Consider the following 57671-nt stretch of genomic DNA (forward strand, 5'->3'; position numbering starts at 1 on the left):
GGTCCTTGAGCGCGTGGTGCTGCCGATTGCGCTCTGCGTGTTCTGCTCGCTTGTCTTTATCCGCGGTATCGGTCTTGCCGTGCCGCTGTTCAAATGGTGAATGGATCATGCTCGACAATCTCTTGACGGGTCTGTCCATCGCGACGACGTTCTCCAATCTGGGTTTCGCGTTCGTTGGATGTCTTCTCGGCACGTTGATCGGTGTGCTGCCGGGTATCGGTCCTGTGGCCACGATGGCCATGCTGCTACCAATCACATACGGCCTTACCCCGATCGCGGCACTCATTATGCTGGCGGGCATCTATTACGGCTCGCAATATGGAGGATCCACAACAGCGATCCTGCTGAACCTTCCCGGCGAATCCAGCTCGGTCGTGACCGCTTTGGATGGCCATGCGATGGCCCGGAAGGGCCGCGCCGGCACGGCCCTCGCCATCGCTGCGATCGGCTCATTTGTCGCCGGATGCGTCGGAACGCTCGCGCTCGCCGCGTTTGGTCCCCTGCTCGCCGGCGTCGCGCAACACTTCGGCGCGCCGGAATATTTCTCTCTGATGCTCTTTGGTCTGGTATGCGCGACGCTGTTGGCCTCGGGCGATTTCCTGAAGGCGGTGGCCATGGTCATCGTCGGCTTGCTGATGGGGATCGTCGGCACCGACGTCAACTCAGGTGCCTCACGCTTCACTTTCGGGGCCGCCAACCTCTCCGAAGGAATCGACTTCGTCGTGGTCGCGCTTGCGTTTTTCGGCCTGGCCGAAGTCATCGGCAATCTGATCAGGCAAGGCGACGAGCAGGCGTCCGTTAGCAGCGTCGGCAAACTGATGCCTACGCGCGCGGATTTGCGTCAGGCAACGCCAGCCATCTTGCGGGGGACAGTCCTGGGCAGCTTGCTTGGATTGCTCCCCGGCGGCGGTGCCGTTCTGAGTTCCTTCGCGTCCTACATGTTGGAGAAGCGGATCGCTGCGAATCCCAGCAGGTTCGGGCGCGGCGCGATCGAAGGCGTGGCCGGACCGGAATCGGCCAACAATGCTGGCGCTCAAACCTCGTTCATTCCGCTGCTGACCCTCGGCATTCCCTCCAATGCTGTGATGGCTCTCATGATGGGCGCGATGATGATCCAGGGAATCTCTCCGGGATCAGCCGTCATGACGACGAACCCGACGCTGTTCTGGGGAATGGTCGCGAGCATGTGGATCGGAAATCTGATGCTTCTGATCATAAACCTGCCGCTCGTCGGCCTCTGGGTAAGGCTCTTGGCAGTGCCTTATCGGGTTCTTTTTCCCTGCATCGTCGTCTTCTGTTGCGTCGGTCTCTTCAGTCTCAATTACAGTCCGTTCGACATGTATCTGGCCGCAGGGTTGTCCGTCGCGGGATATATACTCGGCCGCCTCGGTTGCGAAGCAGCGCCGCTCATCCTCGGCTTCATTCTCGGCCCGTTGCTGGAAGAGAATATGCGCCGCTCTCTGCTTCTGTCACAAGGCGACGCCATGATTTTTCTGCAGAGGCCAATTAGCGCCGCCTTCCTGCTGATAAGTGTGATCCTCTGTTCGTTACTGTTGCTCACGTCGGCGCGGAAACATCGTGCGGAGGCGTTCCAGGAGTGAGTCCAAAACGGAATACTACCTGCCTTGCTTGAGGGGCGGGTGAGCACCAGATCTCACGGAGCCATGACGGCGACAGCTCCCAAATTAGGAAATAACGCTACGGGTTACAATGTGAATAGGCTACGTTGCCCTCACTTCCACCCTATCGATATGAAAGCCTTCATGGTTGAATGGTCTACCCGGCCGGGACGCGCCGACTGGTGGAATAGGGGCGGGTATCGGAAAGCGAGTTCGCTATTCGGCCTTTCGTACCGGAGCCAAATTGCAAAGGGATATCGAACCACGGATTTCCTAACTCAAAGATGCTCGACCTTGATATCGGATCTTGGTCGCTAATACAAGTTTCATTGCTGTCAACCTTATTTGCAGTACTGGCCGGTCTCTTGGTAAAGCTTGCGCTGGTAAAAACTTGGCAGCATGAGGTGTCCGCACGCGTGTATGGGCAGCACTCGCGTGATCGAAGCGTTGACCGATTAATCGAACGTTTGTTAGAATGGCGCTTGTTAGCACCGAGAACTATTCTCTCAACTGAGAAAGTTTCCACTTTTGCCTGACACCGACACGACGATTTTGATCGGCCATCGTGGGCAAGCGATAGCGGCTTCCATCAGAGGCGATAACGCGGGTCTTCCAGTTATTCTCGCGCACGGTGGTGGACAAACGCGCCGAGCCTGGAGAAATACTGCAGACCGTCTTGCGAAGTGCGGTTTTTGCGCAGTCGCTATCGACATGCGCGGCCACGGGGAAAGCGCTTGGGCGGAGGATGGGGCGTATGATATCCGCGACTTTGCGAGCGATCTAGTCGCTCTCGCGCAGGCATGTCGACAGAGGCCAGCTTTGATAGGAGCTTCTCTTGGCGGCTTAGCGGGAATAATTGCGGAAGGAAATATCCGCCCTCAGACCTTCTCCTCGCTCACTCTGGTAGATGTCACTCCTCAAATGGATCCTAAGGGAATCGCTCGCGTAGTGGGCTTTATGGCTGCTCACGCTCGCAACGGCTTCGCTTCACCAGAGGAGGCCGCCCACATTATTGCGGAATACATGCCTCATCGAAGAAAGCAGAGCGGGTCCACGGGCCTGCATCACTATCTTCGATTTCGAAGCGACGGAAGGTACTATTGGCACTGGGATCCCGCTTTCATCGAAGGCATTGTAAGCATTAAAGAGACACATCCCGAAAGCAATTCGCTTCGGCGATCGATTTTCGACTCAGCAGCATCTAGCTTAAAGCTCCCGGTGCATTTGATCCGAGGTGATGCCAGCGACTTAGTTTCGCCGTCAGCAGTATCGCTTTTCAAGGCACTTGTTCCTCACGCAGAGATCAGCGACATTGCAGGTGCAACTCATATGGTTGTGGGTGACAAGAACGATATTTTTACGGATGCAATTCTCGAATTCCTGATTAAAACCTATCATGATGCTTCACCGTGAGCGCAGAGCAAAATATCCTTCAGTGTGATTTGAAGAATCCTCCTAAGAAGTTGGAGGGACTATTTCAAGCATCATGCGAAAAGACTTCCCAGCCAGCTTTAACTCACGACTGATCAGTTGTATTTCTCTTGAGATTAAACTGAATCCGAGCCCGCAGTGCATTCTCTATCGTTCTTGTCGGTCATCATTTGATGTACGCGACGTTCCTACCCATCACGCTGCGCGTATTCTGCAAAGTTTGATGCCAGACGTGCAGCAAAGATAGCGCACCGACAACGACTTCACTGTTCAGCTTTGCGTTAGTTTGCAGCGTAATCTCGCCGGAGAACGCTGCCGCCCTGGCCGAAATCCCTCACACGCCGCAAAAGCTATGGAGCCATTTTTACTTTGCGCTTCCGGGGCCGCTCCGTCGGCTCCGAGGCTTAGGCACGAGCGAAAAAAAAGCCCCGGCGAACCGGGGCAAGTTGACGGAGAGGATCAGGAGGACACCCTCCGCAGTAAAACTGCGAGTATCGAATGAAACTAAAAACGGCTTCAAGATAGGTCAAGATTGAAGACCTTTTCTAAAGCTCGCACCCTAATCGCACTATAATTTCTGCTACCACAAATTATCTCCCCTACTGTTCGAAAATAAGACCATCTTTCATATCTTCACTGCGGTTCTTCGCGAGCGAATAGAACTTACTCACGCATCGAAGCCGAATTTTTACAGTACTATGAATAGTGAGATACGCCGCGCGAGCCGGCGCAGTTCAGAGGCTACTTAGATTATATCTTTGTATGGGCGTGCGTTGATGTGACAGAAGCTCTATCGATCTCGCCAGCGGAGTTCCTTGGAAGACTATCAATAAATGTAACGATTTTCGGACGCTTGTAGCGCGCGATCAATTCGCCGGCAAATGCAACGATCTCCTCAGGTGTGGCTGCCATTGACGGGTGCAATACACAAATTGCTTTGACTGCCTCGCCCCATTGCGGATCGGGAACGCCGATAACTACAACATCGGAAATGGCTGGATGTTTGCGTATAACGCTCTCGACTTCGGCCGGATAAACATTTTCGCCGCCGGTCTTAATCAATTGCTTCTCCGGCATGCGACCGGCATAAAAGAGATAACCCTCAGCGTCGAAGTACCCTCGATCACCAGTGTGGTGCCAGCCGTTTCTGAGCGTGTAAGCCGTATCCGCATCGAGACCCCAATATCCCAAGAATACAGTTGGGCCGCAGACAACAATCTCACCCATCTCTCCTGTCCTCATTGGTATATCTTCGTCGCCAACTATCGCCAAGCTTCGCCAAAACATTGGCCGGCCGACAGAGTTCGGACGATCTCGATATCTCGACAATGTCGCAAGACCTGACGTTTCAGACTGCCCAAACGTGACCCAAAATGCTGCGTTGGGGCACTCGCGTTCGAACCGCTCGATCGTTTCAGGCGAATCCAGTCCCGTGACGGCTCGGAGCGACGATAGTTCTCCGGCGTTAGCCAGATCTAAGATGCTTGCCAACATCGGTGAGAACTCGGACATGATCGTGATTTTTTCAACAACAATATCGCGCACAGCTTCCGCCGCATCGAACTTTTCCGAAATAATGCTGGCGCCGCCAGCCTGCTGAATCGCCAGCATTAAACCCAGACCAGCGACGTGAAACAACGGTAGCACTCCAAGGCTGACATCGTTCTCAGTTAAATGCCAAGTCTCGACGAGCGAACTATTTGCCGTCAATAAGTTCGTCTGCGACAATAACGCGCCACGGGGATGGCCGCCGACACTAGCAGTATGGATGATGAGGAAACCACCGTCGCCATCTGTCGCAGAAAGGGAAACGGACGTTTTGTTCACCGACAACTGCGCATAAGGTGCCAGGTTCGGGTTCTCTCGGCCAATAGCGAAATAATGCTTCACTGTTGGCAGCGACTTCTGCAAACCGAGGATCACATCATGGTAGTCGGCACCGGCGACGACGACGACCGGCGCGCCGTCGGCGAGGATATAAGCAACTTCATCAAACTGTAGCCGGTAGTTGACCGGTAGAAGGATCGCTCCGAGCAGAGCGGTCGCTCCAATCAATTCGACCATCTCGAGACAATTCTGCGAAAGAATTCCGACGCGATCACCCGGCTTCACTCCGCGACTGGCAAGACCGGCTGCCAGCCGCTCGACGCGGTCTAAATAATCCGCATGTGTAACGCGCCTGCCCTCCACAATAAAGGCATCACGATCAGGAAAATGTCGTGCGTTCCGACGATATACATCGAGGAGACGACATCGAGTATATCAAACAAAAATCCGGCGGAAGCCTGAAGGGCGTGAAAATTGCGTATCTTTACGTAGACTACCCATTTGGTCAGGAGCCGATCGGCATAGTCAAGACGCTCGCAGCCAAAGAAGACTTCGATTTGCAGCTCTTCCCCTATCCACTGCCAGGCAATGATCAGGCCTCCGCTTGGACGCAAATGCGTCGGTTCGCGCCGGACTGGATCATCAGCTGGAGTCTGTCGAATATGCACGTGATAGCTTCGCGTGAGATGAAGCGTAATGGGATAGCGATTGACAAGTACATCGCCGTCAACTGGATGAACGAAGTCGCTATCAATAATATTGGCGCAGCTGCCGCCAAGGGTATCAAACGTGGCACAAACGTTGCTGGCGGTTCGAACCATCCGTTGATGCAGGAGATTATCAAAGAACTTTACGACAAGGGAAGAGGAAACGGCGATCGCAAAAATTTAGACGATGTCTATTATAATACAGGCATCGCAATCTGGTCGATTGCTGTCGAAGGTGCCCGCCTTGCCGTCAAAAAGAATGGATGGCCGCTGACTTCGGAGAAGATCAAAGGCGGTCTCGAGAGCATCAACGGCTACGACGCCAACGGCGTGATCGCTCCCGTCACCGTGAGCGCGAAAGATCACGGTGGTGGCGGTAAGACACGTATCGAGATGTGGGACGGCAGCAAATGGGTGCCCCAAACGGAATGGATTGCCGCGTATACAGACGAGGTGTGGAATGTGGTCAAATCTCAATCTGCCGACTACGCAAAATCGGACGCCGTCAAGTAGGCGGACTTAATTCTGGCGATTTGAGATAAAAAAAGAGTGCAGCAATGAAGTTCCCTGCTGCACTTTTCATTCTCGCCATTTCATTGCATCCGCGCATCAGGGTAAACTCTTCTGGGCGCGCTCTTCGTAGAGAAGCGACTGCACTGTGTGAGTGAAAAATAACGCTGCAGTCTATCAGTATCATTCGCCTATAGCTTGACGATGCGGCTATTCTTACCTGGCTCGCCAACAAACAAAAAATCTGCGGCGCCATATCCGGCGTCCATTGGAATTCGAAGTATCCTACCTTCCTCAGACTTTTGCACTTCTGGTCTAACTGTTATGATTGTTTCGCGCTGAGTCGCTGCAAGTGCTTCTTCGACAGTCCGATGGCGACCAACTTTCTCAAGATTGAGTAGCGTAGGAAAGAGCACCGTTCGCTTGTGCGCTTCGGCATCAATACGTGCTTGATCCGGGGAGATCCATATGGAGTCAACAGCTTCATGTCCGTCATGCTGAAGAACATGATCGATCGGCGCTTGAGCAAGGAAAAAATAAGTATCGAAGCGCTTAGGCATGTGTGCGGGCGTGATCCAGTGAGCGAAATGCACAAGTCGATCAAAAGCAGCAATTAGCCCTTCTTGCTCAATCATATCTGCAAATCCGAGGGCACCGGCTTCGATCTGTTGGCGATATGCGATACCCAACGCCTCTGCACGCGTGCCATCCACCAACGCTCCCCCACGAGATTCGCGAGCGAAAAGAACGCCGCACTCTTCAAAAGCTTCGCGGGCAGCTGCAGCCTTAAGACCCAACATCTCATCGTTGAGGCTGTCAACGCCCTCGGCAAGACGATGCCACCTCGGATCAAAATCCAGCGGATTGACAGCGCCCCCTGGGAACACTAGGGCGCCCGAAGCAAATTCTATCTCATGGTGTCTAACGACCATAAATAGCTCAATTCCATCAGTTCTATCGCGTGCGAGCATCAGTGTTGCAGCAGATCGCGGTTTTGCTTGTTCAGTCATTCGGCCCCTCATGGATAACTTTAGAGAAAAACGGCAGAGTAAATGTCGCAGAGAATTGCTTTCACGTAACAAACAGGTATCTCGTTGAACTTGGCCACATGCCTTCATATGCTTCAGGACAATTGTCGGAACTGGAGGCCGAAGTAAACTCGACGTTCGTTTTGATCAACGCTAGAAGCGCCATTACAGCATGCGGGACCGCGCCCTGTCACTTGAAATACCTTGCTTGACAGCTGCGGAGGAGCTTGTGCTCAATCTACGAGATGCGTTGCAGCATCGATAATCTCACACTCGAACATCACTCAGTATCCCAAGCCTCAGGGCGGGACACCGTTATCGAAAAAGAGGTTCGAGAGATTTTATGCGTGGAGTAGATAATACCTTTTGGCACTCACACATTCCTCCTCGATATTTTCAAGCATCACTAGGCCACCGAAAACCCTCGGGACTAACTACAACGGTAGCTGCACCGTATCACGTGGCTGCTGGCAGATCTCGAGCGCATCGCGTGTTCTCTTGAATCCGATGCCCCACAATTATAAAATTCGCAAACTGATGAGTGCGGACCTGCCCTTTTTGGAGCCGGATGAACCTCGTAAGGGCGAAGGGTTAAAATCGATTTTTGCTTTCGCTTTGCGACTTGCACCGCGTCGGGCGGGTGCGACGCGAAGCCCACGGTGCCCAGCCATTTCGAAGCGATCATCAGACGACCGACCCCGCGGGTGACCTTCGTTCAACCCGCGTATGAATGTGTCCGTCGAACAGGCCCCCAGTTAAGAAGCTTCAGAGGAAGCTACTTTGTTCCGCCTTAGTCGGCAGCAGCTTTTGAGTTTGCGATCGACCTCGAGTTTGAAGAAGTAGCGCCATATCGCGCGATGATCGAAGATCGATTCAACAAGCAGCCACGAAAAGTAAGCCTAATAAGTCCGATCGCCGCCATACAACGCGGACCTTAACAACTCGCTCTTCCGAGAAGATGCGCAGGGTTACAATTTCTGGGATGCCGACCGGCGAAATGACCCTCACGGCTGCACCCGTTGTCGATAGATCTTTTAGAGTACAATCAATGCTTCCACCATTAAATTCAAGCGCAGCTCTCTTGCACATCCTCCGTCGCACGTGGTGTCGTCGTTCCATTTCTTGCTCCTTCACAAGAATAGGTCGCACAGCCTCTTTGCGTTGCATTTAAGAAATGGATTACGACGGCTTATATACCGACAACTGATACTGCCGAGGATTTGTCTTTCGTTGTTTCCAAGGACCGAATGCCTCAACCGAAGTTTTTGAGTTACTCTCCGATCGGTCAAGAGCCAACGCAGCGGGCGCAGTGCGTAGTACGCCTTTATCACGCGCCACGGAAAGCTGCCCCTCGGGCCATAAGCGATTGCTTCCCTTGGAATGCTAAGAGGGCAAATCAACCAGAAAAGGGTCACGAGGGGCTCGTCGCGGAATACTCCGCTGGGGCGGTAGCGAAGACGCCGGATGACGCGCCGACGAAGAAGGTCGTGAATGAAAAATGATACGGAACTGTACCGTATCAATTTCGTTAAGGCATTAACGCGTTGTCGGTATCGGAGAAACATATGTTGATGCGAAAATTTGCGGCCCTCACGCTCTTTATTGGCGCATGTGGCACATTGGCCCGGGCCCAACAAGGGACACCTGAACAACGCGTAGCTTGCGAATCCGATGCTATTCGCTTTTGTTCGAGATATATTCCTAACGCAGATAGGATTGCGGTATGTTTGAAAGAAAACCGCGACAAGATTAGCGCGACCTGCAACTCCGCTCTGTTTGGCGAGCTAAATTCTGCAAAAAACCCCGGCGTATCCAGACAGAAGTGATGAAGGTCTGCGTAGAAACCATCTGCCATCTTACCGGTGTTTCATCACAAGCGCTGAAGTTCAGGCGAGAATGCATAATGCGCTGTTCTCTGCGAGTGGGAACGGGAGTTATCTGCGGTTTGATCGTATATCTTCTTTGCTCTTGTTCAGCTGAAGCCTTTCGCAGTACAGACGCGGACACCTCACCATCAGGTAAAAACTACACTATTCTTGACGAGATGTCTGTTTACATCCGTTTCAAACCTTCGGCTATCAAGTCGCTGCAAATTGTACGAAGCATATTGCCAGCCGCGAAGGTAGTTGATCTCAGCTTTGATGGTTCTACAAGCAGGCCACTATTTTGGATCAAACTTATACATAACGGTGAAATACGGTTAGGATTTGTAGACTGTATCGCCAACACTTTTACGGAGGCAACCGCGCCTGTCCCTGCAAGTTCGCTGAATAGAGAAGATCGACGAAGTGTCGATGATTTTCTTAATTTATCTTATGACTTTCAAGACGTCATCAGAGTTGCTGAAAATGCTTCGTCGGCATCTGTCTTGAGCGTTGGATTGGCCCGCCTGAGCGATCGGCTCGTATATAGTGTGGTTCGAGTCGTGGCTGATAGGGACCTGACCCGCTTGACGATAGATGCCCTCGATCCAGAACTTTTCCGGCATTAGATATAAACTTCGATGGGATTGCGGTCAGGCCGGTCGGTGGACGCGCAACCGCAGCGGTCGAATCTTCGTGTAAGAGCGGGCATTCGCTTTGCAGTCGATCCTTTACCGTGGCGGAATGTCAGTACGAGATCCTTCGTGGCCGCTCTTTGTTAGGACGACAGACTCAGATCCGCGCAAATAGGATGATCCAACCGATTGCACTGATCTTGCGACCGGCCTGGGCTGGGCTAGAACTTACGGATCGTGATCGGACCACTCGTCACATGAAGATTTGGCCAACAACGCCGCAGAGCAAGACGACCAGCCAAGTTGGCGTCTTCCAGCAGAAGAGACGCACAAATGCACCGATCCCAAAGGCGAAATCCGTCCTGTTCGTGATCCCCGCGGCCCACACTGGATCGTAGAACGCTGCCGGCAGAAGACCCACAACCGCCGCATTCACCCCGGTCAACGCCGCGCGAGCCGCAGGATGACTGCGTAAGTCGTTCCAGAACGGAAGAGCACCCAGCACGATAAAGAAGGACGACAGGAAGATCGCAATTGTGCAGACAAGAGCTGCCTTCCAGCCTCCCACCACAGAGCCGGTGTAGGCGGCGAATGTGAACAGTGGCCCCGGCACGGCCTGAGCCGCTCCATAGCCAGCTAGAAAATCGTTCTCACTTATGAAGTTCGGCGCGACCTCCGCCTTCAGAAGTGGGAGCACGACGTGTCAACCACCGAACACCAGCGCACCTACCCGATAGAAGGTGTCGAACAGAGTCAGCTCTTGGCTCTTCAGCATCGCCGCGATCAAGGGAGCCCCAACAGGAACGCGATGAAGGTGAGCAAGAGGACAGCGCCGACACGCCGGCTGATGGCGAGCGGAAGAGCCGCAGCGGCCGATGGCACGTCGCCCTTCAGAAACATCATTCCGAAGAGCGCCCAAGCACGATGCCACCGATCTGGCCCCATGCGGACGGCAAGACGAAAGCCTCAAGCATTGCTACGGCGGCGACCGAGGCCCGTACCGATCCGGCGTTAGAGTGCGAGCCATCCCCAAGATTGTCAGAGCAACCACGGCTACTGCGGCGACCTTCAGGCCATGAAGCCATCCGCCAGTTGAATTCCCCCGACTGCAGCCACTCCTCGTGCGAAGAGATAGAGAGCGAGCGCCGTTGGTAGTGTGAACGCGGTCCAAGCCGCGAGGGCGCCCCGCCAACCGCTGCGCGACATCCCGATTGCTATACCGACTTGGCTGGGCGCAGGCCCCGGCAGGAACTGGCAGAGGGCGACTGTTCGGCGTCATCGCCTCTGAGACCAAATGAGGGACTTCACGAAAGGAGGATTTCTGGTTCATCGTAGCCGTCAGGAGCGAAGATGAAGCAGAAATCCGAACTGGGCAAAGCGCCCGCAGAACAAGTGCTAAAAGATATCCGGCGGCAGACGCGTCGGCAGTATTCGGCGGAAGAGAAGATCCGTATCGTGCTGGAAGGACTGCGCGGCGAGGAGAACATCTCCGAGCTGTGCCGCCGCGAAGGCATTGCCGCCTCGATGTATTACGGTTGGTCGAAGGAGTTTCTGGAGGCCGGCAAACGCCGCCTGGCGGGTGACACGGCCCGTTCCGCCACGTCCGGTGAGGTGAAAGACCTTCGCCGCGAAGCCTCCGAATTGAAGGAGGTGGTGGCCGACCTGACCCTGGAGAACCGCCTGCTCAAAAAAAGCATGAACGGGGCTGGGGAAAACGAGGCATGAGGTATCCAGCATCCGAGAAATCCGAAATAATCGCGCTGGTCGAGCAATCGCATCTGCCTGCCAGGCGCACGTTGGAAAAGCTCGGCATCCCGCGAGCCACCTTTTATAGATGGTACGATCGCTATCGCGAGGGTGGCATCGAGGCGCTGGCCGATCACCGCTCCAAGCCGGACCGGGTCTGGAATCGCATCCCGGACGATGTCCGCGGTCAGATCGTCGATCTGGCACTGGAACACCCCGAGCTGTCGCCGCGAGAGCTGGCGGTGCGCTTCACCGACGAGAGAAAATACTTTGTCTCCGAGGCTTCGGTCTATCGGCTGCTGAAGGCGCACGACCTGATCACCAGCCCCGCCTATGTGGTGATCAAGGCGGCTAATGAGTTCAAGGACAAGACCACGGCGATCAACCAGCTTTGGCAGACCGACTTCACCTACCTCAAGATCACTGGCTGGGGCTGGTACTATCTATCGACGGTGCTCGACGACTTCTCTCGTTACATTGTGGCCTGGAGGCTTGGTCCCACCATGTGCGCCTCCGACGTCACGGCCACGCTCGATCAGGCGCTTGCCGCCTCAGGCCTGGACCACGTCAATATAAAGCAGCGGCCACGGCTTCTGAGCGACAACGGATCAAGTTACGTCGCGGAAGATCTGGCCACCTGGCTCAAGGGCAAGGATATGCAGCATGTGCGCGGTGCGCCGTATCATCCCCAGACCCAAGGCAAGATCGAGCGCTGGCATCAGACCTTGAAGAACCGCATCCTGCTCGAGAATTACCATTTACCGAGGGACCTCGAACGTCAGGTCAGCGGCTTCGTCGAACACTACAACCATCACCGCTATCATGAGAGCATCGACAACCTCACGCCTGCGGATGTTTACTTCGGCCGAGCCGAAACCATCCTGACTGAGCGTGCGCGCATCAAACGTGAAACCATTGCAAACCGCCGCTTGCAGCATCGATTGCAAGCCGCTTAAACTTTAACCCTAGATGAGCCAGATCCTCCCTTCTCGAAATGCCTGAGCGGTCTCAAATTATCTGACGACGAACACTCAGCGATCTCCGACCGGAAGTAGCCCAGATGTGCCACCGGCCCGCCGAAGGAGGTTAGGCCCAATTTCAGGAAGACGAGGAAAACCTCAAGGGAGCTTCTTTTTTCTGCACCAGTCCCCACGATCTTACCATGCACCGAGGCCGGCTAACCCACTGCATTTGGGTAAACCGTTTATAAGACCAGGGTAGTAACGCTTCGTAGAACTCCCTCTCCAAAAGGGGACTAAGGAAACTTCGGCTGGTCTTGTCACGAGCGCCGTTTGCCGCTGCTAGGTCAGCCCGCCACCTTACACCGTCGGTGAGTGGATCACGTAGCTCGTGGCGTCCCTTTGAGCGCCCGAGAGAACTGCCTGGGCACAAGTCGGGAGCCATAACGAGCGACATCTTCGCGACGGATCATTGGAATGACCTTGCCGAAACGGCGACGAAACATGTCAGTCAAGAGCTGCCGGTGGCCGTCCTCCTCCCCAGCCATTTCATCGAAAATTGCTGCTGTCGCCGGGTATTGCCCGCGAAGCTGCTCGGCAGAGGTGGAATAGATACGCACGTGTCCTCTTCGGACCAGATCGCCAGTGCCAGCAGTGCTCCCGCTAAAAGAGTTAGTAAAACCGGCGTAACGAAAACTCAAACTCATCCGAACCACTTCGGCAAATAGTAGAACAATCCTAAAAATAGGACTATTATCGTTATAAGGCCACGCCTCCGCTGATCTCAGACAGTCATGCATCACTCGTAGCGCCAGTTGGTAATGTCTTGCAAAGCGCAATGCGATGGTTGCCGCGAGCTATCGCCAAATTTAGTGAGAGCGCGGCAGGTCCAGCGACCCTTCGACCGGATCGCACGGTGGCGAAAATTGCTTTCGATGGGGGTGGCCATCCGCAGGTGTTTCCCATGCTCGGCCGGAAAGTCGTAGTGTCGTTTACCGGCGACAAACGCCCCTTCAAGCAACCGACCTCGGACTGGAAGTGCAAGTCCTACGTGGTCCGATGACCACGCTCCGACGCGGCCGCGTCGCCGTCGTGGCCGCTATGTTCCGGTTCGTTGTCTAACCTCCTCTAATCCGCTCCCGGAGCCGCTGGAAGACGACATATAGCATCGGGATCAGGAAGATGCCGATGGAGCTCGCCGCAATCATTCCACCGAAAACTGCGGTCCCCACTGCCCTGCGGCTGATTTGAGCGGCGCCCGTCGCGATGACCAACGGCATAAGACCAAGGATGAATGCTACCGACGTCATCATCACGGCGCGGAAACGCATCTCTGCACCCGAGATCGCGGCCGACACGATGTCGTGCCCCGCCTCCCGCTGCTCCTTGGCGAACTCGACGATCAGAATGCCGTTCTTCGCCGCCAGAGCAATTAGCACGACCAGACCGATCTGGCCGTAGAGGTCGAGACTAAGTCCGGCAATCTTCAAGCCGATAAACGATCCGAGCACGCCGACGACCACCGACAGCAGGACCGGGATTGGGATAGTCCAGCTCTCGTAGAGTGCGACGAGGAACAGATAAGCGAATAAAACGGCAAGACCGAGGATCATTCCCGTCTGTCCGGAAGCGGCCTGTTCCTGATACGCGGTGCCCGTCCATTCGAAGCTGTAACCGAGCGGAAGCGTGTCGTTTGACACCTTCGTCATCGCCTCCAGCGCGGTACCGGACGAAACGCCCGGCGCGGGACCGCCGTTGACGGTGATTGCTCGATAGTTGTTGTAGCGCGTGATCACCTGCGGGCCGAGCTCTGTTTTCATTTCAGCGATCGACCGGAGCGGCACCATCTCGTTCCGATTGTTCCGGACATAGATCTGCCAAATATCGCGGATGTCGTTGCGGTTCGCGGCCTCGCCCTGGACGTTCACCTGCCACGTTCGACCGAGCATGTTGAAGTTGTTGACGTAAACGCCGCCGAGCGTTGCCTGCAACGCGGTGAAGACATCACTCATGTTGAGACCCAGGGCCTGCGCCTTGGCGCGATCGATGTCGAGATAAAGAGACGGGTTCGACGCGGTGAAGGTAGAGAACACGCGTGCCAGTTCCGGATCCTTGTTGGCGGCCGCAAGCAGGCCGCCCGTGACGCTGTTCATGGCCGCAGGATCTTGTCCTTCCAGAGCTTCGAGCACGTATTCAAAGCCGCCGCCCGTCGAGAGACCGATCACGGGTGGAAGGTTGAATGCGACGACATTCGCCTCTCGGACCTTCTGTCCTTCCCGGAACACCTGCCTAATCACGCTTTGCGCCGCATCGGCCGCAGCATTGCGGTCCTCGAACGGCTTAAGGCGAACGACCATAAACGCATTGTTCGGCAAGGCGCCGCCATCGAGCAGAGAATACCCGACGATCGACATCGTATGGCTTACAGCCGGGATCTTCTTGACGATCTCTTCGACCTGTTTCGTCACCTCACCGGTGCGACCGACGGAGGCACCGTTCGGCAACTGGACCATCACGAAGAACGCGCCCTGATCCTCTTCCGGAAGGAACCCGGTAGGCGTGATCCGGGACAGGCCGAAGATGCCGACAGCAAATACTGCAACTGCGACAAGTGAAAAAGCCGAGACTCGGACAAGACGTCGGACCCCGCCCGCGTATTTGTCGCGACTCCAGTCGATCCCTCGCATGACTTTCGCGATGAAACCTTTACGCGGTCCGGAATGCCGCAGGAAGATCGCGCAAAGGGCTGGCGACAAGGTCAGGGCATTGATAGCTGATATAAGCATCGCGGCGCTGATCGTAACGGCGAATTGTCTGAACAAGGTGCCCGAAACCCCTGGTATGAAGGCGATGGGGACGAACACCGACAGCAGGACGAGCGTGATCGCGATGATCGGCGCTGTGATCTGGGACATCGCCTTGCGCGTCGCTTCCGTCGGCGACAAATCCGGCTCCTCCTCCATCACGCGTTCGACGTTCTCGACGACAACGATGGCATCATCGACCACGATGCCGATCGCAAGTACCATCGCAAGCAACGAAACCGTGTTGGCCGAATAGCCCATCGCTAAAAGGACAGCGAACGACCCGATCAGGCTGACAGGCACGGCAATGGTCGGCACGATGGTAGCCCGAAGACTGCCGAGAAAAAGGTAGACGACAATGACGACGAGAACGAATGCTTCGCCAAGCGTTCGGAGGACTTCGTGGATCGTGTCGGCTACGAACGTGGTGGTGTCGAACTGGACGAGGTATTTCAGGCCTAGGGGGAAGCGCGGCGAAAGTTTTTTCAACGTATCCTGAACGGCAGCGGCCGTCGTCACCGCATTGGCGCCGGGAGCGAGGTAGATGCCGATGCCAACGCCCGGGCGTCCGTCGATCCTGGACTCCGAGTCCAGGTTCTGGGCGCCGATCTCGACGCGGGCCACGTCGCCGACGGTGAGAATCGAGCCGTCCGGATTGGCCCGCAGCACGATCTTCGCGAACTGCTCGGGCGTCGATAGCCGCCCCTGGGTCTGCACGTTGAACTGAAACTGCTGATCGTCGCTGATCGGACGGGCACCGACGCGGCCAACGGCCGCCTGCGTGCTCTGGGCGCGAATGGCGTTCACGACATCCGAGGGAGCGAGATTGAGGCTGGTCAGACGCTGGGTATCGAACCAGATCCGCATCGAATAATTCATTTTCGCGAACAACGATGCCTGACCGACGCCTGGCGTGCGCGAAATCGCGTCAAGGACGTTGACCACGGCATAATTTGTGATGAAGACTGGGTCCTGCTCGCCGTTCTCGCTGTATAAGACGACGAATTGCAAGATGGCCGAAGACTTCTTCTGTACCGTCAGTCCCTGGAGCTGCACCTCCTGCGGCAACTGCGCCAGGGCGGCCTGAACCCGGTTGTTCACGTTGACGGTGTTGATGTCGGGGTTCGATCCGAGCGCAAAGCTGGCCGTGAGCGTGTAGGTGCCATCGTTGCCGCTGGTCGATTTCATATAGAGCATCTTATCGACGCCTACGACCTGCGCTTCGAGGGGCTGCGCCACGCTCGCTTCCACCACCGAAGCGGAAGCGCCGGGAAACGTTCCGCTGACGGTAACCTGCGGCGGAACGATATCAGGAAATTGCGCGACCGGAATCTGAGTAAGGGCCAACAGGCCCGCAATACAGGTCACGAACGCGATGACGATGGCCAACCTTGGTCGGCTGATGAAAACCGAAGAGATCATTTCGCGGCACCCGAGTTTTTCGGAGCGACGCCCCCCGGTGCGTTCGGATCCGACCGGTCCATGGTGGACTGCATTTGCGCGCTGACAGGCCCGGGAGCGACCGGCTGACCGGGCCTGGCGCGTTGCACGCCCTCCGCAACCACTTTGTCACCGACCTTCAGGCCATCGACCACGGAGGCAACCTCAGCGGTGGACTGACCGAGTTTGATACGCCGCTGCTCGATCTTGTTCTCCGCCCCCACGACAAACACGTAGTCGCCCTTCTGATCGCTCAACACGGCAGCGCGCGGGATCGCGGGAAGAGAAACGGGCGCCACGCCCTCGAGCAGAACGGTGACGAACTCGCCATCCGTCAGTTCGCGGTCGCCGAGCGTGGTCTTGGGATTGGGGATTGTACCGCGCACGGTCAAAGTATCGGTGTTCCGGGAGATCGTGTTGTCAGCAAAGTTCAGATGACCGGTCTGCCTGTAGGTTCGGCCATCAGGAAGCTTCAGCCGGATCACGACGGCGTTGTAGCCGCCCTTCCCCGCATATTGCGTCCGCAGTTCCAAGACCTGGCGGACCGAGATCGGGAAGGTTACGTACATCGGGTCCTGACTGACAATGGTGGTCAGTTCGCCCGATGTTGGGGTGACCACGTTTCCTTCGGTGACCGAGGTTCGTCCGATGCGGCCGTTGATGGGCGACCGGATATCCGTGTAGTCCACGTTGATCTGCGAGAGACTGACCTGTGCCTGAGCGGCCTGAACCTGAGCCTCGAGGCTCTTCTGGTTGGCGATCGCCGAGTCGAAGTTGGCCTGCGTACCGGCGGGTCCCTGCAGAAGTATACGCTGCCGCTCCGTGGTTGTCGTCGCATTCTGGAGCGTGGCCTGGAGTTGCGCGACCTGCGCCTTCTTGGCGTTCAGGTCCGCTTCGAAAGACGCTCGCTCAAGCGCGTAGAGCCGGTCGCCAGTGGCAACCTCGTTGCCTTCCTCGAACAAGCGCTTGTTGAGGAAGGCCGTCACGCGTGCCACGACGCTGACGCGATTGACCGCCTCGACGCGGCCGAGAAACTCGCTCGTCTCGATGATCGGTCGTTGGGCGACGTCGATGACGCCGACTGCAGGCGGAGCGCTTTGCGGAGCCTGCGCAACTGCAGGTCCGGAGACAGCCACAAGGAGGAACGCTCCAATCGGGATGGCCTTATTGGGAAACATCGTGTCTATCCTGGTGGGAATGAGAGAGCCGAAGTTGAACTGAATTTTCGAGATCAAATTCCCTCGGAGCGAGGTCCGACCGCCTGCGCTCTGATCACGCGCAGCAGTTTCCGCTCGATGATCTCGAGCGCGCCGTAGAATTCTTCAAGCGATGTATCGTCGAGCGCTTCGAAAAGCCTGCTCCTTGCCGGGTCAGGGCGCGCGCGAAGCCGCTGGATTCTCGCCCTTCCTTCCTGAGTAAGCGACAGGATCGCCATCCTGCTGTTCCATGGCGCGATTTCACGCGCGAGGTAACCCAATATCTCAAGTTGCTTGGCCTGTCCGACGACGAAACGGACGTCGCGCATGAGAGATTTGGCCGCCTGAAGTGTCGTCACGCCCTTGCCGCGATCCAGATCAACGACGGCGAGAATGAGGTTAATGTGGTCAACCGATACATCAAGGCTATCCGCCCAAAGCTCCTTCAGACGGCTCAACTGGTCGTTGATCGCGCCAATCTTGCGAAGGGTATCGCGCTCCGCACTGGACCGCGTCGACCATCCGCTCGGCAAAAGCTCCGCTCGATCACTTCCGTCAGTTTCCATCGCGCTTCGGGAAATTTGACTAGAACTAAACGGAACGGTATCGTAAATCATATAGGGATTGCAAGCCGCCTCGGCACAAATGTGCTCGCCCGGAGGTCCCGTAATGGAGTATATGACAGCAAGCCGGAAAAGAGAGCCGCACGCTTGGACGTCCCTTTCTCCGCATCCTAAAAATCGGTGACCGGGAAATTCCCTAGGTCCGGTTTCGATCGCATGTCCATCGAAGTGATTGCGCTCGCCGGCGAAACCTCTAGCCGCGTCCCTGCTGGAGGATTCTAGCATCTTTCGCGGCATGTTCCGGGCCAGCTGGCTGTCAACACCCGGCTTCGTACGCTGTTTATGAGAGTACTATACAATTACGGTTTCAAGAAAGGATCCTCCGGTAATGCCTGATTAAATTCTCTGCCTCTGACTGACGGCGCAATCGGTACTCGATGATTGGTCCGATCGGACGAGAAAGTCCGGATGCTCGGGCTTTAGGCCCGTTCCGAGCTTCGGGCCGATCGGAGAACGAACTGCGCAAGGCGGCTCGGATTGATGGGTCGAACGTTTTGCTGCCGAATGCCTTATTCCGCCAGGCCGGCTGCGATGGTTTTCGACGTCCCCCCGCTCTTGCACGTAGATCCGCGCGAGATCCGATACTTGCTGCTCGATTACTGCCGAAATCGACAATCGATGCATCATGCCCTCGTTGATACAGGAGCGCCCCTGTTGAAGGCTATCGCCTCGCTCTCCGGGAGGCGTTACGCTGGCAATAACCCGCCCCCCCCCCCCCCCCCGGGCGTATACAAGTCGTTCGCAGCTTCAGACCGTCAAAACAAGCTTGTCGTAACGGTTCGCTTGGCAAGTTCGGCCTCTATGGAAACGGCTTTCTCCGAGGTCGTGTTGCCCAGCTTGGCCACGCTCTGCTGTACGGCGAACATCAAGATCCAGCTGCTTGGCTGGTTCGCGGGAGCTTGGGCTGGTTCATCGACGTCCTCAACCGCCTAGCGCGACCCGAAATCCGGCTGGACCAGGAACGCATCTTGATAAACCACACCGTTCCGTATTACGCCTCGCATGCGTTCACGGGAAGCGACCGCAGTTCCAAAAAGGGTCATCCGCGAGATGAGCGAATGCGTCATCGGAGGCCAGCCCCATAATCGAATCCTCGGGTCTGCAACCCGGGCTTTCCTAAAATGGGGTTACCATGGGGCTCGCTCGACGAGATAGCAGTCCGAGCTGGAGCATCCAAACGTAAAATTTATTCGCGGTATTTGGGCAAGATGGACCTGTTCCGTTCCGCCGTGCAGATCGTCATGTCGGGGTGGAGAGGCAGCATGCCGGAACTTTAAACGCGGCAGCGCAGCTTGGAAGCTGTGCTGGAATCGCTTGCTTGCGATCTCGCCGACTTATGGTGCCAGCCTCTGTCCCGGAAGGCACAACGTCTCGCACTCGCGGAGAAAAGAGCTGCTTGTATTCCGGCAACGCAGCTTGCGCCTCCAAGAGGAGTGGTCGCCGAGAAACGAAGATCATCGATGCCAAGATTTGTTATGAAGTCCTCTGCTACGACCACCGAATTCGAATAGGGAATGATACCATCGATTTCTTTCGGCGACAGTCTGGCGTCGTCGATTGCTTTTAAAGAGGCCTCGAGTTGAAGCGCCAGAACGCTTTTTCCCGAGTTGCGACTGTAACTGGTTTCGCCGATACCAGTTATGGCGATACGCTCACGAAGCGACATATGAGGTCCTCTCGATCACAATTATTTTTAACTAACTGAAATCTGCGCCTTACACACATTCATCATTAGTTACTTCGATCCGGCTGCAAGCATGAGGACGGAGCATCGGCTCTAACCTTCCCTGGGTTCTCATCCTGTGGTGCGGGCGAAAGAATACGGGATGCCTTACTTGACCCAGCCATTAAAGAAAGTGAGGATGCCGTTTCTAACGAACGTTAGAATTATTGACTTGTGAAAGCAAGCCCCTGTCGGGCGGGCGCTGACTGATGATTTGATTTAAGAAGCGAAAACCTCGCACATCGAGCGCCGGTTCATGCGGTAGCTTTTGCAAGGAGCGCTTGGCGGAGGAGAATGCTCATGGATTTGAGCTATGGCCCCAGATACCTAGCGCTACGAGAAGAGGTGCGCGACTTCATAAAGCAATACGGCGATCAGTCGCCCCGTACAGGAGGCGGTCGTAAACGACCGGACAAGCGGGCGCTGGATTGGCAGCGCCTGCTTCTCCAGCGTGGATACTTCGCGCGCACCATTCCCAAGGAGTACGGCGGCTTCGGCCTTCCGCTAGACGTAATGGAATTGGCGATCATAGCAGACGAATTTTCGACGGCCGGTGTTTCTGCAGGCATCATGAATCAGGGAATCTCGATGCTTGTACCGACCCTTCTTGAGGTTGGATCCAGAGAGCAGTGCGCAAAATGGATCGGTCCGACCATCCGCGGCGAGGTCATCTGGTGTCAAGGATATTCCGAACCGGGGTCTGGTTCAGACTTGGCAGCTGTAAAAACACATGCGTATGTGGATGACGGTCGTTTTGTAATCAATGGTCAAAAAATCTGGACCAGTTCGGCGCACTTTGCTGACATGATGTTCCTGCTGTGCCGCACCGATGCAGATAAGGGCAAACACGGCGGACTTTCGTATCTCTTAATCCCAATGAGTGCCGAAGGAATCGAGGTCCGTCCACTCATAACAATGACCGGGCGAGCCGAATTTAACGAGACTTTCCTTACCAATGTGCGCGTTCCAATCGACCAGACCGTAATGCAGCGAGGCGATGGCTGGCACGTCGCTAACGTGACTTCGAAATACGAACGCCTTCTCCTTGGCGATCCCAATAAGCTCGCACATCGGCTTGCCCGGGTCATAGAGTTGATGAGAAGGACTTCTTTAATAGGTGTGCCGACAATTGAAATTCCGGAGTATCGCGATCGGCTTCTCAAGCTTCAAGGTGAAGTCCTTGCATCGAAATTCCACGGTCTTCGATTGCTGAGTGAGCAGTCCAGAGATGAAGAGTCGGGTGTCAGGCGCCTGATCGTAAAGCTAAACGGCACCATGATTGCCTACCGCTTGTCTTCGTTGGCCGTCGACGTGCTTGGTGCGGCAGGTCTGTCTTATGAGCCTAAAGGTGAAGCACTAGAAGACGATGAGGCAACGACTTGGCAGATCGACAACATGTACGATATCGGTCTGATCATCGGTGGTGGCTCGTCCAATATCCAAAAGAACATCATCGGAGAGCGCGGACTTGGTTTGCCCCGCGAGCCGACCGCGAATACAAAATCCGCCCAAAAGGTATGAGACATGGAGTTTGGTCTTAGCAACGAACAGCAGCTACTTGAGAGCTCGCTGCGCCGATTTCTGGAAGGAGAGCTCTCTATCGAGAGGTTGCGCAAGGTCGCCGGAATTGGCACCGGATTTGATGCAGCGCTGTGGGAGGGCTTGGTGGGACAGGGGATTGTGGGATTTCTGGTCCCGGAGCATTTCGGGGGCACCGGACTGGCGTTGCTGGACGCGGCAGTTGTTGCGGAAAGTCTCGGCTATCATGTTACGCCTCTACCGTTTCTGGCCAGCGTCGTGATGGCGCCGCTTACGTTGATGTCTTTTGGCAGCGAGGCGCAGCAAGCGGAATGGCTTCCCAAGATAGCGAGCGGCGAAGTTAAAATGAGTATGGCGTTCGTGGACGGAGCCGGGCAAACAGGATGCAATTCAGCATGGCTGAAAGGCAACATGCTTAGTGGCCATTTGACCGGAGTGCTCGACGCTGGAGCCGCATCTCACGTCCTCGTGCTCTTAACTGATGGTCGGGCAGCACTTGTTGACGCTCATGATACAGGGGTCACTGTTGACGTGCATGCAAGCATTGATCGGACTCGGCCTATATCCAGCTACGCTTTCAGTGGAGCTAAAGCAATCATTCTAGATGCAGCTGCCGATGCACACGAAGCTGCGACCCGTGTTATTGATGCGGGAAGACTGGTCCTCGCCGCAGATACCCTAGGAGCTGCGCAGTTCATGTTCGACCGAGCTCTCGATTATTCGAAAGAGAGGGTTCAATTCGATCGCGCCATCGGTTCCTTTCAGGCTGTCAAGCATACAATTGCAGATCTAGCGACAATGTTAGAACCTTGTCGCGCGCTGGTATGGTACGCCGCCTATGCGCAAGATGCATTGCCTGAGGAAGCTCGCATTATGGCCCTGCATGCCAAGGCTCATGTGAGCGAAGTCGGCAGGGAAGTTGCTCGTCTGACCACGGAACTGCATGGGGGCATGGGATTCACCGACCTGCTCGGACTGCACTACTGGTTCAAGCGCATCGCATTTGACCGTCAGATCTTGGGAGCGCCTGAGTATTGTCGGCGAGAAGCTGCAAAGGTGCAGGGTTGGCTGGTAGCGTAATTAATCTCAAATCTGGCATTCGGTTCTGCCGGCACCTGGCCGCAAGTCCTCAAACGCATGGGAGGCAAGCTGATCACCCATCAACTTGTACAGCATTGGGAAACGGACCCGATCACCTTGATCCCAGATGGATAGACGGACCTTTTCTGATCTGGGCCGAATTGCGCAACTCCTGTCCCGCTGTGCTTGAGAAGGGCTTTCAGCGTGGATACTTATCGTTGAAGGCTGTCCGTATAAGCTAGATCAAGATCCCAGCTTTTTATCGCAACCCGATCTCCCGAGCCACTTGAAACGCCCGCCATTAGTAAACCCTGCTTTCTAACTTTAACTGCATCTAAAATCACACGCACTTCGCATGATGTCGCCGCTCTTATACTCAGGACCTAACAGGCACGAGAGTTTCCGAAGCACGATAAAATCTTAGAGGCCTTAGAAAGATCGACTTAGCCTATACGGGACTTGACCGGCGTCGAGGATAGCATCATAGTTTCGAACACGTGTTAGAAACTTTGCAAAACGCATGGTTCTGAACGACGTGTTGGTGCAGGCGTTGCCTGCAATCGAAGTGCTTTATGTCTGGGGTCACAACCGATCCGCCTCCTGCAAGCCGAGCGTAGGCGTAAAGCCGTTCTCTGGTGGGGCGACGCTCCTTGCGGGCAAAGTGTGTTAGGCTTTCCTAACAAGCACTGCGCTGATATTCTGGATCAATACTAAGACAAGATCTTGGATAATTACTAAGCTGAGTTCCTAGGTATTGCGAGGGCGGAAATATTGGCTTTAACTATTGCACAGTTGAACGAACGGCTTTCGATCTCACCTTTTCATCAATGGCTAGGATTGCGGATCACCGCCGCTGACTCTCATGAGTTGACGCTGGAAATGCCTTGGCGCCACGAAGTAGTATCTAACCCTCTGCTTTCTTCTGCCCATGGCGGGATATTGGCCGCCTTGATAGATTTGACTGGCTTGTATGCTATTCTTGCCGCTGGAGGAGTAGCGCGTGCAACCATCAACATGCAGGTCGATTTCCATAGGCCTGCTACTCCTGGGCGGCTGCGTTCGATCGGCCGCCCCATAAAGCTGGGGCGTCAACTTAGCGTCGCTGAAACACGCGTTCTTGATGACGAGGGGAAACTTCTCAGCAGCGGTCGAGGAACGTATATTGGCTGATACATTCTCGTCCAATGCAATATTGCAATAGGCGTCGAACGATTTTCATGTGTGACTCCCAAGAGTAGTCCGCAAGCGAATTATAATGCCGTAGAACATTCCTGCTAAGGTCGTCGGCTCCGCTCAATTGTGTTTGTCGGCGTTTGTCATAATTCCTCTGGGCTGCAAATGAGGGCCACATGACTGGACAGACCAACCCGCGATCTGCCGCAACACTGATGCTTGCACGCGACGGCGCTGATGGTATCGAGCTATTTATGGTCGTTCGACACCATGAGATAGAATTTGCTTCTGGGGCTTTAGTTTTTCCTGGAGGCGCCGTTAATCAATCTGACGCCGATCCGAGATGGCGCCACCTAGCCGAGGGAGTCGAAGGGCTTACTGATCAGATGCTAGGTCTTATGGCTGCAGCTGCCCGCGAAGCTTTCGAAGAATGCGGCGTGCTTTTCGCTCGCGAGTCTCGAGGGGCCGCGTTGGTTGATGGCGAGCGTGCAGAAACTTTGGGTAATGCATATCGTGAGAAGATTGAAGTTGGTACACTAGGGTTCGCAGACATGATCGAGCGGGAAGGGCTTGTTGCGGCCTTCGATCGGCTCGTGCATTTTGGACACTGGATTACGCCTGCACATATGCCAAAGCGCTTCGATACTTATTTTTTCCTTGCAGAAGCGCCGATGAATCATGTCCTGCAGCACGATGGGCACGAAGCCGTCGACTCCGTATGGATCACCCCACGCCAAGCGCGCATCGACGCCGACGCCAACAGGCGAACGGTGCTGTTTCCTACTCTGCTAAATCTTGAGAAAGTTGATCGTCACCGCACCGTCACGGCCGCCCTTGCGGCCACACAGAACGACAGAATCGTAACAGTTAGGCCAGAAGTATTGACGTCTGCAGACGGCAGGATACTGCGCATCCCATTGGAGGCGGGGTATGGCTCGGCAGAATTTCTAGTTGTCGGAGAGCCAGGTCAGAACGCTCGCATCGTTAGGTTATCGGCCACAGATACCGCGAGAGGTAGCGCTGGTTAGCGCTATTGATGGAGCCGCTAATTCAACACGCGATTGAAAAAGAACGAGGGTGGTAGCGCTCAAAGTTTTGCATCTGTAAAGAAACGGTCGAATGGGCGGGAGTTGGCGTAGCGTCTTGTAGCTTGCATTACCGCTGACAGAAACGATTGGAGGTGCGTAGAGATCAGGCGGACTTGGCCGCTCTTCAACGGCTTTTCGGACCAGCTAATGCAAGCCACCCGTCGTTGCGAATTGTTCAGATTTCTGCGGCTTGTAACGCGACGCTCAGATAAATTGTGGTCGTTAAAAAAGAGAAGAGCGTTTTGATGAGATTTCATCGCCGCACTCTCCTCTCGCTTAGCTCGTATTTCGATGAATTAATTTCTTTTACTTAGCCGCGTCCGATTTAGCGTAGTCGGCTGACTGAATTTTTACCACATTCCAAACCTCGTCTGTGTAGGCCGCAATCCAGTCTGTTTGTGGCACCCACTTGCTGCCGTCCCACATTTCGATACGGGTTTTACCGCCACCGCCGTGATCTTTAGCGCTTACGGTAACCGGAGCGATCATGCCGTTCGCGTCGTAGCCATTGATACTCTCGAGGCCATTTTTGATCTTCTCCGACGTTAACGGCCATCCGTCCTTCTTCAGAGCAAGGCGTGCACCTTCAATTGCAATTGACCAGATTGCGAGGCCCGTATTGTAATAGACATCGTCCAGATTTTTGCGATCGCCGTTGCCTTTACCCTTGTCGTAAAGCTGCTTGATAATCTCCTGCATCAACGGATGGTTCGACCCACCGGCGACGTTTGTTCCACGTTTCATACCCTTCGCCGCAGCAGCACCTATGTTGTTAATATCGACCTCGTTCATCCAATTAACGGCAATGTACTTGTCAAGCGCTATCCCGTTACGCTTCATTTCACGCGATGCGATCACGTGCATATTTGACAGGCTCCAACTAATGATCCAATCAGGTGCAAATCGCCGCATCTGCGTCCAGGCGGAGGCCTGATCGTTGCCCGGCAGCGGATAGGGAAACAGCTGAAGATCAAAACCTTCCTTGGCGGCGAGCGTTTTGATGATGCCAATCGGCTCCTGTCCAAACGGATAGTCCACATAAAGGAACGCAATTTTCACTCCTTTAAGGGTCCCGCCGGATTTCTGTTTGATATACTCGATGTCGTTCGCGGCTTGCCCCCAATAAGTCGGACCGATCGGGAAAACCCATTTGAAGACATCGCCATCCACCGCGTCTCCGCGCCCGACTAGGGATTGGAGTAGTATGTTGCTATCCTTCATGATCCGCGGGAGGACCGCACGAGAAACTGGAGTTGACAGAGTGTCGAACACCATCACACCTTCTCGCTTCAACTTCTCATAACACTCAATGCCGCGCTGCGGCTCGTTGCCATGATCCTGGACAACCATCTCGATTGGATGTCCGTCTAATCCACCTTTACTGTTCACCAGGTCGGCGTAATCCTTCGCAGCCTGAGCCACTTGAGGAGTGACGAAGCTATAGACCTTCGTAAGGTCGTAACACAGGCCAAAACGAATCGGGTCGGCCGCCTTCGCCGAAAGTACGGAGACCGCACTCAAGGCGACACTAGCTGCGATGCACAAAAATTTCATTTGCTTCCTCCGTTTTATTTAGCTTGTTGTACCATTAAGGACAGAGATCAGGTTAGCCAGCGCTTACGGCGCCTGTAATGCTTGATGTCGTGGAAATTTTTCGCTTGCGCTCCACCTAAGTAGAACTCTTGTATATCGGGATTGCTTTTCAGCGCTTGTGCCGTGTCGTGCATCACAATTCGGCCGCTCTCGATTAGATATCCATGCGACACGATCTCGAGAGCGGCGATTGCATTCTGCTCTACCAGCAGTACCGAGAGGCCTTCTTCGCGGTTGATCTGGCTTATAATCTGAAAAATCTCCGCCACCAGAAATGGCGCAAGCCCTAGGCTGGGCTCATCGAGCATCAGCAGCTTTGGCTGCGTCATTAGAGCTCTTCCAATTGCCAACATTTGCTGCTCGCCGCCCGACAGGTAGCCTGCGGCACTGAAACGGCGTTCGTAGAGGCGTGGAAAGTAAGTATAAACTTTATCTTTGTTGCGGATCATATCGTGACGGCTTCGGATCGCTGAAGCTGCAATTAGATTCTCATCTGGAGTGAGATGTTCAAAGACTCGACGGCCTTCGAGCACGTGCGCGATTCCGAGTTCGACCCGCCTTTGAGGCGACAGCGAGCGTAAGTTACGGTCGAGAAACTGAATATCGCCCCGGCGAACTTCACCTCGTTCGGCAACAAGCAATCCGCTGATCGCCTTCAAAGACGTGCTCTTTCCGGCTCCGTTGGCGCCGAGCAACGCCACCATACCACCGTCAGGAACCTCGAGCGAAACGCCCTTAATCGCAAGAGAGACATGGTCGTAGACGACTTCGATATTGTTCAGCGATAGAACTGCGCTCTTCGTTGGCTTTGGGCTCGTTTCAGTCATCATTGCATTATTTCTTCACATAGCCGAATGGCCACACCAAAAGATAATCGCGCACATTTTTGTATATTTTTCCGAGCCCTAAAGGTTCGACAAGCAGAAAACTAATAATCAGAGCCCCATAGAGCGCCTGAGGCAAATGTGCGAGTGCCTCAATGCTTAGCGAAACCCCGAACCGCGCCGCTCCCCACGAGATAAAACTATTCATGACGCCAGGCATAAGCAGAATAAATGCTGCGCCGAAGTAGCTTCCGATGATGCTGCCCAGGCCACCAACGATGACCATCGCGAGCACCTGGATAGACACGTCGACAGAAAACTGCTCGGGCGTCACGGCATGATAAAATGTGCCGATAAGGATCGCGCCGCTGACGCCTCCTATAAATGAGGAAGTCGAAAAGGCGACTAGCTTGAAATAGAAGCTGTTTACACCGATGACAGCCGCGGCAAAGTCCTTTTCTCGAACCGCAACTAGTGCGCGGCCAAGCGCTGTGCGACGCAGGTTCAACATAAAAAGGGTTACCAAAACGCACCATACAAGCGCCACGTAATACAGTCCGGCGTCGGAGACGATGGGCTGTCCTAAGACGCGAATGTCCGGTGCCTGCAAAGTGGCTTGCGTTCCCCCGCTGATAGCTGGGACATGGGAGATGGTCCAGTCCATGACAAACTGAAGAGCGAGCGTACTCAATGCCAGGTAAAGTCCCTTGACCCTCAAAGCCGCAAAAGCAAAACAGCTGCCTATGACTGCGGCTGACACGCCGCCGATGACGATGGAGAATTCCCACGGAACGCCGAATCGGTTGGCATGCACAGTCGCATAAGCGCCGATCCCCATGATGGCGGCATACCCCAAGTGAAACTGTCCGGCCCAACCGAGAATGAGATTAAGACCAAGCGCGCCGGCGGTCCAGACCAGCCAGGGGAGAAGGTAACTGCTCAGATAAAGTGAACTGAACATAAAAGGGGCTGCGACACCTAATGCGAGGATCATCGCGATGATCCATCGGTCGGCTGCTACCGGGAATAATGCTCGATCAGCAACGTAGTTTGTATGATATACGCCGGCTTGCCTGAAAAACATCGACTTATATCCTCTCGATGTCGTGTCGGCCAAAAAGGCCATGCGGTCGCAGCATGATAGTGACGATCAGCATCGCTGCATCGACGAGGTCCCGACTGGCGCCACCAAGAAGAGGATCAAGGTAACTGCCGGCGATACCTTCAACGATGCCGAGCAGCAAACCTGCAAGTAGCGCCCCGCCCAGGCTATCCATCCCACCGAGAACAGCGACGGTTACGCCTTTTAAGAGTAAGTGGGCCAGTGATTGATCCACGCCTTGCACCGAAGCCCACAGAACGCCTGCCACTGTCGCTACAACCGATGCCATCGCCCAAGACAAAGCAACGCCGCGCTCAACAGAGATTCCCACTGACCAAGCTGCAGTGTAGTCATCGGAAATTGCGCGTAATACTACGCCCATCCGCGTTCGAAAAAATAACGCAAATAAACCGAACATCACGATGGCAACCGCCGCACCGGCTGCGTAGGCGCGGTTGATCAGCAGCGCTCCCAGGAAAAGCGGGTCGTCGCTGATGCCGATTGGCATAGGACGTCCGGTGGCTCCCCAAATGGTAAGTGAACCGGCGCGAAGAAGGATTTCCAGGCCTAGTGTCATCATAAGGATCATGATAATCGGCCGCCCGGCGAGTCGACGTAATGCAATTCGTTCAATGGCGATCCCGATTCCGAACATCGAGAGTGTTGCCAGAACAATCGCAAGCCAAATTGGTGCGCCAAATCGACTCGAATAGGCGAGAACAATGTAGGCACCCAGCATCGTCATAGAGCCCTGAGCAAGATTCGGCACCGATGATGACTTGTAGATCAGCACGATACCCATCGCGACCAGCGAGTACATAAGGCCGATCAGACTTCCGTTTATCCCGGTCTCAGCCAGTAACGCCCAGTCCATCTTCACGCCTCCTGCACCGAAAGAGTGCGCTCGATTACGCTAACCTCGCCAGATTCATAAGCGACTTGCGCTCTCATCAATACGCTGCTCTTTCGATCATAGATTGCGTCGATGATTGGCTTGTATCGCTCCTCAACGACGTTGCGCCGGATCTTGCGGGTTCTCGTTACTTCGCCGTCGTCTGGATCAAATTCCTTATGAAGGCAAACGAAGTGCCGGAGCTGAAGTTTTTCCAACAACGTGCTATTGACGTGACGGACGGCCGAAGTGATTAGCTCGATCACCTGCGGATTCTGCGATAAGTCCGCGTATGACATGTATGAAATTCCTCGCAGCTCGGCCCAGAGCCCGACGGCGTCTTTGTCAATACAGATAAGAGCCGCCAGCGTATGGCGACCACGCCCGAGAACCGCAGCATCCTTGATGTACGGACTGAACTTTAGGCGGTTCTCTATATAATTCGGGATGTACCGCTCGCCCTCAGCGGTGTGGACGACATCGGACAACCGCCCCAAAACGACGAGATGCCCATCCGGCTCCAAATAACCAGCATCGCCGGTATGGAGCCAACCATCTTCCAGGCTGTCGCGGGTTGCTTGTTCTTGCTTATAGTAACCGCTGAAGACACTGCCAGAGCGTATCATAATCTCGCCGGACGCGCTTATCTTTACTTCGACGCCGGGAAGCGGACGTCCGACGGTGTGCAGCCGAACTTCATCGATGCCTTGTATAGCGTTGTAGGCACTGCTTTCTGTCTGGCCGTAAAGCTGCCGTAGCTTTATTCCCAGTGCGCGGTAGAATACGAACGTATCCTCCCCCATCGCTTCGCCGCCAGTGAAGGCGCCGCGCAGACGGGTCAACCCGAATTGGTCTTTGATCGGGCCAGAAACTAGAAGCTCGCAGAGCGGACTGAGCAATCGGTGCGTCAGCTTGGGCTTTTCTCCAGCGAGCTTGCGCTTCTCAGCAGAGATCGCAGCCCCCATCAACAGATCATAGCTGCGCCGTTTCAGCCAGGAAGAATCCTCCACGCGCACCTGAATGGTTGTCAGCAGATTGTCCCAGCTTCGAGGCGCCGCCAGATAGAATGTTGGGGCAATCTCGCGAAGGTTTTGCAAAACAGTCTCTTGCCGCTCGGGAATGTTGATAGAAAATTGCAAGGCGATACCTGCGCCCATCGTCACCGCGAAGTCGCCAACCCACGCCATAGGCAGGTAGGCAAGGATACTTTCACCGAAACCGAACGTCTTGCCTTCATAGGCATTGCGCACGCCTGACAAGAGGTTCCGATGCGACAGCACGACACCTTTTGGTTTTCCTGTACTTCCGGACGAGTGGACAAATACAGCAGGGTCATCTGGTTGAGCACGCGCGACAAGCTGCGCTAGGGCATCGGCGCTATCCCCGAGGTTCTCGTTTCCTCGGTTTTGAATCTCTTCCCACGAAGTCAGGCCCGGACTTGTATACGAGCCGAGACCACGGGAATCGTCGTAGATGATGAAATCGATTGCAGATCCTTGCTCACGCAACTCCAGAGCCTTATCCACCTGCTCCTGATCCTCAGCCAGAACAAACCGTGCGCTGGCTTCGTGAACAAAATGCCGTATCTCATCGATCGTCGCATCGGGATAAGCTGGCATCGCGTAACCGCCGAGCGCGCCAGCAGCCAGCATGCCTGCGTACAGACGCGGCCGATTGTCACCCAGCACGAGCAACACTTCGCCGCGCTTGAAGCCAAGCGCTTCCAGCCCGGCCGCGCATCGCATAACCGCGTCTCTAAACTGGCGCCAAGTTGTTTCTTGCCAAATCCCTTTGCTCTTCTCACGCACCGCCACCCGGTTTGGGCACGTTTCGGCATTGCGATCGAGAACACGTATGAGAGTGGTATCCGTTTCGAAGTTCCAGGTTTGTATTTGATTAGTGCGCGCCACCCGCCCCCCCGATATACGCCTCGATCACACGGGGATCAGCGATGACGTCAGCTGGAACGCCGGTACCAATCATCGCGCCGTAGTTCAATGCCAGCATTCGATCGCAGATGCCCGTAATGACATCCATATGATGCTCGATGATAAGGACGGTCACGCCGCGTTCGTCGCGCGCATCGAGTATGAACCGAGCCATAAATTCTTTCTCCTCCTGATTCATGCCGGCCATGGGCTCGTCAAGGACCAGAAAGCTTGGCTCCGCCGCAAGCGCTCGAGCCAGCTCAACACGTTTTTTGAGGCCGATCGGAATAGTATCGACGAGCTCGTCTCGCACGCCTTCGAGTTGAAGGAAGTCAATTACTTCCTCAACGGCGGTACGGTTTTCTGTCTCATCCCGTTGCGCCAGCCACCAGTACAGCGCGGTCCGCGAGACGCTTGGCTTCATGTGAATGTGGCGGCCAAGGAGAATGTTGTCGAGCACGCTCATACCATTGAAGAGCGCAAGGTTCTGAAATGTGCGGGCAATGCCCAACCTTGCAATGCGGTGTGGAGAGAGCCCCGTAATATCGCGACCGTTGAGCAGGATACTTCCGCGCTGCGGAGGATAAAATCCAGTAATCGCGTTCGTGAGGGTCGTCTTCCCACACCCGTTAGGGCCGACCAGTCCGAAAATTTCACCGCGTTCAATCTCTACATCGATGCCGTTGAGGGCGACGATGCCGCCGAACCGTCGTTCGACAGACCGACACTGCAATACCGGACCTGATAGCTCGCGAGCTAAAGGCAATTCGTTTCTCCCGAGCTTCTTTTGCTTTGGCTTGGTGCTCAAAAGCCCGCCAATTGAATATCGATAAATCTAACTAACGTTCGATTTTAAAGCAAGTTGGATGGGTGCGACAGCTTGTCGATGGGCGCAGAGTTAACCGATGCACCTTTTACCGATTGCCGAAGTGGGGTTTCCGCTTTTCACGAAACGCGGAGATACCCTCACGCGCGTCTTCGTGCATGAACAAAAACGGAAAACCGTCAATCGCATGACGCATCTCGTTACCCCCTAAGCCACGATTGTAGAAAGACTTGGCCATACGTACGGCGAGCCGAGGTTTCTCTGCGATCTGCTCCGCGAAGATCATCGCATTAGCGAGTAATTCAGCATGCGGTACAACACGCAGTGCTATACCGAGCCGGCAAGCCTCTTCCGCTGATACTGGTTCGCCGATAACACTCATTTCCTTGGCCTTAGCGCGGCCGACGATGTCTTGCAGCCGCACGATCGCAAAACCTGGCAGCAGGCCGAGTTTAATTTCAGGGACAGCGAACTTGGCACGGTCGGATGCGACGATGAAGTCACAGGCAATTGCGAGCTCAAAGCCGCCGCCGTAAGCTATGCCATTCACGGCCGCGATCACGATCTTACTGGTATTTTCCGGTGCCGCCAAAACTTCCATGGCATCAATCATGAAACCGCGCGCTTTTTCGGGATCGAAGTCAAATTCTTCAATATTAGCGCCTGCACAGAAGGCCTTCTCGCCATTCCCCATAATAACGGCTACACGGATATTCTCGTCCTTATCTACTTGTCTCAACCCTTCGAGAATACCGTGTCGAATGCCGGAGCTTAGTGAATTGAGCTTTTGTGGCTCGTCGAGCGTTAGGAGCGCAACGCTACCTCTGACTTCGTAATCTACAGATCCGAATCGCATAGTCCGCTCCCTTTGTTGACTTCTAGCGTTGTTAAGCGATCTCTTCAGCCTCAACGATCGCGACCACCGCGTTGCGTTCGACCGTCTCATTAGCGCGGCAGCTTATCGATTTGACGACGCCATCTATCGGGCTGCTAATCCGCAGCTCCATCTTCATTGACTCTAAGATCGCGATAACATCGCCGATCTTAACAGTCTCACCGACTTGAACGTTGACCATGCGGATCATGCCCATCATCGGCGCGCGCAGTTCGCCGCTCGCCTCAGGTTTCGCGCTTATATACGAGAGGTAAGAAATGGCCTTTAACGAATGGATTCCTTCGCGATCATGTATGAACAATCTATCGCCTTGTTGATGAATGCTTACGTCCTCATAGCGCCCCCCGACAATTGCGACGAACTTCCCGACATCGCTGGGATTGAGGCTGACTGTGAGTGTCTCGTCATTGACACTGATCATCATGCTTCCATCCGCTTGCCGCGGTGCAAAACGGATCTCCGTACTGACCCCATCGGCCTCGAGGTGCAGGATCGGTATTGGTGACAATCCATCATCGCCGCGAGCCATTTGCCAGGCCGTGGTTTCGCGTGCTTTCCAAGGATTGTTCACTGCCGCCGGCCGTTGCTGCATTAGCCAGAAATAGGCGCCAATTGCTGAAGCTTCGACATTTGTCGCCTTTCCCTTCTCTTCGAGACGGCCGATATTCTCGTCGATCAATCTTGTATAGAAATTCGCATTTCGGGTTTCTGGCAGCTCGAGCAGTTTTACCAGAAAGTCCTGATTGGTTGTAATGCCAAAGATTGAGGTTTGACGAAGCGCGTAGCTGAGCTGATCCAGTGCCTCCTCGCGGGTCGCGGCACTCGAGATTAGCTTAGCTAACATCGAGTCGTAGTACGGAGAGACCGAGGAGCCACACTCGATGCCTGTCTCCACCCTTACGGACTTCGGGAAACAGACATAGGCAATATCGCCTGTACATGGCATGAAATTGTCAGCGGGATCCTCTGCACATACTCTTGCTTCGACCGCATGCCCCACGCATGTAATATCTTGCTGTTCGAAACTCAGTCCTTCGCCGGCAGCAATCCGCAACATAAGTTCGACGATATCGACGCCTGTTACTAGTTCTGTCACCGGATGTTCGACTTGAAGGCGAGGATTTACTTCGAGAAAATAGTATTCGTTTCCGCTGACGATGAACTCGACGGTCCCGACGCCGCGGTATCTCAAACGCGCTCCAAGCCGAGTCGCGTCCGAGGTTATCCGTTGGCGAAGTTCTCGCGATAGATTAGCGGCAGGTGCTTCCTCAATCAATTTCTGGTGGCGACGCTGGAGTGAGCATTCGCGTTCGAACAAATGGATCACATTTCCGTTGCCATCGCCTGCGATCTGCACTTCAATGTGCCGACCACGTGGAATCAGCTTCTCAACGATCAACCCGGCGCTGCCGAACGAATTTTTTGCCTCGCGCATTGCTGCTTCGATTTCATCTTCCAGACCATCCGGCTTCGCTACTGCGCGCATACCCTTTCCGCCACCGCCTGCCGCTGCTTTCAGCATGACGGGGAAGCCTAGTTCGGTGACGGTCGTCACGATCGTGCTAACATCCTCACTAAGCGTTTGACTTCCCGGTACCGTTGGAACATTGGCGGCGCCAGCTTCGCGCTTCGCAGAGGCTTTGTCGCCAAGACGCTCGATGACTTCGGGAGTCGGGCCGATAAAGACCAGACCCGCAGCCTCCACAGCGCGAGCGAAGCTCGCATTCTCAGCGAGAAAGCCGAATCCAGGATGAATGGCCTCCGCGCCAGCAGCTTTCGCTGCGGCTATTACTGCGTCGATCTTCAAATAGCTATCAGACGCAGCACCACTGCCAATGAGGTAGGACTCCCCGATAGTCTTGACGTGCAGCGAACCGGCATCGACCGAAGAGTGAACACCGGCCACTTCAACGCCAAGCTTATGACAGGTGCGCGCAATCCGGCAAGCAATCTCACCACGGTTCGCAATCAGGATTTTTTTAAACACGATCAGTCCTCTGTCGTCACATCCGCAATACGCCAAAATCCGTGTGCTTCTGCGGCAGGCGGCCCGCAAGATCGAGTAGCAGCGCCATCACATTTCGCGTCTCGAGCGGGTCAATCACCATGTCACACCACGTATTGCGGGCGAAGTTGTACGCGTTAGCGAAGCCTTCGAATTCTTCGCGAACCGGTGCGCGGTAGGCTTCACGCTCGCTTTCGGTCCAACTTGTTCCCTCGCGCTTGTGGGTTTCGTCCTTCACCATCGCAAGCGTGTTGGCAGCCTGATCGGGGCCCATGATAGCTGAGCGTCCGTTAGGCCACATCATCATCGCGTTCGGCCGGAACGCGCGACCGCACATCGAAAGATATCCTGCACCGTAAGCGTTGCCGATTATCAATGTGTATTTTGGCACGTTAGCACTGGCCATCGCGGTGATCATCTTGGCACCATTCTTCGCAATGCCGCCTTCCTCCGCTTCCCGGCCGACCATAAAACCGGTGACGTCCGCCATGAACAGCAAGGGAATTTTGCGCTTGCAACAGAGGTCGATAAAGTGAGTTGCCTTTAGCGCGCATTCGGAAAACAGCACGCCGTTGTTGCACAAGATGCCGATTTCGAAGCCCATGATACGACCAAATCCAGTGATCAGGGTTTCTCCATACAGTGGCTTGAACTCGTGGAACTCACTATCATCCACAATACGGGCGATCACATCGCGATTGTTTGTTGGCACCTTAGGGTCAGCGCTGATCAGGCCGTAAATTTCGGCAGGGTCGGCGCGCGGCGGGAGTGGCGACGATATACTCCATTTCTGCTCCGGGACATCGCCGAGTCGGGCAACGATATCTCGGGTAATAGCGATGGCGTGACTGTCGCTTTCTGCTAGATGGTCAGTGACGCCGCTGATGCGGCTATGCATCTCACCTCCGCCGAGCGCTTCGACACCGACCTCTTCTTTTGTAGCTGCATAGACGAGCTGCGGTCCACCGAGGAACATTGCGCCCTGATTGCGCACGATCACGGTCTCGTCGCATAGCGCTGGAATATATGCGCCACCAGCCGTCGATGGACCATGTACCACTGCGATCTGCGGAATACCCTCAGCGGACATCCGGATCTGATTGTAGAAAATTGATCCAAACTGACCTTCGTCTGGAAATATGTTCGGTTGGTCCGGTAGATTAGCGCCCCCAGACTGCACGAGCGTAATGCAGGGCAAACGATGTTGCCATGCGAAGCGCTGGGCTCTGACGTGCTTTTTGCACGTTATACCGTAATAGGTACCGCCCTTAACCGTTGCATCATTTGCAATTATCATGCACGCGCGGCCTGATACAATGCCAACGCCCGTGATTATGCTACCCCCAGGCGGAACGCCGTCATGCAGGCCTTCCCCGGCCAGTTGGCAGAATTCTAAAAACGGTGAACCAGGATCAAGAAGTGCGGTGATCCGCTCGCGCGGCAATAGCTGCTTGCGCTCCTTATGCAGCCGTCGGGCCCGCTCCGGTCCGCCGATGGTGGCCGCCGCGCGTCGAGCTTGCAGATCAGCGATCCGAGCTTCATAAGCCTGGCGATTTCGCTGAAATTCGTCGCTCGTGGTCGAAATATCTAACTTCATAATAGCCATGCGGCGTTTGACCTAATAGCTGCGCGGCAAGCCCATCACGTGCTCGCCGATATAGTTGAGGATCATCTCGCGGTTAAGTGGCGCGGTTTTTAGCAGACGCACCATCGGATAGATGTCAAAGATGCCATATTCTTTGGTAAAGCCATTACCTCCGTGGCATTGAATTGCGGTGTCTACAGCTTTGATGCCGGCATCCGCTGCGGCGAGCTTTGCCATGTTCGAAAACTCACCAGCCTCGCGCCCCTGATCGAAAGTCCAAGCCGCCTTCAAAGTCATCAAAGAAGCCATTTCAATATCAGTGCGCGCATTCGCCAGCGGGTGTTGAAGGCCTTGATAGGAACCTATAGGAACGTTATTGAATACTTTCCGTTCTCGCGCGTACTCGACTGCCCGATTGAGGGCATACCTTCCGAGACCGCAACAGATTGAACCCACCAAAATTCGTTCGGGATTAAGGCTCTTGAACAAGATGCCGAAACCTTGGTCGATCTCGCCCACGACATCCTCCGGTCCGAGATCTACATCATCGAAGAATAGCTGCCATTGCGTCTCCGGCGCCGGGATACTGACAGGGATGTATTGCTTCTGAAGTCCCTTAGACTTGAGATCTACGATGAACAATGTGAAGCCGTCGGTTTTCTTGCTAACGTCAGTGTGGAGCTTAGTGCGAGCGACAACGAGCGCATAATCAGCTCCATCGGCGTCGGTGATGAATGTTTTCTGACCATTTAAGGAAAATCGATTCCCGCGCTTGGTTGCAATCGTGCTGGTGCGGATCGTGTTAGTACCAGCGTCAGGCTCCGTGATCGCGAAGCAAAAGCGGGTCTTGCCGGAGCACGCATCGGGGAGATAGCGCGACTTTTGTGCCGTCGTACCGTGTTTCGCTATGAATCCTAAGCTCATTGCCGCCCCGACAACTAAATTCAAAAGAGGAATTCCGTTGTTCGAGAGGCCCTCCAAGAACAGGTGCATTTCGACCATGCCTTGACCTGCCCCGCCGTACTCCTCCGGCACCATCGTTCCGACGAAGCCATCGTCGGCAACTTTTTGGTATAGAGCCTCCGGGAATTGGTGCTTGTCGGCGCAATCCATCCAATAGCGCCGATCAAACTTTTTCGCGATGGAGTTTCCATAGTCGAGGATCTGTTGCTGTTCCTGCGTGAGATCGAAGTCCATGGATGAAGCTCCTTTTCCAAGTTCAGAAAATATCCTACGCAGAACGTCACCTGCGCGCAATCTAACGATCGTTAGAAACTAACGTTTGTTAGAAATTTTGGCGTTGTTTTCAATCGGTTTCTGCATCGAGGCGGCTCTACGAGCGGCGAAAGCGCGGTAGAGCTGTCCCGTCCCCCGAAATCTCCACCACCAACGTGACATTCAAATCGAAGGTGACGTCTTCAGGTGGCCCGCCTGTAAAAGTGCTGATCATTCGTGGGCCCTCTTCGAGATCGACCAGCAGGACTGCATAAGGCACGTCGTCCTTGAAGGCAGGGCCTGGTGCGCGATGCACGACGCTGAACGAATGGACCTTGCCGCGTCCGCATGCCGGTCGATGCCTGATATCCTCGGCGCCGCACTGTCGGCACATACCTTGCTGGTAATATTGGACATGACGGCATTTGTCACAATGTTGCAGCAGCAAAACGCCGTCGCGCAGTCCCCGCCACAACTGCGCGGAGTCTGCATCTGGCGACGGGATCGGCTTTTCGCTGGCTCTGTCATTGCCTGTCACAGCACATTCTCCGTACCGAGAACCGTAGTCGCGTTTGTCGCGTAACCTGCGCCCAAGCTGTGGACGAGCCCGAGCTGGGCGCCAGCAACCTGCCGATCACCACACTGGCCCCGCAGCTGCGCGATCACCTCGTAAAAATGAAAGAGCGAGCCTGGCATGCCCGGGTGCGCAAACGACAGAAGCCCGCCGTGAGTATTAGATGGAATCTGACCACCATAGGTCATATGGCCATCAGCGACAAAAGGGCCGCCTTCCCCCTTTGGACAAAAGCCCAAGTCTTCCAGCATCATAATAACCGTACCGGTGAAACAATCGTAGATTCCGGCGATATGCATATCCTTGGGACCATATCCCGCCATCGCATAGGCGTTGCGGCTGGACATGACGGCGCCGGTGGATGTTAGCGACGGCATCAGAAATATGTGCTCGTGCGTGTAGCACTCGCCGCCGCCTAAGATATAAATTGGATTAACAATACCGAGTTCCTTCGCGTGCTCGGCGGAGGTTAAGATAAATGCGGCTCCACCATCTGAAATTAACGAGCAATCAAGCTTGTGATAGGGTGTGGTGACCCAACCCGAATTCAATACGTCGTCGATGGTGATCGGCGCGGTTTGCTGAGCGCCCGGCGTGCGTGACGCGTGCCACCGCGACACCACCGCGACTTCAGCGAGTTGTTCCGCCGTCGTACCGAACTCCCGCATGTGACGATGAGCTGTCATGGCAAAAGTGTTAGCTACTGGAATCCCATACGGCATTTCGTATTGCTGGTCACGGCTTTCAGTCATCGAGCGTAACGCCATCTCTGGCGTTAACCCTGTCATCAAGCTATCACCGGCCGTCAAGAGAATGACTTTCGCTAAACCGCCTTGGATCGCAGCGGCGCCGATATTGAACATCGTTGCAGCCGTTGCGCCCGATACCTGCAACGTATTCGAGAATGTCGGCTGAATGCCAAAATACTCACTCAGGGCTACGCTAAACCGATGAAATGGAGATGCGAAAGCGTGACACGACAGCACCCCATCGACGACACTTTTCTCTAGGCCGGCATCGGCGAGTGCTTTTTTGGAAGCATCGGCGGCCAGCCATAGAGCGCTTCGCCCTGGCACTTTACCGACCGGTGATATACCGATGCCGATGACCGCGACTTTGCCGCGCAGCGTAGTTTCACTCAAAATGCATTTCCTCCCGCGGCAGCCTTGGTGAGCATGGCCTCGAGCTCGTGGCGCTGGACCTTGCCGCTGGTCGAGCGCGGAAATTCAGAGAAATTGATAAACTTGAATTGTTGCGGACACTTGTAGGCGGCAAGCTCGCGTCGGCAAAGGCGCACAAGATCCGCTTCGGTTACGCTGTCATCGCTTCGGGCGACAAAAGCGACAGGGACTTCTCCCCATCTATTGTCTGCTGCTCGAACAACCGCGGCTTCCGCAACGCGGCTGTCACTCATGAGAACGCGCTCGATCTCGGCGGGATAGACATTCTCACCGCCGGACTTAATCAGATACTTGACGCGATCGACAAATTCGAGCGTGCCATCTTCGTTTCGGCGGAATACATCGCCCATATGAAACCATCCATTTCGGAAATCCCGTTGGTTCACGTCGTCGGCTTGCCAATATCCGGAAAACAAGGTGGGACCGCGCATGACAAGTTCACCGGGCATGCCCTGCGTAACTTCGCGGTCCAGAGGATCCACCAATTTGACCTGGCAAAACGCATTTTGTTGCTTCGGAAGCTGCTGCGGAATAATTCCGGGAGCAATCAGCGCACGCGTTGCGGGAGGCAACCCCGTCTCGGTTGCGCCGAAGCTATTAAGGTAGGGTGCCTGTAATAGCTCGGTGACTTCAGCAATCGCATGAGGCGGAACCAAGTCGGCCATAGCTCCGCAAACGCGAACACCTTTAACAAGTGTACCTTCTTGCTTCAACGCTGCAGCGAAGGCCTCGACCATGCCCGGAATTAAAACCAGCCATCCAATTTGATGATGGGCGAGAGCGTTGAGCATCGGCTTGATCTGAAATCCGTCGATCATTACGACGATACCGCCGCGAAGCAATGTCGAGATCGCATGATCGGTAGATGCCATATGGAACATTGGCGCCCAAGCTACGAAGCTATCGCGATTTGAGATGGCAAGCTCGGAACTGAAAACCAACGATCTCGCGATCATTGCGCGATGCGAGATGATTGCGCCTTTTGGCACCCCCGTGGTCCCGCTCGTATAGAGGATCACGAGGCCATCTTCCGCTTGGGCTACAATCTGACATTCGTGATTGATCTGCTGCGCCAATTGATCTTCGTACGCCGGTCCGATCTCGAGTATTTTCCGATCGCCATTTTCGAGAATGCTTTTTAGGTCAGTCTCTACGATGACGAGTTTGGGGGAAACAAGATCGACGCAATAGCTGAGCTCGCGTGACGATAAACGCCAGTTGAGGCAAGCGGTTATGACGCCGAGATTCGCTGCGGCAAGTTCAACCTCAATATATTCGGGCCGGTTGCGCGAGAGCAATGCAACACGATCACCCCGACGTAAACCACTCGCTGACAGAACGGATGTTAAGCGTTCAATGCGATCGAGCAATTCGCCGTAGCTTATTTCTCGGCCCTGATACTCGATCGCAACCTGGTTCGATTGAACCTTTGCGCGGCTGCGAAATAGCTCGCTCACTGTCTGGCACGAGCCAGCCATCGTGATGCCGTCGAGTTCGGCAGGCATGTTCAGTTTACTCCCAGGGTGTCTCGTTCCGTCATGGGCAGCTCGACAGAGCTGAACTATATGCTTGCAGCATCACCGGATCAAACCTAAAATCTAACAGATGTTCGAAAAAGAACAGACGACTGGTCGTATGTACCGTCGTTGCCGCAAACATGGTGAGAAAGATAGGAAATACAAATGGCCGATCGTTACGCCGCCTACACAAGCCTGAAGCTCGATTATCCATCCGAAAGAATACTTCGCATTACCTTTGACCGTCCGGAAACCTACAACTCCGTGGACGCCGCGACCCATACCCAACTTACTCATATCTGGCGCGATATTAATGAAGATCCAGATATCAATGCCGTCATAGTCACGGGAGCAGGTAAAGCGTTCTCTGCAGGAGGTGACTTCGAACTGATCAAAAGTATCCTCGACGATCCCAAAGCCCGCATGTCTACTTGGAAGGAGGCAAAAGACCTCGTTTACAACGTTATTAACTGCAACAAGCCGATTATTTCGGCCATAAACGGCGTAGCGGTGGGCGCCGGACTTGTCGTAGGGATCTTGGCCGATGTCTCGATCTGCGGAAAATCTGCTCGCATTGTTGATGGACATACTCGACTAGGTGTTGCCGCCGGCGACGTTGCCTGCATTATCTGGCCGCTGCTGTGCGGGCTCGCCAAGGCGAAGTACTATCTTTTGACATGCAAGCCGCTTTCTGGATCGGAAGCGGAGCGTATCGGACTAGTTTCATTGTGTGTCGAAGATGCCGAACTTCAGAAGATTGCACTGGAAACAGCCGAAGATCTGGCGGCTGGGGCACAGAGCGCGATCCGTTGGACGAAGTATGCCTTGAACAATTGGCTTCGCGTCAACGGCCCACTGTTCGATACCTCCACAGCGCTGGAGATACTCGGTTTTACAGGCCACGAAGCACGCGAAGGTCTCGCGTCGCACCTCGAGAAGCGCAAACCAGTATTCCCACCGGATTGTCCAATCTGATTCGATCGAGATGAGCACAAAGAGGGCCGGTTCATCCGGCCCTCTTTATAAGGTCACAGATTCGCAAGTTTCGCACGCAGGTGTTCGACCGCCTCGGGGTTCGCCAATGCAGAAAGATCGCCTGGATCTTCGTTTGCGAGAACCGCGCGAAGCACCCGGCGCATGATCTTCATGTTCCGTGTGCGCGGTAGGTCCTCGAGGAATAGAATTGTTTCCGGGCGATACGAAGCGCCCATGCCCGATACGATGGCAGATGAGAGCTGAGCCACGAGGCTAGAATTGCCCTCAACTTCCGGCATCAGAACGCAAGCACATACGATCGCCGATCCTTTGATCGCATGTGGAATTCCGAACACTGCAGCCTCCGCTAATTTTCCAGTTGCGATCAAAATTCCTTCAAGCTCTGCTGGACCGGTGCGTTTTCCCGATATCTTGATGGTATCGTCAGAACGGCCCAGGATGTAATATAATCCATCCGCCTTGCGCACCGCGAAGTCGCCGTGGACCCATACTCCAGAGATAGTACTCCAATAGCTCTCAATGTACCGGTCGTCCGCCTTCCAAAGACCCTTCGTTAATCCAATCGAGGAATGACGTAACACCAGTTCGCCGACGACCCCATCCGGCACTCGCGCGCCGCTGAGATCGACGATGTCAGCTCCTACGCCAAGCGCAGGTCGTGAAAACGAGCCGGGATTCATCGGGTGATTTGGGGTTCCGGTAAATATGCACCCCCCGACCTCAGTCCCGCCAGAGATATTGATGATCGGGATTTTCTTTTTGCAGACATGCTCGAAGAACCACATCCAAGGCGCGGTGGTCCATGCTTCGCCACCTGATGCCGTCATCCTCAGGCTAGAGAGGTCGTATGTTTCGACCTCGTCGCCATAGCGCATCAAACTGCGCACAATAGTCGGCGACACGCCAAGATATGTAACCTTGTAATCGGCGATAAGACGCCAGAACCGCCCAGTGTCCGGGTAGTCAGGCGTTCCTTCCGCGATCAGCAGGCTGCCGCCGGCGAAGCTTGGGATGCAGGCGCACATCGCGCCGACCATCCAGCCCATATCACTAAAAAAGAAGAAGCGATCGTCGGGCTTGAAGTCACCGCAGATGATCATATCGCGCGTCACCATCGAGCCAATGAAGCCGATATGCGTCCAGACACATCCCTTAGGCTCACCCGTCGTACCCGATGTGTAAAGTAGGATCGCCGGATCCTCAGCCTGCATCTCGGCTGTAGCCATCATCGAACCGGTGGATTCGAGCACATCATGCCACCAGCGGTCGCGGCCACTTTGCATCGGCGTTTCGATTTCAATACCGTCTCGCCGGGCCACGATTACGTGCTTCACCGAAGGTGCGTGTTCTAACGCCGTGTCCAACACGGATTTGAGGGCACCCACTTCGCCACGGCGCCACGTGCCGTTGGCGGTGATAACGGCCTTGGCCTCGCCATGATTCAATCTTGATCTGATCGGAGCTGGGCCAAAACCAGAAAAGAGCGGCATCACGATAGCGCCGAGCTTCAAAATCGCGAAGAATGCAACGAATGTCTCGGGAAGGTTTGGCATGTAGATCGCGACGACATCGCCTCGCTGAATACCGATGTCGTGTAAACCTTGCGCCAGCCGGCTCACCTCGAAATCCAATCCACGATAAGTCATCGAGCTTCGCTCGCGCCTATCTTCGCCCTCCCAGACAAGAAAGGTCTGGTCCCACACCGCCGTTGCACGATGTTTGTCGATGCAGTTGAGAACGATATTGGTGGTGCCTCCTACGCACCAGCGCGCCCATGCTTCGCCTCTCGATACATCGAGCATCTCGTCGTATTGACGATAGAATCGAATTTCGCAAAACTTTATGACTTCCTGCATCAGCCAAGCGGGATCTTCTTCGGCCTTAGCAGCCAGGCTGTCGTAGCTTTCTTCACCGACGGCGAGCAAGAATGCCGTCAGGTTGCTTTGAGCGACCAATTCAGGGGGAGGAGTCCAGATGAAGGATGTGCTTTCGCTCATGTTATGCTTCTGCGATCTTACTCGTTTGGGAGCTCGCAGCCTAACGTCCGGGTCGAGTTTGCGTCAATGGGAGCTATCCAGTTGTTCTAACATCTGTTAGAAATGGTCGTCGGTGAGGAATGTCATGGAAATGATTTCGTGTGAATGGTTAGCTTCGACACCGCATATCGATGTACACTCGGCCGAAGTTCGAGAGTTTGTCCTCAGCAACCTTCCGCAGGCCGATACATTATCGCCGATCGAGAAGGCGATTCGCCTGTTCGATGCCGTTCGCGACCAGATCGAATACAATCCGTTTAATATTGGAACGACACCTGATGACTATCGGGCCAGCCACATCGCTAAGCAACCGTCAAACTATTGCGTTCCAAAAGCGGTTCTTTTAACCGCCGCTCTACGCGCAGTGGGTATTCCAGCTGCTGTAGGCTTCGCCGACGTCCGCAATCATCTAAACTCGGTAAAGCTGGCCAACCTCATGGAGACGGACCTTTTCATCTATCATGGCTATGTGGCGCTCTGGCTGGGCGAAAACATGCTCAAAGTTACACCCGCATTTAATAGTGAGATGTGTCAAAGATTCGGTGTCAAGCCGCTCCTTTTCGACGGTAGGAGCGATGCGCTTTTCCACGAATTCGACGTCAACAGCCGCAGACACATGGAGTATGTCAATGATCGTGGGTTGTTCGTAGATCCGCCCATCAAGCAGATTTTGAAAGAGTTTGAAACCAAGTATCCTAAGTTGTGGCGATCGAGCGTCGATCGAACACGCATCCGCGACTCGTCTTTCTAAACTAAGCCAGCAGCCTATCGGCTCAATCGCCATGGGTTATTTGGCGTATTGTAGCGCTATCCGGCCGATTTTTTCACGTGCAATCACAAGCTTTTGGATTTGGGCGGTGCCGTCGCCGATCTGAAGACCCATGACATCGACGTAACGTTGGTAAAACGGAAGGTCGGTCGTGTAACCGTAATGGCCGTGCGTCAGGAGGCATTGATGAATTATTTCGCAAGTTACCTTGGGTACGTACCATTTGCACATCGCTGCCTCGGCGGTGTGAGGCAGCCCACGATCGCGCAGAGATAACGTGTAAAAGCAGAGCTGCCTCATCATCGCGAGTTGGGTTTCGGCCTCAGCCAGCGGGAAGCTTACACCTTGATACTGGGCGATCGGCCGCTCAAACGCCCGGCGTTCGGTGCTGTACTTCCAAGCTTCGTCAACGGACGCTTGCGCAGGTCCGATGCATTCAAGTCCAATCAAAGCTCGACTATAGTCGAATCCGGCCATAATCTTTGAGAAACCTTTATTCTCCTCGGCCATCAAACATTCAGCCGGGACAAAAACATCGTCGAAAAAGACGGAGCCGCGGCCGACCGGTCTGGTACCGATGTCGTCGAAATGTGTTCGGGTAATGCCGGGCAGGCTAAAGTCCACAAAAAAAGCACTGACGCCGCGTGCACCGTCTTCGATTGAGCCAGTTCGTGCAAAGACGACGGCTGCATCGCATTGGTCAGAAAAGCTCATCGAGGTCTTTTCGCCATTGAGGCGGTAGCCATTGCCGGACCTTTCGGCGCGCAAAACCAAACTCGCTGCGTCCGATCCACCACGGGGCTCGGTGAGGCCGAGCCCGATGATTGCTTCGCCCTTGATCACCCGCGGCAGCCATTCCTCGCAGATGCTTGGTGTCGCATGCTGGTTCATCATCCCACCCATCAGCGAAGCGAGCAGCTGGACGTAGCTGACATTAAAGTCGCCATAGGCAATCTGTTCGATTATCACACCAGCGGTGGCACTGCTCTGCGCGAGGCCACCGTATATTTCAGGAAGATCGACACCAATAAGGCCGAGATCGCCCATTTCCCTAAGCACCGCTCGATCGATGCGGTCATGCTTCGCTCGCGTTAGATACCGCGGGGCGAGTTTTTCCCGAGCGTACCGTTCGGCGGCTTCGCGGAAGGACCGCTGCTCAGTACTTAGCGTGTAATCCATGACGGGCCCCTAAAGCCGACTCACCAACTTGCGCTCGATCGGATAATATCGCATTCTAACAATTGTTAGAAATAACGCAATCGTGCCTCGGAGCTGTGCTGATGATTGGAGTTTCTGGGTATTCGAGCCTTTTGTCACCGTTGGGAGTGGGTCAAACAACGCTGCGTAATAGAATAATCATGGGCTCGATGCACACTCGTTTGGACATGGAGCCTAACGGGCTGAAAAAAATGGCGACATTCCTTGCTGAACGCGCCAAGGGCGAGGTTGGCCTAATCATCACGGGCGGCTACGCTCCAAATACCGCCGGCCTCATCGAGCCCGGCGGACCGATTCTGACCGAGCAATCACAAGCGTTGGAACTGCGCCGTGTGACCGACGCTGTTCGCCATTATGGCAGCAAGATATGTTTACAGATTCTGCATGCGGGCCGTTATGCTAAGCAGCCAGAGTGTTTTGGGCCGTCGGATATCCGCACCCGCATCAATAAATTTCCGCCCCGCGCTATGACGTCTGCCGATATTTCGGAGACAATTGCCGACTATGTGCGTTGCGCGCTTTTGGCGAAGGACGCAGGATTCGATGGTGTCGAGATCATGGGATCTGAAGGCTATCTTATTAATGAGTTCACGGTCCTGCGGACCAATGACCGCACAGACGAATGGGGCGGAGCTGAGGAAAACCGGCATCGTCTTCCCGTCGAGATAGTCAGCGGCATTCGCGCGGCTACCGGACCGAACTTTCTGATCGTCTATCGCATCTCCGCGCTGGATTTGGTTGAGGGTGGCGCGACCGGGGACGAGGTCAGTAGGCAGGCGAAGCGGATCGAAAGTGCCGGTGCTGATATACTGAACACCGGGTTCGGTTGGCATGAGGCGCGCGTGCCAACCATCGCCTACCCAGTCCCACGAGCCGCCTGGCGATTTGCGGCCGCCCGGCTGAAGAAAAGCGTTGATATTCCCGTGGTGGCTTCGAACCGGATCAATACGCCCGAAGTCGCCGAGGACATTCTAGCATCTGGGGACGCCGACTTGGTGTCGATGGCGCGCCCGATGCTTGCCGACCCGCATTTTGCTCGCAAGGTGCGGGAAGGTCATGCCGACAAAATCAACATATGCATCGCCTGCAATCAAGCTTGCCTCGACTTGATCTTCTCGAATCGTAGTGCCACGTGCCTCGTGAATCCGCGCGCTTGTCGTGAAACAGAATTTGACGACAAGAAAGCAGTAAAAGCTCGCAAGATCGCGGTCATCGGCGCCGGTGCGGCTGGACTTGCCGCAGCAACAGAGGCAAGTCAGCGAGGGCATAAAGTTACGCTGTTTGAGAGTAGCGATCGCGTTGGTGGTCAGCTAAATCTTGCGCGTGCGGTACCCGGCAAGGCCGAGTTCGATGAAATGCTGCGTTACTACAGCGGGAAACTGTCGGATGAAGGCGTAGAATTGCGCCTCAATACGACGCCGGATTCCGACCAACTCAAACGCGAAAACTTCGAAGCTGTTGTGGTTGCTACCGGCGTGAGCCCGCGATTGCCGGACATCGCGGGTATTGATCATCCCAAAGTTGTTTCCTACAGCGACTTGCTCGGTGGGAGAAAAAAAGCTGGCCGCCGAGTGACCATCATCGGCGCAGGCGGTATTGGTTTCGATGTTGCCGAATATCTCTGCCATTCCAATCCCGGTGAAGAGCCGATGTCACGGCGCCTCACTACAGTGGAATTTATGGCCGAATGGAATATTGATGCCACTCTGGCCATAGCTGGTGGGTTGTTGGGCGATCCGTTAGCTCCAGTGCAAAGCCGGCGAGAAATTACCATACTCCAACGTAGGGTAACGCGTCCGGGTGCTAATCTTGGGGTATCGACAGGGTGGATTCTACGCAGCAGCCTTGCCAAACGCGATGTCACGATGATTGCAGGAGTTACATACGAGAGGATCGACGACCACGGCTTCCACGTGAATATCGAGGGCAAGCCTAAGTTGATCGAGGCAGACACGATCGTCGTTTGTGCCGGCCAAGAAGCCAACCGCGGATCATTTGAAAAGCTGAAGTATGCCGGCATCGAAGTTCACATTATCGGGGGCGCGCGGGAGGCTGCCGAGCTTGACGCCATGCGTGCGGTCGATGAAGGCGTGCGTATCGGCAGCGCATTATAGTGCGTTGCCGGCGCGCGTAACGAGAAAGGTTTCTGCTTAGTTCGTTTTGGCGCATCGCACCAGCAAACTGTTGCCACTCCGCTTGATTACGCTACAGGTGCGGGGTTGACTCACTTTGCTTTGGGGAGGGCGGATTCGCGCTTGGCGAACTTCACCGCATCGATCATCTGACGCGCGTCGTGTGCCAAGTGCAATGTCTCGCCGCCGTCGATGTACCATTCCTCACCGGTGACAAACTTCCCGAGTGACGAACCCAAAAAAACTATGGCAGCTGACACGTCACTAACGTCGCCCATGCGGCCCATTACGTTACGATTTAATTTGAGCCATTGATCGGGGTCAATTGGATAATTGTCCATTCCTTCAGTTCTGACCGTGCCCGGCGCGACACAGTTGAGACGAATTCCAAACTCGGCCCATTCGAACGCAAGCGTTTTCATCATCGATAAAACGCCCCCGCGCGCGGCCGCCGTATGTACGAAGCCACTCAACCCCGAACGGACGCAGGCCGTAACGAAAACGATTGATCCGCCATGATCGAACATGAAGTAATCCGCGACGGCCTTGGTCATTTGCCACGATCCGATAAGATTGTTGCGGATCACAGTTTCGAAGCCTTTGTTGTTGAGTTCGCGCGCTGGTGTGACGAATTGCCCACCGGCGTTGTTGACGAGAATATCAAGGCGGCCAAATTCTTTCTTGATACGCTGCATGGCGAGATCGATCTGTTCAGGTGCGCGAATATCAGCGGGAACAGCCACCGCTTTTCTTCCTAGCTGGCGTATGAACTCCGCACAGTTCTCTATGGGCTCAGCCCGACGTCCGATTAGCGCAATATCTGCACCGCTCCGCGCCATCTCGACGGCAGTCGCGCGGCCCATACCCGTGCCCCCACCGGTTACCAGAGCAACTTGGCCTTTCAACAGGTCTGATGCAAAACGCATAGGCGGGAGCGGAGACATGGCTGTTCCAATTATTTTCTGTTGCTTTCGTGTGTGTCGACGATATTCTAACAGATGTTAGAAAGGCACGGAAGCAAAACAAGATGTCTGACGCCAGCCCGATTGTCTATTCGCGCGAAAATGGCATCGTGACGATTACCATCGACCGGCCGGAGCGCAAAAACGCGCTATCAATTGAGGCGATGAATGCTTTAACCGATGCGTGGGAGCGCGCGGAGAAAGATACGCAGGCGCGAGTAGTGATTCTGACTTCCACCGATTGCGGTGTGTTCTCCGCCGGCCTGGACCTCAAGCAAGCTAGTGAGGTCCGCGCTCGCGATGGTGTCGATATTTTGACATTGATGCGCGATCCTTTGCAGACGGCAATGCGAAAAGTGTCGAAGCCGATCATCGCTGCGATGACTGGCTCATTAATGGCCGGTGGTATGCTCCTTGCTATCAAGTCTGATCTGAGGGTCGGCCTTCGCGGGACCCGAGCCGGGATCACCGAGGTTAAAATGGGGCGAGGTTCGCCCTGGGCGGTCCCCTTGCTGTGGATGCTCCCGCAATCGTTGGTCATGGAGCTCGTGATTACCGGAGAAACGATGCCTATTGAGCGTCTCGCGGAGCATGGCTTTGTCAATTACCTCGAAGATACGCCGGATGCGGTTCGGGCTCGCGCGTTGCAATTGGCTCGCGGGATCGTTGAGGGAGCGCCGCTGTCGGTTTCAGCCGCGAAAGCCAGCGTGCTTGCAGCAATGGATCTCGGTTGTGCCGAAGGACTTCTGGAAGCCAATCGGCTGCACGTGCAGGCGTACGCTAGTGAGGACGCGATCGAGGGCCCCAAAGCTTTCTCGGAGAAACGCAAGCCAGTTTGGCAGGGCAAATAGATGTCAGGGCTTCTTCAGGCCGTCAAAAATCAAGAGTTCGGTTCGACGTGCGAGCTTCAGAACCGCATCCTTACTGTCGAGGCTGAACCATTCGATTGTCCAATTCAGAGCCCCGATCACAAAAATGCGAAGCGGCACGATCTCTATGTCCGCTCGTATCTCGCCAGCGCGCCGTGCGTCGAGAAAGAGTTTATCCCAGTACTTGGCATAGGCTCGGCGCAAAGGCCGGTGCGGCTTTTTCAGCGATTCGGGAAGTTGGCCGTAGATCCTGATGTTAGCGGATGTGAAATCGCTGTCTTCCAGCAAGGCAACCAGATGTGCTTCGATGGCCAACCCAATCTTGCGCCTATGAGAGACATCGCCGGCGTCTCGGTGCGCTTTTTTGACTGCTTCAAAAACCCGCAGCAACCCGAGATGGAGCACCTCATCGAGAATTTGCTCTTTGGAATCGAAGTAGTAATAGACGCTTCCGGCTTTGATCTCAGCAATCTCAGCGATCTGGCGCAAAGTCGTGGCCGAGTAGCCTTGGCGACGAAATAATCTTGCTGCCGCTTCAAGGATCGAGTCGCGTGATTTTTCGGATTTCGAAATGATCGCAGCGGAAGACTGCTTCGATGACGCGGCCGACCCTTTTGCCAGACGGTCTGGTGCATGTTTAGCGACATCCTTTGGGGGACGCTTTTGAGACTTGGAAACCAAAGGAGACCGCCGTGCGTGATAAATGTCAGAGCTTAGTACGAAAGAAACTAATGCCGCAGACCACCAAGTTCGTCAATCGTCCCGGGATGGCAGAATGCACCTTGGAAGATTTAGACCTCTAACGAATGGCGGCCTGTGCTGTTCGACAGAATTATACTTAAACAAGCGGATTGGGAGGAGGACGGCATGCGCGGACTTGATGGACGACGAGTGATTCTGACCGGGGGAGCCAGTGGTATCGGGCGAGCGACAGCGTTGCGGCTTGCCGATGAAGGCTGTGTCGTCGGTGTGTTCGATCAGAATCTGAATGGAGCCGAAGAAACAGCGCGGCTAAGCCAAAGTAAGAAGGGCAAAGTGCTTGCTTTTCAGGTTGATATCACCGATCGCGATGCTGTCGAAACTGCAACAAATAGCTTCGAGGCCACGGTCGGTCCAACCGAATTGCTCGCAAATGTCGCGGGTTGGGACGTGCCGGTTCCATTTCTTGATACCGATCGGGCGTTTTGGGATAAGGTAGTCGGCATCAATCTCTATGGACCGCTTAATTTGCACCACGTTGTTGTTAAGCGGATGGTCGAGCGCGGCTTCGGACGCGTGGTAAACGTTGCATCGGATGCGGGCCGGGTCGGATCATCGGGAGAGGCCGTTTATTCCGCCTGCAAAGGCGGACTAATCTCCTTTACCAAAACAGTCGCGCGCGAGCTCGCAAGAAAGAATATCATCTTGAATGTCGTGTGTCCGGGTCCCACCGACACGCCGTTGTTCGAAGCATTCACCAACAGTTCGCCGACGGGTGGCAAGATCGCGGAAGGGCTCGCTCGCGCCATTCCGTTGAGACGGCTCGGCCAGCCAGACGACTATCCCGGCATGATCGCGTTTCTATTAAGCGACGATGCGGGGTTCATTACGGGGCAAACGATCAGCGTGTCCGGCGGGTTGACTATGCACGGTTGATGTACGTTGAGGAATATACGATGAGGAGTTTCACTCTTGGCGACGTCTATCGCCGTAACGCGTTGCGTTTCCCTGACCGGGCTGCCTTCATAATCAAGGGAAGGCGGATCACGCATTCGGATTACCTTTATAGGATACAACGATTGGCCGCAGGTCTCGCGGAGCGTGGCGTGAGCTCAGGCGATCGTGTCGGAATTGTTTCGCAGAATTGTCTTGAGATGATCGAGTTGATCGGAGCAACCGCTCTGCTCGGGGCGATCCTGCTACCAGTCAATTACCGACTGCAGCCAGATGAAATCGCGTATGTTCTTGCCGACGGCTCACCAGTGATCGTCGTAGCCGGTGAAGACTACCACGACACGATCGTTGGTTTGCGGCAATCTTTGCCGACAGTGGAGCATTATTTCGCTATCGGTCAGGAGAGCCCATACCTTACGCCGTTCGCGCAATTATCAACGAACAACACTTCGCTTCCGTTTTCTGCGATCGACGCCAACGACGGCTTTGTCATAATACATACCGCTAGTGTCGGCGGCCGTCCGCGCGGAGCGTTGCTGTCACAGATGAACTTGTTGACCGCGCATAGCTCGCTTATCGACATTTGGCAACTGACTGAGCAAGACGTTAGCCTCGGAGTGCTGCCGCTATTTCATGTTGCTGGTCTTGGTCTAATGCTGGCGACACAGCAAGCTGGCGGAGCCAGCGTTATCGCTACGAAGTTCGACGCAGCGGAAGCGATCCGCGATATTGTTGCTGAAAAGATCACCATCATGTCGGAGTTTGCGCCGATGTTGGGAAGCATCCTAGATCTGGCCACTCCTGGACAACTATCATCGCTTCGAGCCGTCACCGGACTGGATTCGTCCGAGACGATCGAGCGGTTCGAGCGCGAATGTCCCGGCGCGGTATTCTGGGTCACGTTCGGGCAGTCTGAAACGTCAGGTCTCGCAACGCTCTCGCGATATCGAGATCGCCCGAAATCTGCCGGCCGACCCATGTTCTGGAGAAGCTTGGCGATCGTTGATAGTGAAGATTCTCTAAAGCAAACGGGAGAAGCTGGTGAGATCGTTGTTTGTGGCCCGACCGTTTTTTTAGGATACTGGGGTCTCGCAACAGACACGGACTACACGCTTCGGAATGGCTGGCACCACACGGGTGACATTGGATATCTCGATGCCGACGGTTATCTTTTTTACGTCGGTCGAATGCCGGAAAAACAATTGATTAAAACCGGTGGCGAAAATGTCTATCCTGCTGAAGTCGAGAACGCGATACGCAAACATCCAGCTATTGCCGACGTTGTAGTGATCGGCGTTCCCGACCCACAATGGGGCGAATCAGTCAAAGCGATCTGCGTCTTGCACCCATCGATGGAAGCCACACCCGAAGAGATCATTGCTTTTGCCGGTGACCTGATCGCGCGTTACAAACGACCAAAGATCGTTACGTTCGTCGAAAACATTCCGAAGAATTCCGCCGGTAGAATCGATGGAGCTTCTACTACATCCACTCACGACTGCAAAACGACTTGACGTAGTGCGTGTTCGAACTGCAATGTATCGCACAGTCGTCCAAATGATCGTGTAGACGATAAAGCTTCGGGTTTTTAAGTGCAGAAAAATCGGAATTGCTTGCAACTTAAGAACGACCAGATGTGTAAAATCATTTGCAGTGCTTGAAAGTTACACAACAAATTTTCGTTGGCCGGCTTGGGCACGTGTAGTGAAGTATTAGCGCTATAGTCCGTTTGCGCGTAACCTCGACAGGGTTATTAAATGTGTTCTGCAGCATTTTTGCCTCCGCCAACAAATTTTGGAATTTAGTCTATAATTCTGCGCCTTCTTATTTTTGGTCTTTCGTTAATCATTTGTATGCGCGTTAACTGCGGAGGGTGTCCTCCTGACCCTCTCCGTCAACTTGCCCCGGTCCGCCGGGGTTTTTTTTGTCTATGTGAGCGCTTCAGGCGCAAGAAAGCTATACTGGCGCGAGGAGCAAAGACGCTTTTTGCGTGAAGAAGGATCTGGATTTTTTAACAGGGCGAATTCCTTTTGCTGGCCTTACCAGCATAATAAAACTGACGCGTAGCTGGGAAGCGAGGTCGGCGCTGGTGCGGTATCAGTCTCCGAGATTGCAGCATCAGACTTCAAATTGTGACGTTCGCTTATCCGCTGGGTTCGTCACGAAGGATTAGGTCACGCCGACCGGCAAGCGAATGATCAAACGACTTAAACGCTCGTCACAGTCTTATTTTTGGAAAGCCTCAGCTCCAGCCATCTGCTAGACCTAGCGAGCGGAAGCGTTTGATGCGTGAAGAAGCACCTGTCTCACTGAAGATGAAGAACCCTCGACCTCGCACGTTAAAGCGTTCTAAGACTAGTGTTCAACGTACAATGCTGTGGTGGGTTCTGATTAGAAATTCGACAATAGCATCGGTGAATGTATCGTTTTTGTCGCCGACCACCATATGAGTTGCTCCCGCGATGTCGCTAACCTCGGCCTGCGGTACAAGGCATTTGAAATGAGATACAGCAGCCGGTGATACCAAATCGCTGGCGTCACCTCGGATCAGATGTACCGGGAGGTCTAACCGAGATGCTGCCGAGTCCAGAACCGCTCGCTTGAGAGCGGCGCTTTCCGGTTCCGCGCTGTTCGCGCTGTTCGCGCTAACAATTCTTTCTATAAACGCTGGATCCCAGTGCCAATAGTACCTTCCGTTGCTTTTAAGCCGCAGATAGTGATGAAGGCCCGTGGGCACGCCCTGTCTCTTTCGGTGAGGCATGTATTCCGCAATGACGCGAGCCGCCTCCTGCGGGGAAGCGAAGCCATCGCGGGCCTTCGCAGCCATAAAGTTCACTACGCGAGCAATTCCTTCTGACTCCATTTGTGGGGTAACATCTACGAGGGTGAGCGACGAAAAGGTTCGAGGGCGCACATCTCCTTCCGCGATAATTCCCGCCAAGCCACCAAGAGACGCTCCTATTAGCGCTGGTCTCTGCGGACATGCTTGCGCAAGAGCTACGAGGTCATGTGCAAAATCGCGGATTTCATATGCCCCATCTTCTGCCCATGAGCTTTCCCCGTGCCCCCGCATGTCGATAGCGACCGTGCGAAATCCGCAAATCGCGAGACGATCAGCAGTTCGTTTCCAGGCTCGGCGTGTCTGCCCTCCACCATGCGCAAGAATAACCGGAAGACCCGCTTCGTCGCCCATGATCGAAGCAGCTATCGCTTGCCCGCCGTGGCCCATCAGAATTATTGGTTTGGCGTCAGACACTAAAATTGACAAATCTTTTGTTTTGCACCACGCAAAATTCTCGATTATATGACAGAGTTTTCTAACAAACGTTCGATGGATCCGTCAAGATTTCGATCGAAAGGCTGTGACTGCCTGACCTGCCCCTGCGGATTTCCTACAGTTGAAGGTAGAGTGCTGTCTTCTGAAGGACCGACAGCTGAAAAGAGCCAAGTGTATGGAAGAGCAGATTGACCTGCTCCCCTGAAACGCCCCCGATTTTGAGTGAGGTTCTGTTCTCCATTGAGGAGACGGACGATGCGTAAGAGCAGATTTACTGGACAGCATATCATCAAGGTGTGAAGGAGCACGCTGCCGGGATTTCGGCGAGCGATCTGTGCCGCAAGCACGGGATCAGCGATGCTGACTTTCTACAAGTGGCGATCGCGCTACAGCGGGATGGAGATCTCCGAGGCCGGTAAGCTGAAGGCGTTGGAGGGAGAAAACCGCAAGCTGAAGAAGTTGCTGGCGGAGACGATGCTGGATGTCGACGCTGAAGGAGTCGCTCGCAAAAAACTTGTAACGCCCAGCTTGCGGAGACGAGCTGTGACCTGGGCGATTGACGAGAAGTGCTACTCGCAGCGGCGGCCTGCAGGCTGGCCGGCCTGCAGCCCAAGACCTACCGCTATGCTTCGACGCGGCCGGCCGATGGTCCGTGGCGGACGCGACTAAGGGAACTGGCCTTGCAACGGCGGCGCTTTGGCTACCGTCGCCTGGGGCTGCTATTGGCTCGGCAAGGGATCCAGATCAATCGGAAGAAGTTTTACCTGCTCTACAAGGAGGAACGGTTGACCGTGCGCAAGCGGGGTGGCCGCAAGCGGGCACTAGGCACCGATGATGATCCCGCAGGATCGGAATTTGCGCTGGTCACTCGACTTCGTGATGGATACGCTTTCCAGCGGACGACGGTTCCGTGTCCTTGACCTTGGTCGATGACTTCACGCGGGAATGTCTTGGCCTGGTCGTCGACACCTCACTCGCAGCGTTGCGGGTTGTTCGTGAGCTTGGCCAGATCATCGAAACCCGAGGTTGCCGGCGCATGATCGTTAGTGACAACGGCACCGAGTTTACTTCGAATGCGATCTTGGCCTGGCAGGACGCGCTCGGGATCGAATGGCATTAAATCGCGCCCGGCAAGCCGATACAGATCGGCTTTGTTGAAAACTTCAACGGTCACCTGCGCGACGAGTGCCTGAACGAGCACCTATTCGCCAACCTCAACGAGGCTCGCCAGATCATCGAGGAATGGAAAATCGGCTAGAATACCAACCGGCCGCACACGAGCTTTTACGGGCTCACGCCGACAGAATTTGCAGCCCGCCCCAAAAGGGGCCAAACCCAGAACGGACTCTACTTATAACGATGGCAAACTGGGGAGCAGGTCAGCAGCTCTTCTCCCTCCCTCGATTGCGCTGCCAGATTTATATCGTTATTTCAATAACATAAGAGTTCGCAGTTTTGTTCTGAATGGCGCGCCAATGTCCCTTATTTCATACAGAGTTCTAGGCGCGCCCAGCGCCGGCTCAAATTTCGCCTCGAGTAAGCCGTAAAGGGGCTCGTCGCGAAGGAAAGGGCGCGCGGGACGGACTGCATTGTCGCAGAAAACCGCGAGCGATGCCGACCCCAATAGTGCTACGGCGCTGCCATTCGGTTACTACCGCCACAGCATCTGCCGTTCGTCTCGTGTGCCGAGAAGACCAGCAGTTGCTCGCCGGACTAAGGCTCCCGAGGCATGGATATACTTGCGGCCGTGAGGAGCCAAAGACGTCACCGATACTCGGCCTTAGCGCGGATACAAAGTTCCCGCTCAACCGAGATTCTACGTCGTTCTCGGAACCTTCATTTGCGCTGTGCGGATCAGCTGCCAGACACAGCCTCCAATCACTGCGATTGCTGCCTGAGAATGGTACGGCCCAACCGAGAACTGTCCGGTCCAATTTACCTGCCGGGTAATCGCCCTTTGAGCGCCTCTGACGATACTGGGTCTGCGGCTTAAAAAAAGGGATATCAATGCCTCATTATGCAGACGTTGCTGCCGGCTATATTGCTCTTTGGAATGAGCGCGATGTCGAGAAGCGAGCCACAATGCTTGCATCTCGTTGGACCGAAGACGCCGTCTACGTCGATCCGCTCTCGAAAGCCAAGGGCCTTGCTGAAATGGATGCACTCGTCGCCAGCGTGCAGGGTAAGTTCCCAAGAGACTTTAAGTTCGCCTTGCGTGGCTCGCCGAACGGGTTCGGGGAATATTTGCGCTTCTCCTGGAGCTTAGGCCCAGCTCGCCAGTCGGCTTCAATTGAAGGGACGGATTTTGCCACTCTGGAGCGGTCCAAGATCAAGAGCGTTACCGGTTTTCTTGACAAGATTCCAACCTCCTGATTGCACGACACCAGCCGATGCATCCGTGTATTAGCTAGGGGGCGGCTTCGAGGGACGAGATTTGCGGCTTATGAGAACAAGCGCGCTATCTCGGCACACGAAAAGCGTTGCCCAGAGCGCGAACACACTGGCAATGGCAAAAGCAAGTACATAGGTTCTCAGCCGGCTTCGCAACATATCAAAGGCAATCGGGACCAAGGAATAGGTCGCTTGGTTGACCGCTGCCGCCTTTGCGACGACATCGCCGGCTTCATACTCG

Annotated in this window: 47 protein-coding genes and 2 pseudogenes (2 of these 49 running past the window's edge); 19 read left to right on the plus strand and 30 right to left on the minus strand. The window is 54.8% G+C overall.

Annotated elements, in window-relative coordinates; all coding sequences use genetic code 11:
- From E0H22_RS25360 to E0H22_RS25370, 3 genes are all read left to right on the plus strand, one after another.
- Positions 1 to 100: the 3' portion of a tripartite tricarboxylate transporter TctB family protein gene (locus E0H22_RS25360; protein WP_233023653.1), read on the plus strand. Its footprint begins 353 nt before the window's first position; 100 of the gene's 453 nt are visible here — the last part of the coding sequence; its start codon lies off the left edge, out of view; it ends in the stop codon at positions 98 to 100.
- 7 nt (positions 101 to 107) lie between these two features.
- A complete protein-coding gene (locus tag E0H22_RS25365) occupies positions 108 to 1601 on the plus strand; it encodes a tripartite tricarboxylate transporter permease (protein ID WP_233023654.1) in 1494 nt (497 codons plus the stop codon).
- Positions 1602 to 2147: 546 nt separating this feature from the next.
- Positions 2148 to 3032 carry an alpha/beta fold hydrolase gene (locus E0H22_RS25370; protein WP_233023655.1) on the plus strand — a complete coding sequence of 295 codons (885 nt, stop codon included), beginning with the start codon at positions 2148 to 2150 and terminating at the stop codon, positions 3030 to 3032.
- Between the two features lie 768 nt (positions 3033 to 3800).
- On the opposite strand, the gene E0H22_RS25375 is transcribed toward E0H22_RS25370, so the two are convergent.
- Entirely contained in the window at positions 3801 to 5240 is a 1440-nt protein-coding gene (locus tag E0H22_RS25375) for an AMP-binding protein (protein WP_347340814.1), read from the minus strand.
- A 29-nt stretch (positions 5241 to 5269) separates the two neighbouring features.
- Here E0H22_RS25375 and E0H22_RS25380 point away from each other — a divergent pair, with 29 nt between their 5' ends.
- Complete coding sequence (locus E0H22_RS25380) at positions 5270 to 6097, plus strand: ABC transporter substrate-binding protein (RefSeq protein ID WP_283818765.1); 828 nt, start codon at positions 5270 to 5272, stop codon at positions 6095 to 6097.
- 188 nt (positions 6098 to 6285) lie between these two features.
- Here the strand turns inward: E0H22_RS25380 and E0H22_RS25385 are convergent, their stop codons facing one another.
- A complete protein-coding gene (locus E0H22_RS25385) occupies positions 6286 to 7104 on the minus strand; it encodes an NUDIX hydrolase (RefSeq protein ID WP_233023656.1) in 819 nt (272 codons plus the stop codon).
- 891 nt (positions 7105 to 7995) lie between these two features.
- The gene (locus E0H22_RS25390) at positions 7996 to 8289 is read right to left on the minus strand and encodes a PilZ domain-containing protein (RefSeq protein ID WP_347340815.1); all 294 of its coding nucleotides are present in this window, start codon (positions 8287 to 8289) and stop codon (positions 7996 to 7998) included.
- Positions 8290 to 9067: 778 nt separating this feature from the next.
- Here E0H22_RS25390 and E0H22_RS25395 point away from each other — a divergent pair.
- A complete protein-coding gene (locus E0H22_RS25395; RefSeq protein ID WP_233023657.1) occupies positions 9068 to 9613 on the plus strand; it encodes a hypothetical protein in 546 nt (181 codons plus the stop codon).
- A 259-nt stretch (positions 9614 to 9872) separates the two neighbouring features.
- Here the strand turns inward: E0H22_RS25395 and E0H22_RS25400 are convergent, their stop codons facing one another.
- Together E0H22_RS25400 and E0H22_RS25405 are read right to left on the minus strand one after the other, a co-directional pair.
- A complete protein-coding gene (locus E0H22_RS25400; RefSeq protein WP_233023658.1) occupies positions 9873 to 10316 on the minus strand; it encodes a chromate transporter in 444 nt (147 codons plus the stop codon).
- Positions 10317 to 10687: 371 nt separating this feature from the next.
- Entirely contained in the window at positions 10688 to 10867 is a 180-nt protein-coding gene (locus E0H22_RS25405; protein ID WP_347340843.1) for a chromate transporter, read from the minus strand.
- Positions 10868 to 10969: 102 nt separating this feature from the next.
- Here E0H22_RS25405 and E0H22_RS25410 point away from each other — a divergent pair.
- Positions 10970 to 12321, plus strand: a protein-coding gene (locus E0H22_RS25410) for an IS3 family transposase (RefSeq protein ID WP_151612149.1) whose coding sequence is annotated in 2 segments (ribosomal slippage) — positions 10970 to 11306 and positions 11306 to 12321 — 1353 coding nt in all. Because the reading frame shifts where the segments join, the coding sequence is not laid out codon by codon here.
- Between the two features lie 80 nt (positions 12322 to 12401).
- On the opposite strand, the pseudogene E0H22_RS26095 reads toward E0H22_RS25410, so the two are convergent.
- Together E0H22_RS26095 and E0H22_RS25415 are read right to left on the minus strand one after the other, a co-directional pair.
- Positions 12402 to 12521 (minus strand): annotated as a pseudogene (locus E0H22_RS26095) (chromate transporter); the annotation flags it as partial.
- 183 nt (positions 12522 to 12704) lie between these two features.
- Positions 12705 to 12944 (minus strand): ferritin family protein, encoded by a 240-nt coding sequence (locus E0H22_RS25415; protein ID WP_430715189.1) that lies wholly within the window; start codon positions 12942 to 12944, stop codon positions 12705 to 12707.
- Positions 12945 to 13240: 296 nt separating this feature from the next.
- Here E0H22_RS25415 and E0H22_RS25420 point away from each other — a divergent pair, with 296 nt between their 5' ends.
- Positions 13241 to 13387 (plus strand): hypothetical protein, encoded by a 147-nt coding sequence (locus tag E0H22_RS25420; RefSeq protein WP_233026621.1) that lies wholly within the window; start codon positions 13241 to 13243, stop codon positions 13385 to 13387.
- Positions 13388 to 13442: 55 nt separating this feature from the next.
- Here E0H22_RS25420 and E0H22_RS25425 read toward each other — a convergent pair whose 3' ends face one another.
- From E0H22_RS25425 to E0H22_RS25440, 4 genes are all read right to left on the minus strand, one after another.
- Positions 13443 to 16550 carry an efflux RND transporter permease subunit gene (locus tag E0H22_RS25425; RefSeq protein WP_233023659.1) on the minus strand — a complete coding sequence of 1036 codons (3108 nt, stop codon included), beginning with the start codon at positions 16548 to 16550 and terminating at the stop codon, positions 13443 to 13445.
- The gene (locus tag E0H22_RS25430) at positions 16547 to 17746 is read right to left on the minus strand and encodes an efflux RND transporter periplasmic adaptor subunit (RefSeq protein ID WP_233023660.1); all 1200 of its coding nucleotides are present in this window, start codon (positions 17744 to 17746) and stop codon (positions 16547 to 16549) included. The genes E0H22_RS25425 and E0H22_RS25430 overlap by 4 nt, the downstream gene beginning before the upstream one ends.
- Before the next feature lie 53 nt (positions 17747 to 17799).
- Positions 17800 to 18381, minus strand: coding sequence for a MarR family winged helix-turn-helix transcriptional regulator (locus E0H22_RS25435; RefSeq protein ID WP_233023661.1), 582 nt, complete (start codon positions 18379 to 18381; stop codon positions 17800 to 17802).
- Positions 18382 to 19660: 1279 nt separating this feature from the next.
- Positions 19661 to 20053, minus strand: coding sequence for a beta-ketoacyl-[acyl-carrier-protein] synthase family protein (locus E0H22_RS25440; protein WP_233023662.1), 393 nt, complete (start codon positions 20051 to 20053; stop codon positions 19661 to 19663).
- 357 nt (positions 20054 to 20410) lie between these two features.
- On the opposite strand from E0H22_RS25440, the gene E0H22_RS25445 reads away from it, so the two are divergent.
- From E0H22_RS25445 to E0H22_RS25460, 4 genes are all read left to right on the plus strand, one after another.
- Entirely contained in the window at positions 20411 to 21631 is a 1221-nt protein-coding gene (locus E0H22_RS25445; protein ID WP_233023663.1) for an acyl-CoA dehydrogenase family protein, read from the plus strand.
- 3 nt (positions 21632 to 21634) lie between these two features.
- Positions 21635 to 22729, plus strand: a complete 1095-nt coding sequence (locus tag E0H22_RS25450) for an acyl-CoA dehydrogenase family protein (protein WP_233023625.1) — start codon at positions 21635 to 21637, stop codon at positions 22727 to 22729.
- Positions 22730 to 23500: 771 nt separating this feature from the next.
- Positions 23501 to 23899 carry a hotdog fold thioesterase gene (locus tag E0H22_RS25455; RefSeq protein WP_233023664.1) on the plus strand — a complete coding sequence of 133 codons (399 nt, stop codon included), beginning with the start codon at positions 23501 to 23503 and terminating at the stop codon, positions 23897 to 23899.
- Between the two features lie 179 nt (positions 23900 to 24078).
- Positions 24079 to 24930, plus strand: coding sequence for an NUDIX hydrolase (locus E0H22_RS25460; RefSeq protein ID WP_233023665.1), 852 nt, complete (start codon positions 24079 to 24081; stop codon positions 24928 to 24930).
- 366 nt (positions 24931 to 25296) lie between these two features.
- On the opposite strand, the gene E0H22_RS25465 is transcribed toward E0H22_RS25460, so the two are convergent.
- The 13 genes from E0H22_RS25465 to E0H22_RS25525 form a co-directional block, all read right to left on the minus strand.
- Positions 25297 to 26544 (minus strand): ABC transporter substrate-binding protein, encoded by a 1248-nt coding sequence (locus E0H22_RS25465; RefSeq protein ID WP_233023666.1) that lies wholly within the window; start codon positions 26542 to 26544, stop codon positions 25297 to 25299.
- A gap of 47 nt (positions 26545 to 26591) precedes the next feature.
- Positions 26592 to 27410 carry an ABC transporter ATP-binding protein gene (locus E0H22_RS25470; protein ID WP_233026555.1) on the minus strand — a complete coding sequence of 273 codons (819 nt, stop codon included), beginning with the start codon at positions 27408 to 27410 and terminating at the stop codon, positions 26592 to 26594.
- Positions 27411 to 27417: 7 nt separating this feature from the next.
- Positions 27418 to 28491 carry a branched-chain amino acid ABC transporter permease gene (locus E0H22_RS25475; protein ID WP_233023667.1) on the minus strand — a complete coding sequence of 358 codons (1074 nt, stop codon included), beginning with the start codon at positions 28489 to 28491 and terminating at the stop codon, positions 27418 to 27420.
- A 4-nt stretch (positions 28492 to 28495) separates the two neighbouring features.
- A complete protein-coding gene (locus tag E0H22_RS25480; RefSeq protein WP_233023668.1) occupies positions 28496 to 29383 on the minus strand; it encodes a branched-chain amino acid ABC transporter permease in 888 nt (295 codons plus the stop codon).
- Positions 29384 to 29385: 2 nt separating this feature from the next.
- Positions 29386 to 31311: an AMP-dependent synthetase/ligase gene (locus E0H22_RS25485; RefSeq protein WP_233023669.1), complete on the minus strand. Its 1926-nt coding sequence runs from the start codon at positions 31309 to 31311 to the stop codon at positions 29386 to 29388.
- Positions 31298 to 32137, minus strand: a complete 840-nt coding sequence (locus E0H22_RS25490) for an ABC transporter ATP-binding protein (RefSeq protein WP_233023670.1) — start codon at positions 32135 to 32137, stop codon at positions 31298 to 31300. Before E0H22_RS25490 ends, E0H22_RS25485 begins: the two co-directional genes overlap by 14 nt.
- Positions 32138 to 32243: 106 nt before the next feature.
- Positions 32244 to 33011 (minus strand): enoyl-CoA hydratase/isomerase family protein, encoded by a 768-nt coding sequence (locus tag E0H22_RS25495; protein WP_233023671.1) that lies wholly within the window; start codon positions 33009 to 33011, stop codon positions 32244 to 32246.
- A gap of 31 nt (positions 33012 to 33042) precedes the next feature.
- Positions 33043 to 35037, minus strand: coding sequence for an ATP-binding protein (locus E0H22_RS25500; protein WP_233023672.1), 1995 nt, complete (start codon positions 35035 to 35037; stop codon positions 33043 to 33045).
- Positions 35038 to 35053: 16 nt separating this feature from the next.
- On the minus strand, positions 35054 to 36661 hold the full coding sequence (locus E0H22_RS25505) for a carboxyl transferase domain-containing protein (protein ID WP_233023673.1): 1608 nt from the start codon (positions 36659 to 36661) through the stop codon (positions 35054 to 35056).
- Positions 36662 to 36673: 12 nt separating this feature from the next.
- Positions 36674 to 37837 (minus strand): acyl-CoA dehydrogenase family protein, encoded by a 1164-nt coding sequence (locus E0H22_RS25510; RefSeq protein WP_233023674.1) that lies wholly within the window; start codon positions 37835 to 37837, stop codon positions 36674 to 36676.
- A 136-nt stretch (positions 37838 to 37973) separates the two neighbouring features.
- Entirely contained in the window at positions 37974 to 38393 is a 420-nt protein-coding gene (locus E0H22_RS25515; RefSeq protein WP_233023675.1) for a Zn-ribbon domain-containing OB-fold protein, read from the minus strand.
- Positions 38390 to 39571, minus strand: a complete 1182-nt coding sequence (locus E0H22_RS25520) for a thiolase C-terminal domain-containing protein (RefSeq protein WP_233023676.1) — start codon at positions 39569 to 39571, stop codon at positions 38390 to 38392. The genes E0H22_RS25515 and E0H22_RS25520 overlap by 4 nt, the downstream gene beginning before the upstream one ends.
- Positions 39568 to 41115, minus strand: coding sequence for a class I adenylate-forming enzyme family protein (locus E0H22_RS25525; protein WP_233023677.1), 1548 nt, complete (start codon positions 41113 to 41115; stop codon positions 39568 to 39570). The genes E0H22_RS25520 and E0H22_RS25525 overlap by 4 nt, the downstream gene beginning before the upstream one ends.
- 177 nt (positions 41116 to 41292) lie before the next feature.
- On the opposite strand from E0H22_RS25525, the gene E0H22_RS25530 reads away from it, so the two are divergent.
- On the plus strand, positions 41293 to 42102 hold the full coding sequence (locus tag E0H22_RS25530) for an enoyl-CoA hydratase/isomerase family protein (protein WP_233023678.1): 810 nt from the start codon (positions 41293 to 41295) through the stop codon (positions 42100 to 42102).
- 53 nt (positions 42103 to 42155) lie between these two features.
- Here E0H22_RS25530 and E0H22_RS25535 read toward each other — a convergent pair whose 3' ends face one another.
- Complete coding sequence (locus tag E0H22_RS25535; RefSeq protein WP_233023679.1) at positions 42156 to 44120, minus strand: AMP-binding protein; 1965 nt, start codon at positions 44118 to 44120, stop codon at positions 42156 to 42158.
- Positions 44121 to 44244: 124 nt separating this feature from the next.
- Between E0H22_RS25535 and E0H22_RS25540 the strand changes: the two genes are divergently transcribed.
- Positions 44245 to 44910, plus strand: a complete 666-nt coding sequence (locus E0H22_RS25540; RefSeq protein ID WP_233023680.1) for a transglutaminase-like domain-containing protein — start codon at positions 44245 to 44247, stop codon at positions 44908 to 44910.
- Positions 44911 to 44946: 36 nt separating this feature from the next.
- Here the strand turns inward: E0H22_RS25540 and E0H22_RS25545 are convergent, their stop codons facing one another.
- Positions 44947 to 46107, minus strand: coding sequence for an acyl-CoA dehydrogenase family protein (locus tag E0H22_RS25545; RefSeq protein WP_233023681.1), 1161 nt, complete (start codon positions 46105 to 46107; stop codon positions 44947 to 44949).
- A 179-nt stretch (positions 46108 to 46286) separates the two neighbouring features.
- On the opposite strand from E0H22_RS25545, the gene E0H22_RS25550 reads away from it, so the two are divergent.
- Positions 46287 to 48260, plus strand: coding sequence for an FAD-dependent oxidoreductase (locus E0H22_RS25550; RefSeq protein ID WP_430715190.1), 1974 nt, complete (start codon positions 46287 to 46289; stop codon positions 48258 to 48260).
- Between the two features lie 110 nt (positions 48261 to 48370).
- Here E0H22_RS25550 and E0H22_RS25555 read toward each other — a convergent pair whose 3' ends face one another.
- Positions 48371 to 49222: an SDR family oxidoreductase gene (locus tag E0H22_RS25555; RefSeq protein ID WP_233023683.1), complete on the minus strand. Its 852-nt coding sequence runs from the start codon at positions 49220 to 49222 to the stop codon at positions 48371 to 48373.
- An 83-nt stretch (positions 49223 to 49305) separates the two neighbouring features.
- Here E0H22_RS25555 and E0H22_RS25560 point away from each other — a divergent pair, with 83 nt between their 5' ends.
- Positions 49306 to 50091, plus strand: a complete 786-nt coding sequence (locus tag E0H22_RS25560) for an enoyl-CoA hydratase/isomerase family protein (RefSeq protein ID WP_233023684.1) — start codon at positions 49306 to 49308, stop codon at positions 50089 to 50091.
- 3 nt (positions 50092 to 50094) lie between these two features.
- Here E0H22_RS25560 and E0H22_RS25565 read toward each other — a convergent pair whose 3' ends face one another.
- On the minus strand, positions 50095 to 50790 hold the full coding sequence (locus E0H22_RS25565; RefSeq protein WP_233023685.1) for a TetR/AcrR family transcriptional regulator: 696 nt from the start codon (positions 50788 to 50790) through the stop codon (positions 50095 to 50097).
- 186 nt (positions 50791 to 50976) lie between these two features.
- Here E0H22_RS25565 and E0H22_RS25570 point away from each other — a divergent pair, with 186 nt between their 5' ends.
- Both E0H22_RS25570 and E0H22_RS25575 read left to right on the plus strand, forming a co-directional pair.
- Positions 50977 to 51744 carry an SDR family oxidoreductase gene (locus E0H22_RS25570; protein ID WP_233023686.1) on the plus strand — a complete coding sequence of 256 codons (768 nt, stop codon included), beginning with the start codon at positions 50977 to 50979 and terminating at the stop codon, positions 51742 to 51744.
- Positions 51745 to 51764: 20 nt separating this feature from the next.
- On the plus strand, positions 51765 to 53276 hold the full coding sequence (locus tag E0H22_RS25575; RefSeq protein ID WP_233023687.1) for an AMP-binding protein: 1512 nt from the start codon (positions 51765 to 51767) through the stop codon (positions 53274 to 53276).
- An 848-nt stretch (positions 53277 to 54124) separates the two neighbouring features.
- Here E0H22_RS25575 and E0H22_RS25580 read toward each other — a convergent pair.
- Positions 54125 to 54991 (minus strand): alpha/beta fold hydrolase, encoded by an 867-nt coding sequence (locus E0H22_RS25580; RefSeq protein WP_347340844.1) that lies wholly within the window; start codon positions 54989 to 54991, stop codon positions 54125 to 54127.
- A 303-nt stretch (positions 54992 to 55294) separates the two neighbouring features.
- Between E0H22_RS25580 and E0H22_RS25585 the strand changes: the two are divergent.
- Both E0H22_RS25585 and E0H22_RS25590 read left to right on the plus strand, forming a co-directional pair.
- Positions 55295 to 56396 (plus strand): annotated as a pseudogene (locus E0H22_RS25585) (IS3 family transposase).
- Between the two features lie 650 nt (positions 56397 to 57046).
- The gene (locus E0H22_RS25590) at positions 57047 to 57412 is read left to right on the plus strand and encodes a nuclear transport factor 2 family protein (protein WP_233023688.1); all 366 of its coding nucleotides are present in this window, start codon (positions 57047 to 57049) and stop codon (positions 57410 to 57412) included.
- Between the two features lie 30 nt (positions 57413 to 57442).
- Here the strand turns inward: E0H22_RS25590 and E0H22_RS25595 are convergent, their stop codons facing one another.
- On the minus strand, positions 57443 to 57671 hold the 3' portion of the coding sequence (locus tag E0H22_RS25595) for a hypothetical protein (protein WP_233023689.1). The gene runs 155 nt beyond the window's last position; the window shows 229 of its 384 coding nt (coding positions 156-384); its start codon lies off the right edge, out of view; the stop codon is at positions 57443 to 57445.

Source organism: Rhodopseudomonas boonkerdii (assembly GCF_021184025.1).
GTDB classification, from domain to species: Bacteria; Pseudomonadota; Alphaproteobacteria; order Rhizobiales; family Xanthobacteraceae; genus Tardiphaga; species Tardiphaga boonkerdii.

Excerpts from the sequence above, each read along its gene's own strand:
- E0H22_RS25545 (WP_233023681.1), bottom strand. The coding sequence starts at position 46,107 with ATGGATTACACGCTAAGTACTGAGCAGCGGTCCTTCCGCGAAGCCGCC.
- E0H22_RS25590 (WP_233023688.1), top strand. The coding sequence starts at position 57,047 with ATGCCTCATTATGCAGACGTTGCTGCCGGCTATATTGCTCTTTGGAAT.
- E0H22_RS25580 (WP_347340844.1), bottom strand. The coding sequence starts at position 54,991 with ATGGGCCACGGCGGGCAAGCGATAGCTGCTTCGATCATGGGCGACGAA.
- E0H22_RS25390 (WP_347340815.1), bottom strand. The coding sequence starts at position 8,289 with ATGCAACGCAAAGAGGCTGTGCGACCTATTCTTGTGAAGGAGCAAGAA.
- E0H22_RS25460 (WP_233023665.1), top strand. The coding sequence starts at position 24,079 with ATGACTGGACAGACCAACCCGCGATCTGCCGCAACACTGATGCTTGCA.
- E0H22_RS25530 (WP_233023678.1), top strand. The coding sequence starts at position 41,293 with ATGGCCGATCGTTACGCCGCCTACACAAGCCTGAAGCTCGATTATCCA.
- E0H22_RS25525 (WP_233023677.1), bottom strand. The coding sequence starts at position 41,115 with ATGCCTGCCGAACTCGACGGCATCACGATGGCTGGCTCGTGCCAGACA.
- E0H22_RS25540 (WP_233023680.1), top strand. The coding sequence starts at position 44,245 with ATGGAAATGATTTCGTGTGAATGGTTAGCTTCGACACCGCATATCGAT.
- E0H22_RS25440 (WP_233023662.1), bottom strand. The coding sequence starts at position 20,053 with ATGTCGCTTCGTGAGCGTATCGCCATAACTGGTATCGGCGAAACCAGT.
- E0H22_RS25465 (WP_233023666.1), bottom strand. The coding sequence starts at position 26,544 with ATGAAATTTTTGTGCATCGCAGCTAGTGTCGCCTTGAGTGCGGTCTCC.
- E0H22_RS25510 (WP_233023674.1), bottom strand. The coding sequence starts at position 37,837 with ATGGACTTCGATCTCACGCAGGAACAGCAACAGATCCTCGACTATGGA.
- E0H22_RS25445 (WP_233023663.1), top strand. The coding sequence starts at position 20,411 with ATGGATTTGAGCTATGGCCCCAGATACCTAGCGCTACGAGAAGAGGTG.
- E0H22_RS25435 (WP_233023661.1), bottom strand. The coding sequence starts at position 18,381 with ATGATTTACGATACCGTTCCGTTTAGTTCTAGTCAAATTTCCCGAAGC.
- E0H22_RS25425 (WP_233023659.1), bottom strand. The coding sequence starts at position 16,550 with ATGATCTCTTCGGTTTTCATCAGCCGACCAAGGTTGGCCATCGTCATC.
- E0H22_RS25430 (WP_233023660.1), bottom strand. The coding sequence starts at position 17,746 with ATGTTTCCCAATAAGGCCATCCCGATTGGAGCGTTCCTCCTTGTGGCT.
- E0H22_RS25550 (WP_430715190.1), top strand. The coding sequence starts at position 46,287 with ATGGGCTCGATGCACACTCGTTTGGACATGGAGCCTAACGGGCTGAAA.
- E0H22_RS25480 (WP_233023668.1), bottom strand. The coding sequence starts at position 29,383 with ATGGACTGGGCGTTACTGGCTGAGACCGGGATAAACGGAAGTCTGATC.
- E0H22_RS25385 (WP_233023656.1), bottom strand. The coding sequence starts at position 7,104 with ATGACTGAACAAGCAAAACCGCGATCTGCTGCAACACTGATGCTCGCA.
- E0H22_RS25495 (WP_233023671.1), bottom strand. The coding sequence starts at position 33,011 with ATGCGATTCGGATCTGTAGATTACGAAGTCAGAGGTAGCGTTGCGCTC.
- E0H22_RS25535 (WP_233023679.1), bottom strand. The coding sequence starts at position 44,120 with ATGAGCGAAAGCACATCCTTCATCTGGACTCCTCCCCCTGAATTGGTC.
- E0H22_RS25575 (WP_233023687.1), top strand. The coding sequence starts at position 51,765 with ATGAGGAGTTTCACTCTTGGCGACGTCTATCGCCGTAACGCGTTGCGT.
- E0H22_RS25470 (WP_233026555.1), bottom strand. The coding sequence starts at position 27,410 with ATGACTGAAACGAGCCCAAAGCCAACGAAGAGCGCAGTTCTATCGCTG.
- E0H22_RS25555 (WP_233023683.1), bottom strand. The coding sequence starts at position 49,222 with ATGTCTCCGCTCCCGCCTATGCGTTTTGCATCAGACCTGTTGAAAGGC.
- E0H22_RS25365 (WP_233023654.1), top strand. The coding sequence starts at position 108 with ATGCTCGACAATCTCTTGACGGGTCTGTCCATCGCGACGACGTTCTCC.
- E0H22_RS25475 (WP_233023667.1), bottom strand. The coding sequence starts at position 28,491 with ATGTTTTTCAGGCAAGCCGGCGTATATCATACAAACTACGTTGCTGAT.
- E0H22_RS25505 (WP_233023673.1), bottom strand. The coding sequence starts at position 36,661 with ATGGCTATTATGAAGTTAGATATTTCGACCACGAGCGACGAATTTCAG.
- E0H22_RS25570 (WP_233023686.1), top strand. The coding sequence starts at position 50,977 with ATGCGCGGACTTGATGGACGACGAGTGATTCTGACCGGGGGAGCCAGT.
- E0H22_RS25560 (WP_233023684.1), top strand. The coding sequence starts at position 49,306 with ATGTCTGACGCCAGCCCGATTGTCTATTCGCGCGAAAATGGCATCGTG.
- E0H22_RS25450 (WP_233023625.1), top strand. The coding sequence starts at position 21,635 with ATGGAGTTTGGTCTTAGCAACGAACAGCAGCTACTTGAGAGCTCGCTG.